This is a genomic window from Sphingomonas sp. PvP055 (assembly GCF_040546365.1).
In the GTDB taxonomy this organism is placed as follows: domain Bacteria; phylum Pseudomonadota; class Alphaproteobacteria; order Sphingomonadales; family Sphingomonadaceae; genus Sphingomonas; species Sphingomonas echinoides_A.
This window is the reverse complement of the sequence record NZ_JBEPNS010000001.1, coordinates 3,594,067-3,651,737: the sequence shown is the minus strand read 5'-3', so window position 1 is coordinate 3,651,737 and position 57,671 is coordinate 3,594,067. Positions and strand designations below refer to the sequence as shown.

General features: G+C 65.6%; 44 protein-coding genes and 2 pseudogenes (2 of these 46 only partly in view). 22 read left to right on the top strand and 24 right to left on the bottom strand.

Translation table 11 applies throughout. The features are described from left to right. Positions 1-157 carry the beginning of a glycine zipper 2TM domain-containing protein gene (locus ABIC16_RS17135; protein ID WP_354291988.1) on the bottom strand. It extends 287 nt beyond the left edge of the window, so only the first 157 of its 444 coding nucleotides appear in the window; its start codon is at positions 155-157; its stop codon lies off the left edge, out of view. Positions 158-300: 143 nt separating this feature from the next. On the opposite strand from ABIC16_RS17135, the gene ABIC16_RS17130 reads away from it, so the two are divergent. Further along, positions 301-1,293, top strand: a complete 993-nt coding sequence (locus ABIC16_RS17130; RefSeq protein ID WP_354291987.1) for an esterase-like activity of phytase family protein — start codon at positions 301-303, stop codon at positions 1,291-1,293. 3 nt (positions 1,294-1,296) lie between these two features. On the opposite strand, the gene rpmB is transcribed toward ABIC16_RS17130, so the two are convergent. Then, on the bottom strand, positions 1,297-1,599 hold the full coding sequence (rpmB, locus tag ABIC16_RS17125; RefSeq protein WP_277967866.1) for a 50S ribosomal protein L28: 303 nt from the start codon (positions 1,597-1,599) through the stop codon (positions 1,297-1,299). A 210-nt stretch (positions 1,600-1,809) separates the two neighbouring features. Between rpmB and ABIC16_RS17120 the strand changes: the two genes are divergently transcribed. The 3 genes from ABIC16_RS17120 to ABIC16_RS17110 all read left to right on the top strand — a co-directional run bounded on the left by ABIC16_RS17120 (position 1,810) and on the right by ABIC16_RS17110 (position 4,011). Continuing rightward, on the top strand, positions 1,810-2,097 hold the full coding sequence (locus tag ABIC16_RS17120; protein ID WP_354291986.1) for a hypothetical protein: 288 nt from the start codon (positions 1,810-1,812) through the stop codon (positions 2,095-2,097). Positions 2,098-2,190: 93 nt separating this feature from the next. Then, on the top strand, positions 2,191-2,619 hold the full coding sequence (locus ABIC16_RS17115) for a nucleoside deaminase (RefSeq protein ID WP_354292371.1): 429 nt from the start codon (positions 2,191-2,193) through the stop codon (positions 2,617-2,619). Positions 2,620-2,706: 87 nt separating this feature from the next. Continuing rightward, the gene (locus ABIC16_RS17110; RefSeq protein ID WP_354291985.1) at positions 2,707-4,011 is read left to right on the top strand and encodes a hemolysin family protein; all 1,305 of its coding nucleotides are present in this window, start codon (positions 2,707-2,709) and stop codon (positions 4,009-4,011) included. A gap of 92 nt (positions 4,012-4,103) precedes the next feature. On the opposite strand, the gene ABIC16_RS17105 is transcribed toward ABIC16_RS17110, so the two are convergent. Together ABIC16_RS17105 and purD are read right to left on the bottom strand one after the other, a co-directional pair. After that, a complete protein-coding gene (locus tag ABIC16_RS17105; protein WP_354291984.1) occupies positions 4,104-4,757 on the bottom strand; it encodes a helix-hairpin-helix domain-containing protein in 654 nt (217 codons plus the stop codon). A gap of 69 nt (positions 4,758-4,826) precedes the next feature. Then, entirely contained in the window at positions 4,827-6,092 is a 1,266-nt protein-coding gene (gene purD / locus ABIC16_RS17100; protein ID WP_354291983.1) for a phosphoribosylamine--glycine ligase, read from the bottom strand. Between purD and xseA the strand changes: the two genes are divergently transcribed. From xseA to ABIC16_RS17085, 3 genes are read left to right on the top strand one after another with little or no spacing between them, the layout of a single operon-like run. Further along, positions 6,091-7,491, top strand: a complete 1,401-nt coding sequence (xseA, locus tag ABIC16_RS17095) for an exodeoxyribonuclease VII large subunit (protein WP_354291982.1) — start codon at positions 6,091-6,093, stop codon at positions 7,489-7,491. The genes purD and xseA overlap by 2 nt on opposite strands. A gap of 27 nt (positions 7,492-7,518) precedes the next feature. Next, a complete protein-coding gene (locus ABIC16_RS17090) occupies positions 7,519-7,728 on the top strand; it encodes a DUF2093 domain-containing protein (protein WP_354291981.1) in 210 nt (69 codons plus the stop codon). Next, positions 7,718-8,677 (top strand): M23 family metallopeptidase, encoded by a 960-nt coding sequence (locus tag ABIC16_RS17085; protein WP_502958359.1) that lies wholly within the window; start codon positions 7,718-7,720, stop codon positions 8,675-8,677. The genes ABIC16_RS17090 and ABIC16_RS17085 overlap by 11 nt, the downstream gene beginning before the upstream one ends. Here the strand turns inward: ABIC16_RS17085 and ABIC16_RS17080 are convergent. Then, positions 8,674-9,207, bottom strand: a complete 534-nt coding sequence (locus ABIC16_RS17080) for a hypothetical protein (protein ID WP_277967860.1) — start codon at positions 9,205-9,207, stop codon at positions 8,674-8,676. The genes ABIC16_RS17085 and ABIC16_RS17080 overlap by 4 nt on opposite strands. 227 nt (positions 9,208-9,434) lie before the next feature. On the opposite strand from ABIC16_RS17080, the gene ABIC16_RS17075 reads away from it, so the two are divergent. Continuing rightward, positions 9,435-12,521, top strand: coding sequence for a TonB-dependent receptor domain-containing protein (locus ABIC16_RS17075; protein ID WP_354291980.1), 3,087 nt, complete (start codon positions 9,435-9,437; stop codon positions 12,519-12,521). Between the two features lie 83 nt (positions 12,522-12,604). On the opposite strand, the gene ABIC16_RS17070 is transcribed toward ABIC16_RS17075, so the two are convergent. Continuing rightward, positions 12,605-14,260, bottom strand: a complete 1,656-nt coding sequence (locus ABIC16_RS17070) for a tetratricopeptide repeat-containing sulfotransferase family protein (RefSeq protein WP_354291979.1) — start codon at positions 14,258-14,260, stop codon at positions 12,605-12,607. A gap of 321 nt (positions 14,261-14,581) precedes the next feature. After that, a complete protein-coding gene (locus tag ABIC16_RS17065) occupies positions 14,582-15,643 on the bottom strand; it encodes a hypothetical protein (RefSeq protein WP_354291978.1) in 1,062 nt (353 codons plus the stop codon). Positions 15,644-15,705: 62 nt separating this feature from the next. On the opposite strand from ABIC16_RS17065, the gene ABIC16_RS17060 reads away from it, so the two are divergent. After that, positions 15,706-16,998, top strand: a complete 1,293-nt coding sequence (locus tag ABIC16_RS17060; RefSeq protein WP_354291977.1) for an aspartyl/asparaginyl beta-hydroxylase domain-containing protein — start codon at positions 15,706-15,708, stop codon at positions 16,996-16,998. Here ABIC16_RS17060 and ABIC16_RS17055 read toward each other — a convergent pair. Next, positions 16,988-17,956 carry a hypothetical protein gene (locus ABIC16_RS17055; protein WP_354291976.1) on the bottom strand — a complete coding sequence of 323 codons (969 nt, stop codon included), beginning with the start codon at positions 17,954-17,956 and terminating at the stop codon, positions 16,988-16,990. The genes ABIC16_RS17060 and ABIC16_RS17055 overlap by 11 nt on opposite strands. Before the next feature lie 48 nt (positions 17,957-18,004). Between ABIC16_RS17055 and ABIC16_RS17050 the strand changes: the two genes are divergently transcribed. Together ABIC16_RS17050 and ABIC16_RS17045 are read left to right on the top strand one after the other, a co-directional pair. Next, complete coding sequence (locus ABIC16_RS17050; RefSeq protein WP_354291975.1) at positions 18,005-18,979, top strand: TauD/TfdA family dioxygenase; 975 nt, start codon at positions 18,005-18,007, stop codon at positions 18,977-18,979. Positions 18,980-19,301: 322 nt separating this feature from the next. Continuing rightward, complete coding sequence (locus ABIC16_RS17045; RefSeq protein ID WP_354291974.1) at positions 19,302-22,265, top strand: TonB-dependent receptor domain-containing protein; 2,964 nt, start codon at positions 19,302-19,304, stop codon at positions 22,263-22,265. Positions 22,266-22,357: 92 nt separating this feature from the next. Here ABIC16_RS17045 and clpB read toward each other — a convergent pair whose 3' ends face one another. Next, positions 22,358-24,937, bottom strand: coding sequence for an ATP-dependent chaperone ClpB (clpB, locus tag ABIC16_RS17040; RefSeq protein WP_354291973.1), 2,580 nt, complete (start codon positions 24,935-24,937; stop codon positions 22,358-22,360). A gap of 145 nt (positions 24,938-25,082) precedes the next feature. Here clpB and ABIC16_RS17035 point away from each other — a divergent pair, with 145 nt between their 5' ends. From ABIC16_RS17035 to ABIC16_RS17020, 4 genes are all read left to right on the top strand, one after another. Next, positions 25,083-27,218, top strand: a complete 2,136-nt coding sequence (locus ABIC16_RS17035) for a penicillin acylase family protein (protein ID WP_354291972.1) — start codon at positions 25,083-25,085, stop codon at positions 27,216-27,218. Positions 27,219-27,365: 147 nt separating this feature from the next. Then, positions 27,366-27,944, top strand: coding sequence for a serine O-acetyltransferase (locus ABIC16_RS17030; RefSeq protein WP_354291971.1), 579 nt, complete (start codon positions 27,366-27,368; stop codon positions 27,942-27,944). A 128-nt stretch (positions 27,945-28,072) separates the two neighbouring features. Beyond that, positions 28,073-30,895: a M16 family metallopeptidase gene (locus ABIC16_RS17025; RefSeq protein ID WP_354291970.1), complete on the top strand. Its 2,823-nt coding sequence runs from the start codon at positions 28,073-28,075 to the stop codon at positions 30,893-30,895. A gap of 20 nt (positions 30,896-30,915) precedes the next feature. Next, the gene (locus ABIC16_RS17020) at positions 30,916-31,218 is read left to right on the top strand and encodes a hypothetical protein (protein ID WP_010160928.1); all 303 of its coding nucleotides are present in this window, start codon (positions 30,916-30,918) and stop codon (positions 31,216-31,218) included. A gap of 76 nt (positions 31,219-31,294) precedes the next feature. On the opposite strand, the gene ABIC16_RS17015 is transcribed toward ABIC16_RS17020, so the two are convergent. Both ABIC16_RS17015 and ABIC16_RS17010 read right to left on the bottom strand, forming a co-directional pair. After that, complete coding sequence (locus ABIC16_RS17015) at positions 31,295-32,083, bottom strand: SDR family oxidoreductase (protein ID WP_354291969.1); 789 nt, start codon at positions 32,081-32,083, stop codon at positions 31,295-31,297. 127 nt (positions 32,084-32,210) lie between these two features. Beyond that, positions 32,211-33,356 carry an acyl-CoA dehydrogenase family protein gene (locus tag ABIC16_RS17010; RefSeq protein WP_354291968.1) on the bottom strand — a complete coding sequence of 382 codons (1,146 nt, stop codon included), beginning with the start codon at positions 33,354-33,356 and terminating at the stop codon, positions 32,211-32,213. 147 nt (positions 33,357-33,503) lie between these two features. On the opposite strand from ABIC16_RS17010, the gene ABIC16_RS17005 reads away from it, so the two are divergent. Both ABIC16_RS17005 and ABIC16_RS17000 read left to right on the top strand, forming a co-directional pair. After that, a complete protein-coding gene (locus ABIC16_RS17005; protein ID WP_354291967.1) occupies positions 33,504-34,337 on the top strand; it encodes an SDR family NAD(P)-dependent oxidoreductase in 834 nt (277 codons plus the stop codon). After that, the gene (locus ABIC16_RS17000; RefSeq protein WP_354291966.1) at positions 34,334-35,758 is read left to right on the top strand and encodes an MFS transporter; all 1,425 of its coding nucleotides are present in this window, start codon (positions 34,334-34,336) and stop codon (positions 35,756-35,758) included. Before ABIC16_RS17005 ends, ABIC16_RS17000 begins: the two co-directional genes overlap by 4 nt. Here the strand turns inward: ABIC16_RS17000 and ABIC16_RS16995 are convergent. Further along, positions 35,755-36,201 carry a hypothetical protein gene (locus tag ABIC16_RS16995; protein WP_354291965.1) on the bottom strand — a complete coding sequence of 149 codons (447 nt, stop codon included), beginning with the start codon at positions 36,199-36,201 and terminating at the stop codon, positions 35,755-35,757. The two genes, ABIC16_RS17000 and ABIC16_RS16995, sit on opposite strands and share 4 nt — an antisense overlap. Positions 36,202-36,414: 213 nt before the next feature. On the opposite strand from ABIC16_RS16995, the gene ABIC16_RS16990 reads away from it, so the two are divergent. Further along, positions 36,415-36,966 carry a CHAP domain-containing protein gene (locus ABIC16_RS16990; RefSeq protein WP_354291964.1) on the top strand — a complete coding sequence of 184 codons (552 nt, stop codon included), beginning with the start codon at positions 36,415-36,417 and terminating at the stop codon, positions 36,964-36,966. 106 nt (positions 36,967-37,072) lie between these two features. On the opposite strand, the gene ABIC16_RS16985 is transcribed toward ABIC16_RS16990, so the two are convergent. The 6 genes from ABIC16_RS16985 to ABIC16_RS16960 form a co-directional block, all read right to left on the bottom strand. Beyond that, the gene (locus ABIC16_RS16985; RefSeq protein ID WP_354291963.1) at positions 37,073-38,335 is read right to left on the bottom strand and encodes a dipeptidase; all 1,263 of its coding nucleotides are present in this window, start codon (positions 38,333-38,335) and stop codon (positions 37,073-37,075) included. A gap of 145 nt (positions 38,336-38,480) precedes the next feature. After that, entirely contained in the window at positions 38,481-39,812 is a 1,332-nt protein-coding gene (locus tag ABIC16_RS16980) for a PQQ-dependent sugar dehydrogenase (RefSeq protein ID WP_354292369.1), read from the bottom strand. Further along, a complete protein-coding gene (locus ABIC16_RS16975) occupies positions 39,812-40,264 on the bottom strand; it encodes a DUF2231 domain-containing protein (protein ID WP_354291962.1) in 453 nt (150 codons plus the stop codon). The genes ABIC16_RS16980 and ABIC16_RS16975 overlap by 1 nt, the downstream gene beginning before the upstream one ends. 477 nt (positions 40,265-40,741) lie before the next feature. Next, a complete protein-coding gene (locus ABIC16_RS16970) occupies positions 40,742-41,959 on the bottom strand; it encodes a PepSY-associated TM helix domain-containing protein (protein WP_354291961.1) in 1,218 nt (405 codons plus the stop codon). A gap of 4 nt (positions 41,960-41,963) precedes the next feature. Beyond that, positions 41,964-44,087, bottom strand: a complete 2,124-nt coding sequence (locus tag ABIC16_RS16965; RefSeq protein WP_354291960.1) for a TonB-dependent siderophore receptor — start codon at positions 44,085-44,087, stop codon at positions 41,964-41,966. A gap of 503 nt (positions 44,088-44,590) precedes the next feature. Continuing rightward, on the bottom strand, positions 44,591-45,817 hold the full coding sequence (locus tag ABIC16_RS16960) for an SGNH/GDSL hydrolase family protein (protein ID WP_354291959.1): 1,227 nt from the start codon (positions 45,815-45,817) through the stop codon (positions 44,591-44,593). A 108-nt stretch (positions 45,818-45,925) separates the two neighbouring features. Between ABIC16_RS16960 and ABIC16_RS16955 the strand changes: the two genes are divergently transcribed. Genes ABIC16_RS16955 through ABIC16_RS16940 form a run of 4 tightly spaced genes read left to right on the top strand, consistent with a single transcriptional unit; the run spans position 45,926 to position 50,160 of the window. Further along, complete coding sequence (locus tag ABIC16_RS16955; RefSeq protein ID WP_354291958.1) at positions 45,926-47,059, top strand: fumarylacetoacetate hydrolase family protein; 1,134 nt, start codon at positions 45,926-45,928, stop codon at positions 47,057-47,059. A 5-nt stretch (positions 47,060-47,064) separates the two neighbouring features. After that, entirely contained in the window at positions 47,065-47,832 is a 768-nt protein-coding gene (xylB, locus tag ABIC16_RS16950; protein ID WP_502958358.1) for a D-xylose 1-dehydrogenase, read from the top strand. Positions 47,833-47,845: 13 nt separating this feature from the next. Continuing rightward, a complete protein-coding gene (locus ABIC16_RS16945; RefSeq protein WP_354291957.1) occupies positions 47,846-48,703 on the top strand; it encodes an SMP-30/gluconolactonase/LRE family protein in 858 nt (285 codons plus the stop codon). Positions 48,704-48,726: 23 nt separating this feature from the next. Further along, a complete protein-coding gene (locus ABIC16_RS16940; protein ID WP_277967834.1) occupies positions 48,727-50,160 on the top strand; it encodes a sugar porter family MFS transporter in 1,434 nt (477 codons plus the stop codon). 62 nt (positions 50,161-50,222) lie between these two features. On the opposite strand, the gene ABIC16_RS16935 is transcribed toward ABIC16_RS16940, so the two are convergent. From ABIC16_RS16935 to ABIC16_RS16910, 6 genes and pseudogenes are all read right to left on the bottom strand, one after another. After that, positions 50,223-51,182, bottom strand: coding sequence for a glycosyltransferase family 8 protein (locus tag ABIC16_RS16935; RefSeq protein WP_354291956.1), 960 nt, complete (start codon positions 51,180-51,182; stop codon positions 50,223-50,225). 111 nt (positions 51,183-51,293) lie between these two features. Then, positions 51,294-52,379, bottom strand: a complete 1,086-nt coding sequence (locus tag ABIC16_RS16930) for a LacI family DNA-binding transcriptional regulator (protein ID WP_277967832.1) — start codon at positions 52,377-52,379, stop codon at positions 51,294-51,296. Positions 52,380-52,431: 52 nt separating this feature from the next. Further along, positions 52,432-54,572 (bottom strand): annotated as a pseudogene (locus ABIC16_RS16925) (alpha-glucuronidase family glycosyl hydrolase). Positions 54,573-55,030: 458 nt separating this feature from the next. Continuing rightward, positions 55,031-55,523, bottom strand: a pseudogene (gene msrB / locus ABIC16_RS16920) (peptide-methionine (R)-S-oxide reductase MsrB). An 85-nt stretch (positions 55,524-55,608) separates the two neighbouring features. Continuing rightward, entirely contained in the window at positions 55,609-56,856 is a 1,248-nt protein-coding gene (locus ABIC16_RS16915) for a cytochrome P450 (RefSeq protein WP_354291955.1), read from the bottom strand. A gap of 31 nt (positions 56,857-56,887) precedes the next feature. Next, positions 56,888-57,671: the 3' portion of an ABC transporter permease gene (locus tag ABIC16_RS16910; RefSeq protein ID WP_354291954.1), read on the bottom strand. 473 nt of this gene lie beyond the right edge of the window; 784 of the gene's 1,257 nt are visible here — the last part of the coding sequence; the start codon falls outside the window, past its right edge — the gene reads right to left on this strand; it ends in the stop codon at positions 56,888-56,890.

The following is a 57,671-nucleotide window of genomic DNA, read 5'->3' as shown; positions in this document are numbered from 1 at the left end:
GATACCCGTCGTCGCGATTGTACCCGTCGCGATAGGCGCGATCATAAGCGTACGCGTCGCCGCGATCGTAATAGCGCTGCGCGCTGGCGGGGGTTGCGGCCAAGCCGGAAACGGCGATGGCCATCGTCGTCGTGGCGAGCATGAGCTTCTTGAACATCGTCGTCTCCCTCTCGGTGTGGTGTGTTCCGATGCTGCCGATATGAGCGAGTCGCGCTGATACGAGCCTGAATGCGGTTGTTAGCGTCCGTTCAGGCGAGAAAGCCGGTTGCGTCGTCCGGAAGCGTCCCGCAGGGGCTGTCGGTGCGTTTCTTGATCTGTGCCTTGCTGTTCGCGCTGTTCGTCCCCGAATGGAGTGGACATGCGCGCATCCCGCTGCTCGGCCCTGATCCCAGCTTCGTCGTCGAGCCTGTCGCGCTTGACCCGCGTGCGCCGCAGCGTCGACGAGTCGGCGATCTGGTCTATCTGGGTGGCGTTCGACTCAAGAGCCGCGACCCGCAATTCGGGGGATTCTCGTCTCTGTCGCTAGCGGGCGATCGGTTCACCTTGCTGAGCGACAGCGGCGATATCGTCCGTTTCCGGCTCGATTCGCAGTGGCAGGTCCACGAACAGAGCTTCGCCGAGTTGCCCGACGGCCCCGCCACCGGCTGGGAGAAACGCGATCGCGACAGCGAATCGATGAGCGTCGATCCGCAGAGCGGCGCGATCTGGGTCGGGTTCGAGAATGAGAATGCGTTCTGGCGCTACGATCCAAGCTTTACCCACGCCGAGGCGCACGTCGCGCCGCCGGCGATGCGCGGGTGGCCCGACAATATGGGGCCGGAAGCGATGATGCTGCTTCCCCGCGGGGGGATGGTCACGATCGGAGAGGTCAAGCCGTGGCGGGGACACAAGGGTCGGGCAGGGATCGTCTTCGCGGGCGACCCTACGGTCGATCCACGGCGCGGGTTCCGATTCGACTATATCCCGCCCAAGGACAGCAGCCCGAGCGACATGACGCTACTCCCCGACGGGCGCTGGCTGATTCTCAACCGACGCTTCTCGTGGTTCCGCTTCTCCAACGTGCTGACGATCGTCGACCCGGCCGACGTGAAGCCGGGCGCGCAGGTTCGCGGACGCGAGATCGGGACGCTGGAGGCCCCGCTGATCCACGACAATTTCGAAGGGGTGACCGCAACGCAAGAAGGCCGCGCCACCGTCATCTGGCTCGTCTCGGACGATAACCAGTTGCCGGTGCAGCGCAGCCTGCTGCTGAAGTTCAGACTGGATCCGGTCGCACGCGGCGACCGGAACTGAGGCTTACGCCGCAGGAGCCTGTGCAGCGACGAGCTTCTTGGAAACGTCGCGCTTGAGGCGACGGCAGCGCAGCGACAGCTTGTCGTTGGTCGTCTTGACCAGCCAATTGTCGAGACCGCCGACGTGCTCGACCGAGCGCAGGCCGTGTGCCGAGACGCGCAGCTTGATGCTGGTGCCCAGCGCATCAGACATCAGCGTGACGTTCTGCAAATTCGGCAGGAACGTGCGCTTGGTCTTGTTGTTGGCGTGGGAGACGTTGTTTCCCACCATCCGGCCCTTGCCGGTCAGTTCGCAAATACGCGACATCGTAAATTCCTGAATGTCCGGTGGGGCCCATGACGAACCCCTAGAAGGGGGCGCGCTTACCGAAAGCGCCGGGGCCCGTCAACCGATTCAGCCTTTTTACTGCAACATCGCGGCGTCCCCCGACCCGCTCGGAGCGATGCAACCTTCCGCGCGCAAACCGCGTTTGGTTACGGTAACGGTTCGAATGTCAGGGCGTTTGGGGAGAGTAGGATGCGCTTTTTATTGGCTTTGGTGGGGATCGCGGCATTGGTCGTGGTTGCGCTCGTCTCGCTCGGCATGTTGAAGATCGATACGTTCGCCGGCGCGTTGCCATCGGTGAGTGTTCAGGGCGGCAAGGCGCCCGAGGTTGAGGCGAAGATGGCGACGGTCGAATTCGGTACGGCGAACAAGTCGGTCGAAGTTCCCACGGTCGGAACGACCACCAAGACGATTTCGGTGCCGACTCTCAAGGTCAACAAGCCGGCCGATGCGAACAGCAATACGGTAACCACGCAATAAGCCGTGCAGAGGGCCTGCGAGGCTCTGGTTCGGCGCTCGCCAATCGGGCAGGAAGACCGGATGTCGATCGCTTCTCTGCTGCTCCCTCCCGCCATGCGCGCCGCGCTCGACGCCGCGGCGCAGGCGGCGGAGGCGGGGGAGGTGCCTGTCGGCGCGGTCGTCCTGCGGCGCGGCGAGATCATCGCGACGGCGGCCAATGCCCCCCGCACGCTCCACGATCCGACCGCGCACGCCGAGATCCTGGCGATTCGCGCGGCGGCAATGGCGATCGGCAACGAGCGGCTCGATGACTGCGACTTGTGGGTTACGCTCGAACCCTGTGCGATGTGCGCTGGCGCGATCGCCCATGCGCGGATCGCGCGACTCTATTACGGGGCGAGCGATCCCAAGGGTGGCGCGATCGAACATGGGCCGAGGATCTTCACGCAACCCACGATCCATCACCGGCCCGAAATTTTTCCCGGCATCGGGGAGAGCGAGGCCGCGACATTATTGCGCGGTTTCTTCGGCAATCGGCGCTGATTGGGTGTCCAGACCGTAGCGAAACGCGACTCGTCGCAGCAGAACGGTTGTGCAATCGCGCAAATCGCGCAAAGGACGTCGTGCGCCATGCACCCACTTCCCCCCTTTCCCTGGATCGACGTCGCGATCATTTTCGCGCTTATCCTGCTCAACGGCGTTTTCGCCATGTCCGAACTTGCCATCGTTTCCGCGCGCAAGGCGCGGCTCGACGCGATGGCCCGTAGCGGAAAGCGCGGCGCACGCGTTGCGCTGACCCTGGCGTCCGACCCCGGTAAATTCCTGTCGACGACGCAGATCGGGATCACGCTGATCGGTATCCTGTCGGGTGCCTATTCGGGGGCGAGCCTGGGCGGGCCCGTCGGCGCACGACTCCAGTTCCTGGGGCTCGGCACCGAGCTGACGCAGACGATCGGCTTCGCGTTAGTGATTGGAATCACGACCTATGCCTCGCTGGTGATCGGCGAACTCGTCCCCAAGCAAATCGCGCTGCGCGCGCCGGAACCGATCGCCGCGATCATGGCGGGGCCGCTGCTGTGGCTCGCCTGGGCGACCGCACCAGTGGTGTGGCTGCTCGATTCGTCGTCCGGCCTGCTGTTTCGCCTGATGCGGCTGAAGCGCGAGACCGAGGAGCACGTCACCGCCGAGGAACTCCACCTGATCGTCGCCGAGGCGTCCAAGTCGGGCGTGATCGAGGAGCATGAGCGCTCGATCATCTCGGGTGTCGTTCGGCTCGCGGATCGCCCGGTGCGCGAGGTGATGACGCCGCGTACCGACATCGAATGGATCGACGCGACGCTCGACGAGATGGGCATCCGCGCGGCGCTGATGACCGCGTCGCACAGCCGCCTGCCGGTTGCGGAGGGGTCGGTCGATACCGTGATCGGCGTGGTACAGGCGCGCGACATTGCGGTGGCGCTGTTCAAGGGCCAGCCGCTCGACGTGCGCGCGCTGATGCGTCAGGCGCCGGTCGTGCTCGACCAGATCGACGCGATGGACGCGCTCGACGCGCTGCGGCAGGCGGAAGTGCCGATGGCGCTGATCCACGACGAATACGGGCATTTCGAGGGGATCGTGACTCCGGCCGACTTGCTCGCCGCGATCGCGGGCGAGTTCGCGTCCGATTCGGACCCCGAGGAAGCGCCCTCGGTGGTGACCCGCGATGACGGGTCGCTGCTGGTCGCAGGGCAGATGGCGGTCGATGCGTTGGCCGAGCGGCTGGGGATCGATCTGCCCGAGGACCGCGATTATGCGACGGTCGCTGGCCTCGCGCTGGCGGTGTTCCGCCACCTGCCGGGCGAGGGCGAAAGCTTCGTCGAACAGGGGTGGAAGTTCGAGGTGGTCGATCTCGATGGCCGCCGGATCGACAAGCTGCTGGTCAGCGAAGTCGGGTAGCGCCGTGTTCCTGTAAAAGGTAGGAACCCAGAGCTCCAGAAGACCGCGTTGGTAACCCCGGGCTTTCAGAAGCGCCGCAGGGTGGAGCGCTTTCAGCCCCCCAATTTCCCGAACTGCGCCTCATACCCCGCGCGGTCCCCTGCGCTGAGCAACTTGGCCTGTTCGATCCAGCGATCCCGCGCCATCCGGCCGCGGAAGGCGCCGAGCTTCGCATCGAGCGTCTCGGCTTCTGCGGGGCTCAGTGCGGCGATCTGGTCGACGTGGGTGATCCCGAAATCGGCGAGCGTCACGGCAAGCTTGGGGCCGAGCCCCTTGATCTGCGTCAGCCCGGTCGCCGCGGGGTTGTCCGTGGTCGGCTGAAACACTGGCGCGGGCGTCGGTAACGGATCGGGTGTCGGCGCGGCGCGCGGGGCAGGGGGCGGGGGGGCTGCCGGAGTCGGAGCAGGGGCCACCGTGCGCGGCGCGGGCGATGGCACAGGCTGCTCGGCCACGTCCTCCGACAGCGTCGTGACCTGCGTGCCGTCCGGCGAGACGGTCGGCTCGTGGGTGGCGCCGTTCGCTTCCGCGATCTCGAAATTGCGTTCGACCTGTTTCGCGGCGTCCTTGCGACGGCGGAGGAGGATGCTGCCCCAAACGATCGTCGCCACTGCCAGTACGGCGAGCACGACCATCAGCGCGACGTGCGCCGTGGTGATCGGCATCATGAAGTCGATCGCCTGGTTCGGGTTTTCGGGCGTGGCGGCCATCGGTTACTCCTCAATACAGTGGATCGTCGTAGCGCACGCCAACCCTTGGCGTCGCGCGAAAACGGGCGCTCAGTTGCCCGCGCGCGCAATCTCGCGCCAGCCGATGTCGCGGCGGCAGAAACCGCCGGGAAAGGCGATCGCGTCGACGCCGCGATACGCCGCGTCACGCGCCGCGCCGATCGTATCACCCAACCCGGTCACTGCGAGTACGCGGCCCCCAGACGCAACGATTCCGCCTGCCGCGGCCCGCGTACCAGCCTGGAACACGATCGCGCCGGTCGCTTCGGCCTCGGCGATCCCGTCGATTGCGCTCCCGGCCTCGGGCGTCCCCGGATATCCGTTCGCGGCAATCACCACGGTCAGTGCAACCGCATCGCGCCAATGCGCGGCACCGTGGTCGGCAAGCGTGCCCTGCGCGACCGCGAGCAGGATCGGCACGAGGTCCGATTCGAGCCGCGCCATCAGCACCTGGCATTCGGGGTCGCCGAAGCGCGCGTTATATTCGATCAGCTTGGGGCCGTCCGCGGTCAGCATCAGCCCAGCGTACAGCACGCCCGAAAACGGCGTCCCCGCCGCCGCCATCGCCGCCACGGTGGGCCGGACGATCTCGTCGAGGGCGCGCGCCTCCAGTTCTGGAGTGAGCACGCGCGCCGGGCTGTACGCGCCCATCCCGCCGGTATTGGGACCAATGTCGCCCTCGCCGACGCGCTTGTGATCCTGCGCGGAACCGAAGGGGAGGAGCGCTTTGCCATCGGTCAGCACGAACAGGCTCGCTTCCTCGCCGTCGAGGAATTCCTCGATCACCGCTTCGCCGCCCGCTTCGGCGAACAGGTCGCCCAGCGCCGCTTCGGCCTCGGCGCGGGTGGCGGCAACCGTCACGCCCTTGCCCGCCGCGAGGCCATCCGCCTTGACCACCACTGGCAGCAGGAACGCGCCCAGGCTCGCCAGCCCCTCGTCGAGCGACTTCACGTGCGCATAGCGTGCAGTCGGGATGTGCGCGTGGTCGCACAGTGCCTTGGTGAACGCCTTGGACCCTTCGAGCTGCGCAGCGGCCTTGTCCGGCCCGAACACCGCAAACCCTGCCGCCCGCAGCGAATCACCGAGCCCGTCGACCAGCGGCGCTTCCGGCCCGATGACGATCAGCGCGATCGCATTGGTCGTGCAAAACGCAACGCTCGCCGCATGGTCGCGCACGTCGAGCGGGACGAGCGTCGCGTGTTCCGCAATCCCCGGGTTGCCCGGCGCGGCAAACAGCGTATCGCACAGCGGGGACTGCGCGAGCTTCCAGGCCAGCGCATGTTCGCGTCCACCCGATCCGATCAGTAGGATATTCATGTCGGACCCTCTTTTTGACGCCGCGGCCCGCCTCCTAGCGGGGGACGGTGCTGCCGACAACGGCCCCTCGGCAGCGGGCGCACCAGGCAATTCGGTCATGAGCGTCGGCGAATTCGCGGGCAAGCTAAAGCGCGCGGTCGAAAGCGAGTTCGGCAGCGTCCGGCTTCGCGGCGAAATCTCGGGCTACAAGCGCGTTGCCTCGGGCCATGCGTATCTGAGCCTCAAGGACGACAGCGCGGTGCTCGACGGCGTCATCTGGAAGGGGCAGGTCGCCGCGCTCGGGTTCCAGCCGCAGGACGGCGCGGAGGTGATCGTCTCGGGCCGGATCACGACCTATCCGGGGCGCTCGAAGTACCAGATCATCATCGACCGGATGGAATTGGCCGGCGAAGGCGCGCTGATGGCGCTGCTTGAGAAGCTCAAGGCCAAGCTCGCCGCGGAGGGGCTGTTCTCGGCGGATCGCAAACAATCGCTCCCGTTCCTGCCGCGGACGATCGGCGTCGTCACCTCGCCGACCGGCGCGGTGATCCGCGATATCCTCCACCGGCTCGAGGATCGCTGCCCGACGCATGTGCTGGTGTGGCCGGTCAAGGTGCAGGGCGCGGGCGCGGCTGAGGAAGTCGCCGCCGCGATCCGAGGATTCGATGCGATGCCCCCCGAGACGCGGCCCGACCTCGTCATCGTCGCGCGCGGCGGCGGGTCGATCGAGGATCTGTGGGCGTTCAACGAGGAAGTCGTCGTCCGCGCGCTCGCCGCGTGCACCATCCCGACGATCTCGGCGATCGGGCACGAGACGGACACCACGCTCGCCGACTTCGCCGCCGATCGTCGCGCGCCAACGCCGACCGCCGCTGCCGAGATCGCGGTGCCGGTCCTCGAAGACCTGCGCCTGACGATCGCAAGCTATGGTCAGCGCACCGGCAAATGCGCGCGGCGCTATCACGACCGCGGACGCGAGCAACTGACCGCTCTCGTCCGCGTGCTGCCCAAGCGCGACGCGCTGCTCGGCCCGCAACGCCAGCGCGCGGACGACGTCGGCGCGCGGCTCGACCGCGGTCTCGAACGCCGCGTGACGCTGGCGCGCGGGCAGCTCGACCGGTCGGCGGGGGCGTTGCGGCTCGCGACGCTCGAACGCCAGCTCGAACGCGCGCGCGATCGCACCGCGGCGGCATGGCGGCTCGTCCAGTCGCTCGGGCCGAACAGCATCCTCGACCGGGGCTATGCGTTCGTCTCGACTCGCGCGGCGGCAGGCGGCGCGGTCGTCGGATCGGCGGCGGCGGCGCGCGCGGCAGGGGCCGTAACGCTCCACTTCCGCGATGGCGAGGTCGACGCCAAGGTTGAGCGTGGCGGCGGCAAGGCGTATGTCGGTCCCGTCGGCGATCAGCCGACCCTGTTGTAAGTCCCCTCATCCGAAAGCGCTCAGCCGATGCTCATGTCCAACACCGATCGCGCGGCACGCCTGCATTTCATGGCGAACGGCTTTCGCGTGCTGAACCCGGGCGATCATGTCGTCTGCGCCGTTTCGGGCGCGCGGGTCGCGCTCGACGACTTGCGCTACTGGAGCGTGGCGCGGCAGGAGGCCTATGCCACGGCGGCGCTCGCGACCCAGGCAATGGGCGGCGACGCTGGCGCGTAAGGCTGTTCTAGGCAACGTCCCGGTTCGTGGTGCGGTAGCAGGGCTTTCGCTGCTACTGGCGGCCTGCGCGGTCGTTCCGACGACGCCACCGCTTGATGCAAGGGAACCACGTAGCAGCCCAAGACCAACGGTTGCCCCGGTCCGGGCGCCCGCATCCATCGCGCGACCCGAGCGCACCGGCTTCACCTACACTGGCAACCGCACGCAGGGCGGTTTGCTGCTGGGCATCGCTCCCGAACGGACGCGGGAATTGCTGTTCGACGGCGTCGCCATCCCGGTAGCCGCAGACGGGCGCTTCGTGATCGCGTTCGACCGCGATGCGGCGCCAAGCGCGACGCTCGTGGCCACTCGCGACGACGGTCAGATAGTGCGAGATACGCTGACTGTCGCGCCGCGCGCGTGGGATATTTCGCGCCTGTCGACCTTGCCCAAGATCCCGTTGCCGCAACCCGAATTCGATCGCCTCCGTCCCGCCGAACTCGCGCAAATCGTCGCCGCGCGGCGCATCCAGACGGATGCGCAAGGCTGGCGACAAGCCTTCATATGGCCGACGACCGGACGGATCTCGACGCTGTTCGGATCGCAGCGAATCTATCGCAATGGCGAGGCGGGATCGTATCATTCCGGGCTCGACGTCGCCAAGCCGACGGGGTCGGTCATCGTGGCGCCCGCCGACGGTGTGGTGATCCTTGCGGCGGACCACCCGTTCACGCTGGAGGGAAACCTGTTGATGATCGATCATGGGATGGGCCTGAACAGCGCGTTCCTGCATCTGTCACGGATCGACGTGCGAGTCGGGGATCATGTCCGGCGCGGGCAACCGATCGCGCTGTCGGGCGCGACCGGCCGCGCGACCGGCCCGCATTTGCACTGGAGCCTGCGCTGGAACGCGGCGAAGATCGACCCGCTGTTGGTCGCAGGCCCGATGGTGGAAGACGAACGGCGTTAGCGGATGCGTTTGACGTCGACCGCCCGTCCACTCCCGATGCGCGCGGTGTAGCGACCGAGTAGCCCAGCCTTGATGGTCATCGTGTCGCCCTTGCGGGGCGCGAACGCAGGCGAATCGGTCAACGACTGCCATTCACCGCCTTCGGAAAGCGTGATCCCCCACAAGCCATAGGACACCTGCCGCACCGCCGTCACCGTGCTGGTGATCTCCTTGACGTCGGTATCGGTTGCAGCGCGGGGATCGTCCTGGCTGGTGCCGAACAGGTTCAGATGCGGGAGCGAGAAGCCGAAAAGCGAACGTTTGGCACTTTGCAAAGCCTCACGATCAATGATCCGAATTTCGCGTTTGTCGAGCGCTTCAAGTAGGTCCGACGTGGACCGTTCGTAACAGCCAAGACGTTGATCGACCGGTATTGTTGCACAGGCCTTCATGGTCGAGACGAGGCTGTCGCTACGTCGCTCGGCGGCCGGTGCAACCGTGGGCAGCAAGCACGCCAAGCTGACAAATAGTGGCGCGACGCGATGACGCATGGACCGTACTCCGAAGGAAAATGTGCCCCGTTATACCCTGCAAGCCGAGCGCGGCAATTGCATCCGGGACGGCCCTATGTAGCTAAAACGTCACACGCGTAACAAATATGTGATTAGCGCCATATTAGGTCGTTGCCGTGTTGCCCGCTGTTAGAATAGCAATGCTGCAATATCCGGCAACGAACGGATTAGAGGTATATGGCCGTACCGGCCAAAACGGGGGTAACATGAAGACATCGACGAGATCGCTGCTGCTTGGTTCGACGCTTTTCGCCACAGCGGCAATGGGCTGTGCACCAGCCTTTGCTCAGACAGCACCGGCAACGCCGCCATCCGATACGGCTGGCCAGCCTGCTCCCACCGATAGCGGCGGCAGCGACATCATCGTCACCGGCAGCCTTATCCGGAACCCCAATCTGGTCAGCTCCACGCCCGTTTCGGTGATCAGCTCCGACGAGCTGGCGCTCCGCCAGACCAACACCGCTGAGCAAATCCTGCGTGACTTGCCGGGCGCGGTCGCGAGCATCGGTTCGGCGGTCAACAACGGCAACGGCGGCGCGTCCTTCGCGGATCTTCGCGGCCTCGGCAACTTCCGCAACGTCATCCTGCTGGACGGCAACCGGATTGCGCCTTCGAGCACCGTTGGTCGTGTCGATCTCAACAACATCCCGCTCGCACTGGTGCAGCGTGTCGACACGCTGACTGGCGGCGCTGCTACCACCTATGGCGCAGACGCGGTTTCGGGCGTCATCAACTTCATTACGCGGCAGGACTTCTCGGGCGTCGAGGCTTCGGTCTCGAACCAGATCACCGAACGCGGCGATGGCAAGTATTTCCGTGGCGACCTGACCGTCGGTTCCAATTTCGATGACGGGCGCGGCAACGCCGTGCTGTCGCTCGGCTATCAGAAGTCCGACCCTGTGTACCAGGGCGCCCGCGATATTTCGATCAACAACTACACTTCGACCAGCGGCGCGCAGGGCGGTTCCGGCACCACGGTTCCGACGCGCTTTTCGGTCGCAGGTCTCGGCACCGGCGCTAACCGCGTCTCGGGCAACCGCCAGATTAACCCGACCACCGGCGCGCTGCAGTCGCCGGTCGTGCCGTTCAACTTCAACCCGTACAACGTCTACCAGACGCCGTTCCAGCGCTATAACATCTACGGTGCGGCACGGTATGAAGTGTCGGACAACATCGAAGTCTATTCGCGCGGCATGTTCTCGAAGAACAAGGTGAGCACGATCATCGCACCATCGGGCATCTTCGGCTCGTCGCTGTCGATTCCGTTCTCCAACCCGTACCTTCCCGCAGCAGCACGGCAGACCTTCTGCAACAACAACCCGACCTTCAACGCGAACAATGTGCAGGTTGCACAGCTTACTGCGGCCGAGTGCGCGGCGGCGGCTACGGCCACCTCGCCGGCTGACCCCAACTTCCGCTACTTCAATGTCGCAACCAACCGTCGCACGTCGGAAGTCGGGTCGCGCATTTCTGACTATCAGACGACGCTGTTCGATTATCGCGCAGGCGTGAAAGTTGGCATCACCGACTCGATCAAGCTCGACGTCAACGGGTCGTATGGCGAATCGGAGAACGTCCAGACGATCCAGAACTACGTCCTGACCTCGCGCGTCCGGGCAGCCGCGTTCGCCACCAACACCACCACCTGTCTCGCCGGTGCACCCAATGGTGCCGCCAGCATCACGGCGGGCACGGGTTGCGTTCCGATCAACTTGTTCGGGCCGGACGGGTCGATCGGGGCGAACCAAATCTCGTATCTGACCGCGACTAGCACCTCGACCAACCGCACGTCGCTCGCCCAGGCACGCGCGTTGTTGACGGGCGATATCGGTGCGGCCTCGCCCTTCGCCAGCGATCCGATCGGCTTTGCACTCGGTGCGGAATATCGCGACTATCAGGCTTCGCAATCGTCGGACACGCTGTCGCAGCAAGCGGGCGAACTGGGCGGTGCCGGCGGTGCTGCGCCAAGCTACACCGGTGGATATAACGTCAAGGAAGCTTACGGCGAGCTCAACGTCCCGCTCGTCGCGGACAAGCCCTTCTTCAAGAGCCTGACGCTCGAGGGCGGGTTGCGCTATTCGAGCTACAAGGTCGATACGTCGCCATCGCGCGGCTACAACACGGTCACCTACAAGGGCGGCGCAAACTGGGAGCCAGTGCGGGGCATCCGTATCCGCGGTACCTATCAGCGTGCGGTCCGTGCGCCGAACATCAACGAACTGTTCGCGCCGGTCACGACCGGTCTGACCAACCTCTCGTATGATGCGTGCGCAGGCGTCGCTCCAACGACCAACGCGGTTCTGCGTTCCGTCTGCCTTGCACAGGGTGCGCCGACGGCGTCGATCGGGAGCATTCAGGTTCCGACGGCGGCGCAGGCAAACTTCACCAGCGGCGGGAACATCAACCTCCGCCCCGAGAAGTCGGATTCGTATACGCTCGGTGTCGTGTTCCAGCCCGAATATGTTCCCGGCCTTTCGATCTCGGTCGATTATTACAACATCTCGATCCGTGATGCGATTTCGCAGCTGACGGCCGGCAACGCGTATAACCTGTGCTTCGGCAACCGCACCGGTGGGGGCCTGACGGCTTCTAGCGCAACCGATCCGAACTGCCTTTCGATCCGCCGCAACCCGGCAACGGGTGCGCTCGATGGCGATCCCGCCACGACGCAGGGGCTCGGTATCATTCCTGCCAACGACGGCCGGGTGTTGACCGACGGTATCGATCTCAGCGCGAACTACCGGCGTAACCTCGGTTTCGCCAAGCTGAACCTCAGCTTCCTGGGCAACTATACCGCACGGTCGCGGTTCCAGGCCAAGCCGGGTTCGGACGTGCTGAACTGCGTCGGGCTCTACGGTCAGAACTGCGGGTCGCCGGCTTCGGCGGGTCCGTCGTCGTCGGCCGGGTCGCTGCAACCCCAGATCACCTGGAACCAGCGCACGACGCTGACCTTCGATCGAATCGATTTCTCGGTGAACTGGCGTCATATCAGCCGCATGCGCGTTGAAGACGGCGTGACGACCTTCTCGGGTACGATCGCAACGGGTGCGCTGGCCGGCAAGGTCGTCAACTTCGGCAAGATCCCGGCGTATAACTACTTCGATCTGGCAACCCGCGTTGCGGTCGGGGATCATTTCGACCTGACCTTCACCGTGATGAACCTGTTCGATCGCGGTGCTCCGATTGTCGGCGGAACCGTCGGGTCGACCTCGTTCAACAGCGGCAATACCTATCCGTCGACGTATGACGTGCTTGGTCGTCGCTTCGCGATCGGTGCCAGCGTGCGCTTCTGACGACTGGTATAATAAGGACGTAACTGGGGCGGGCCGCGAGGTCCGCCCTTTTTTCTGGTTTCGGTAAAGGCGCTTGGTGTCGACTAACCGTCGCTGCCGAACCGCGCGACCCACGGGGCCAGGATTGGAAGGACCGGTGCAAGCTGGTCGGCATAACGCCGCCATTGTCCGCCGCCGTTGTACAGTCCCTTGCGGACTTGCGTCTCGCTCGCGGTGCGAACGCCGCGAGCCTTTGCGGTGCGGGCGAACGTCTCGAAATCGTCGGTCCACGCCATCCCGACAAAATCGGCGAGCGCGCGCACGGTCGGCGTGAAGTTCGCAACGAGCTGATCGTACCGCACTTCATGGAACGCGATCGGCAGGCGTTCCAGCGCCAGATCGATCAGCCGCATCAAGGCGTCGTAATGCCGGGCGGTCTCCTCGAGCTCGCTGAAGGCCCAGGCCCCTGCGCCAGGCGTGAAATTCACGCGGAAACAGCTCAGCACGACGTCGCGCGGATCCCGGCGCATCACGACGAAGCGCGCGTCCGGAAAGACCTGCGCGAGGATCGGCAGCTTGATCCCGTTGAACGGATTCATGTCGACCAGCACCTTGCCCGCAACCGGACCGGCAAGGTTCATGACGCGATCCCAATACGCTATCCGCAGCTCGTGGAGGATCGCGGGATCGAGCGTATCGATTGCCGGCATGGTCCCGTCGTTGGCCAACAAGCGAGCATCGAGATCGACCAGCGTGTCGCGTTCTTCCAGCGCGACGACATCGGGCGCGCTGGCGAGAATGTTCTCGATCAGCGTCGTTCCCGAACGGGGGTAGCCGAGCAGGAACACATGCGTTGCCGCCGCTGCGGGGATTGGCGCGACCGCAGGGCGTGTCGCGACGTGGCCGGTCGCGACGACCTGCGCGGTGATCCGCTCGATGAACGCGCGGTGCGACGGTCGGCCGGGTTGCGGGGCAAGCAAGGCGCGATGCGCATCGCGGAACGTGGCCTGTGCGGCCTGGTAACAGGCGAACGCCTCGGGCGGTCTGTCCAGCCGGTCCAGAGCGTCGCCGAGCAAAGTGAGCGAGCGGATCCGATCTTCCGGAGCCAGTCGCGTTGCGAGGAGCGGGCGCAGCACGGCCTCGGCGCGCGCGCCGTCCCGCGCTTCGACCGCCAGCAAGGCGAGGGCGAAACTGGCAGAGGGTTCGTGCGGGTTGAGGGCGAGCGCGCGGCGCGCATAGGTCTCCGCTGCGATGGTATCGCCACGCCGCGCGGCGCCATCGCCGAGCTTCCCGAGCGCTGGGGACAGCGTCGGATCAAGCGCGATGGCGCGTTCGTAGCTCGCCGCCGCGGCTTCGTCGGCGCGCTGTGCGTCGAGCACATAACCGCGTTCCAGCCAGGCGGCGGCATGGCGCGGCTCGGCTGCGACGACGGTGTCGAGCACCGCAAGCGCTTCGTCCAGAAACCCTTGCTTCCGCAGGACGGCGCCAATCGATCCGAGGATCGCCACGTCCCCCGGGCTGATCGCCAGCGCGCGCTGCAGCAGCGCATGCGCGGCGCCATAATCCCCCGCCTCTTCCTTGCGCCATGCCGCAAGATTGAGAATTAGCGGATCGATCCGGTTCAGCGCGACGGCGCGCTCGGCTAAGACGGCCGCCCGCTCGATGTCGCCAATGGAGAGCGCCTGTTCGATCTTTGCGCGATCGGTAGCGTCGGCACCGGATCCGCGCGAACGATGCCCCTTGATCGGTCGGTTTGACATTGTCGTTCTTCAATCCTTATCATCGAATTGGCAGACCGCCATATCCCGTCACTGGTGAGGTTCTTATGTTGATCCTGCTTTTAGTGTCTCTCTTCGGCGTAGAGCCTCAGACAACACCATCGCCAACGCCTGCCACGAAATCTGCAAACGATCCTGAGAAAGTAATCTGTAGACGTTTCGCTGTAACCGGGTCGCTCGTCAGTTCCTACAAGTCGTGCAAGACACGCCGTGAGTGGGATATCGAGCGGGAAGCGCTGCGCGCCACCGGTCCCGGGAGCGATTCTTGCCGCAATTCCGGCAATGGCGGCCCCTGCTGACCCGCTAGGCGACAAGCGGAGACGGCCCGTCCAGTGCAATCCCTGCGGACGCAGCGACCTTCTCCGCCCAGTGTGCGACCTTGTCGATCTCATCCGCATGGAGCTGGTCGCCATGCGCGATTTCTGTGGTCCGGTCGCGCGCGTCGAAGGGCGTGCCCGACTTGGAATGGGTCCGAAATGCCGGTCCTGCAGCGATTTCGGCGACATCCGCTGCGCTTAGAGGGCGAGCGGTAAGCGCCGCAAATGCTGCGACCGCGCCCGCTGGATCGCGCATCAACGTGGCACTATCGAGCGTCCGGACGCGCTCCGGCCCGAATTGATCGACAAGGCGTGCGAACAGCTGTTGGTTGGCAAGCCAGCCAATTGCGGCGACCTGAAGATCGGTCTGCCCAAGGTAGTCGCGTGGACCGAAGCCGAGCTGGACGAGCTTGTCGTCAAGCATCCCGGTCAGCAATGTCCGTACCCATAGCCGTCCGTCCAACCCCTTGCGCGCGATCGAGCCGAGATAGGTGCGCAGCGGGGCGTAGAGCAGCACCGCGCAGGACTCTTCCCGTAAGGTCAGCATCGCTGGCGCCAGCGCATTCACCGCGGTCGACGCCTTGACACACACCATCTCACCCGGCCCGAACGGACGCGCGAGCAGCGTGAGCACGTCATCGAGCACCTCGGCCATATCGGATCCCTGGCCGCCGCGGCGGCGCCAGCCGATCAGATCGTTCAGGATGACGGGCTCCTTCAATCCCATTCCCCAGCCCGGACGATCGAACGCGCGCGCGAGCAGCGTCGAGCAGCAGAAGGCGGAGTGGAACAGAAAGTGTAGCGGCGCGCGGGGTGACGCGGCGGCGATCGCATCCTGCCGCCGTACGACCAGTGGATCTAGGCCAGCAGGCAGATGCTCGTCGGTGGCAAAGGTCGCCTGCGCGTGGATTGCCCGGGACACGGGTAGAAAATGGACCGCGTCATGCCCCGGATCGTAGCGATGCGCCAACCACGTCGCATCGCGCGCCACCGCCTCGACCGAAGGGGGGCGGCTTTGCGGTCCGCCTGACAAGTTAGCCTGTGTCATCGCTGCTGTTTGTGCATCCTGCCTCGCATTGTCTAGTCGCTGCCGCACCGATATGCAGGGGCATGGATGATGCCCGGATACAGCGGCTGCTCGACGCAGCCGTTCAGGAACGTCGCGCGGGGCGGACCGCCGCCGCGGTCCAATTGTTTCAAGACGTGCTCGCGCAGGGTGGCGAACATCCGAAGGCGCTCAATGCCCTTGGGTTGAACGCTTTGGAGTCCGGCGCGCACGATGCGGCGATCGGGCTGCTCCAGCGTGCAATCGCAGCGGATCCGACTGCCCCCGAACTGTGGATGAACCTTGCGCGCGCGCACCGCGAACGCGGCGACAATGCCGGCGAAGAGGCCGCGCTGAACGGCGCGCTTGCGATCGACCAGCGGTATTTCATGGCGCTGGTTCGGATGGCGGAGCTGCACGAGCGGCAAGGGGACTCGGTGCGTGCGGCCGAGCGTTGGGGCGGCGTGCTCGCGATCGCGGCGGGGATTGACGAACCGAACGACGGGCTTGTCGCGATGCTCGATCATGCGCGCAACTATGTCCTGCGTCAGCGCGAGTCCTTTGCCCGTACGATCGACACCGGTCTCGCGGCCGAGCGGGGGGCTCTGTCAGCAATCGATCGCCGACGCGTGGATGCATGCATTGATCACGCGCTCGGGCGCCGCACGATCTACACCAACAACTGTGCCGGAATACATTTTCCGTTTTTACCGGCGGACGAGTTCTTCCCACGGCAGCACTTCCCCTGGCTCGCCGAAATCGAAGCCAAGACCGAGGTAATCCGCGACGAGCTCACCGCGATCCTGGCGGAGGATGCGGCACTCGTGCGTCCCTACGTCGCGATGGCGCCCGGCACTCCGGCAAACAAATGGTCGGCGCTCGACCATTCGCTACAATGGGGCGCGCTGCATCTGTGGAAGGACGGGCGGCGGGACGATGCCGTCTGCGCGCGCGCGCCGCAGACCGCTGCTGCGATCGAGGCGCTTCCGTTGTCGGACCTGCCGCAGCGAACCCCCACCGTCTTCTTTTCGATCCTGCAGCCGGGTGCGCATCTGCCGGCGCATACCGGTGTCAGCAATGTGCGCGCGATCGTCCATCTGCCGTTGATCGTGCCGACGGGTTGCAGCTTCCGCGTCGGGGGGGAGACCCGGGATTGGCGGGAAGGGGAAGCCTGGGTGTTCGACGACACGATCGAGCATGAAGCGTGGAATCGGTCGGAGCAGATGCGCGCGATCCTGATCTTCGACGTCTGGAATCCGTATATTACCGAGGACGAGCGGGGATTGCTGCGACGCTTCTATGCGGTGGCTGGCGAAACCGACCATGCGCAGCAGTCGGTCATTCAGATCAGCGACTGAGTGCCGCGTTGGCGAGGGCCGCGTCCAGCGCGGCGCGGGCGGGGTGGCGTGCCGCCCAATCCTCCGCGATCGCGAGGTCCGGCGCGATCGCGGCAGCCACCGCGGCTTCACGCGCGAGACGGGCAGCATTGTCGAACGCCACCCCCGGATTCTTTGAATAGGTCGAGAATAACGGACCTGCGACGGCCCTTTCAAGCGCTGCGCGGTCGTTGGGCAAGCCCAGATGCACGGCGGCGGCGGTCAACACCGGGACGGGGTCGGCGAAAAATACTTCGGCGTTGAGCGTGCGCGCCTTCGGGAGCGCGGCGAGGGTCTCGGCAAATGCCGTGGCCTGGGCGACCCACAGGGCGGCAGCGCGCTGGGCATCGCCATAGGCCGACCAGTCGCCGAGATAGGGGGCGAGCTGTGTGGTCACGTTCCGCAGCCAGACGCGATGGTCTTCGTTGCGCAGGATCGCGAGGAGATAGGGGCGCAACGGCAGGTAGAGCAGGATGGCGCGCGCCGTCGTGTCGGCGGCGGCGATGTCGGGCAGGAGGAAATTGACGGGCACGTTCGCCTTCACCAGCGTTGGCGCGTCGGGCCGATACCGTTTCGACGCCATCGCGAGCGATAGCCGAAGCAGCGCACCATCCCGCCGGATTGCCGATTGCCGCAGCGCAAGCGGCTCCCGCAGGACAAGACCCGCCCTAGGGTCATCGAGCGCGCGGGCGAGCAAGGTGGATCCGCAATGCGCCATGTGGAAAATCCACGAGGTGGGTTGCGCGGGCGGGATGCGCGGAACCAGCGCGTCGACCGGGATCGCGAGCCGTTCTTCGTGCGCCGGGGAGATCCGGCGATCGAGGAAGATCGATCGATGATAGGCCGCGCGGTCCATCGGGACGAACGTAGCATGGTCTGCCTCGAACGACTGAAGGTAATGATCGGGCGAGGTGAAGAGATCGTCGAAGGTCAAGGCCACGCTTCCCCTATAGCGTGCGCCGCGCATGGCGGCTATCCCCGTGCCGCTATGGCCAAGATTCACCTGCCTGTTCTGCACCAGCCGCATGTCGTCATCGAAGCGGAGAACGAAGAGTCGATTATGGCGCTCGACCCCGCGCTGATCATGGACCTCTACAAGGTGCATGGCGCGGTGCTGTTCCGCGGTTTCGGGATCGACGTTGCGCATTTCGGGGCATTCGCCCGGCAATTCTGTTCGACGGCGGTCGTCAACGAAAGCCCCGGACGCGAGCCGGTCGATGCCGCGGCCAACGTATTCACGGTGGATGCGGGAAACGGCGCCTTTGCCTTGCATCCCGAACTCTCCCGCGAACCGTGGAAGCCTGACGTGGCCTTCTTCGGCTGTCTGGTCGCGCCACGATCGGGCGGGCGTACCACGATCTGTGACGGGGTTGCCCTGGTCCGGGAAATGCCGGGGGCCGTGCGCAGTAAGCTTGCAGACCGACGTCTGCTGTACATCAAGCCGACTTGGCCTGCGCTGCTGGAATATTGGCTTGGCACCGCTACGCCGACCGATGCGCAACTCGCCGCGCCACCGCCCGAATGCCCCTATTACTTCCGGCGGTATCCCGACCGGGGGATTTTGCGCGTGTTCAGCCGCCCGGCATTCCACAAGCCGATGTTCACCGATGCGCCGGCGTTCGGCAATTTCCTGCTTTTCTCGCGCTTCAATCATGGCCGCAACGATCACCCCGTGCTGGATGACGGGTATCCTGTTCCTGACGAATGGTTGCAGGCAATCAAGGCCACCGGCGATCATCTCAGTGCCGAGATCGAATGGGATCCGGGTGACCTGCTGATGCTCGACAACACGCGCTTCCTGCACGGCAGGACCGCAATCGTCGATACTGCGGAGCGGGTGATCCTGACGTATTTCGGATATCTCGCTTGCGCGATCCCCGATCCGGAAGAGCCCGCCGACGCGATCTGGCGGAGGATCGATTTTGAACCGCCACTGCGGCCCGACCATCCGGGACGCCCGTAACGGGGCTGAGAGGCCTAGGCACTGCCGCCGATATGGTCGGGTGCCCCGTCACTCACGGCGGGGCCATTCCCTTCAAGAATTTCGCGAAACCTTTGCAACCATGACAATAAGTCCGTTGCGGCTGTAATGTTGCAATGCAGTTACAGTCTATTGCTGAAGTGTCCTGCGCGGCGTTTTGGCGGCTTTACACAAGTCCGGCGCGACGCCAATCAGTCGACATGTCTCGGGGGGCCGAGCATCTGTATGCATCGGTTACGGGACTTGCCAACTACGCCACAGCGCCGCGTTTTCGCGCCGCGGTTGCGTTCGCAAGGATGTATGTGTGACCAAAAATCCGTTCGAAATTTCGAAGGCCCGACTTCTGACGGGTGCTGCCACGTGTGCCGTTCTGCTTTCGCTTGGCGCAACGCCCGCGCTCGCGCAGACGGCGCCGACCGCCCCCGCTGACGCCAATACCCCCGGTGCGGCCGCGATCCAGACGCAGTCCGCTCCCGCGGACGCGCAGGCGAACGCCGAAACGGGTCAGGACATCGTCGTCACCGGTACGCTTTTCCGCCGGACCAACACCGAAACGCCATCGCCGGTGTCGGTCATCACCGCCGAGAACATCGCCGCGCGCGGTCTCACCACCACCGCCGACGTGATCCAGTCGATCTCGGCGGGCAATGGCGGCAGCATCCCGCAGGGCTTCGGCAACGCGTTCGCGTCGGGCGCGCAGGGCGTTTCGCTCCGCGGCCTGTCGACCAACTCGACGCTGGTGCTGTTCGACGGTCTTCGCCCGGCCTACTATCCGCTTGCCGATGACGGCCAGCGCAGCTTCGTCGATCTCAACACCATCCCGGGTGCGATCGTCGAGCGGATCGAGACGCTGCGCGACGGCGCGTCGTCGACCTATGGTGCCGACGCGGTCGGCGGCGTGGTCAACGTGATCCTCAAGAAGGAAATCAAGGGCGTCAGCGGCAACGTCGAAGGCGGCATTTCCGAGCGCGGCGATGCCGGTCAGCAGCGTGCGCGCCTGACCGCGGGTTACGGCGATCTCGCCGATCAGGGCTTCAACTTCTACGTCAGCGGCGAATATCAGCACCAGAACGCGCTGTTCGCGAACCAGCGCGAATTCCCCTACAACACCAAGAACCTGTCCTCGATCGACGCAGGCGGCGGCTTTACCGGGGCCAACGGCAACACCAACTTCCTGGCGCCGAGCACGTCCGCTTCGAGCAGCACGACCGCCGCGGTCGTACGCCCGGCAACCTACACCCCGGGCAATATCCTGAGCGGCGTGCCGATCGTTGGCGGCCAGTATCAGGTACTCCAGCAGGGCGGTTGCGCTGGTGCGGCGCAGACCAACATCGCGCACAGCAACGTCAACGGCCAATATTGCGAACAGGATCTGATCAACCAGTACAGCCAGATCCTTCCCGACCAGACCCGGTTCGGCGGCACCGCGCATCTGACCGCGAACATCGGTTCGAACGCACAGGCCTATCTGACCGGTACGTTCTACCAGAGCATCATCTTCCAGCAGCGCACGCCGAGCTCGCTGCGGTCGAACAACCCGGCCTACACCTTCGGCCTGGTGCTCCCGGCGAACCTGTCGAACGGCACGCTCAACCCGCAGAACCCCTATGCGGCCACCGGGCAGGGCGCGCTGATCTTCTATCGTTTCGGCGACATCGCCTCGACGCTCAAGAACACTTCGAGCACCTACCGCATCGCGGGCGGGATCGACGGCAAGTTCGGCGGGGACAACAGCTGGGCTTATACGCTGCACGGCACGTACATGCGCACCAACCTGACGCAGGACCGCACCGGCAACATCAACATCGCCGGCCTCACCAGCGCAATCAACAACGGCACCTATAACTTCGTCGACCCGACCGCCAACAGCGCGGCGGTGCGGTCGCTCATCTCGCCCAACCAGCAGAGCAAGGCGCATTCGGAGACTGCCGAAGTTCAGGGCATCCTGACGCACGCGCTGTTCGATTTGCCGGGCGGCCCGCTCAACCTCGGCGTTGGCGGCGAATTCCGCTACGAGAACATCTACGATCCCACTCCGAACCCGGGGTCGCAGTTCCTCGACATCAACGCCTTCTCGGCGGTTGGCCACCGGTTCGTGACGTCGGGCTTCTTCGAACTCAACGCGCCGGTGCTGAAGCAGCTCGAAGTCAATCTGTCGGGGCGCTACGATCACTATTCGACCGGCTTCGGGCGGTTCTCGCCCAAGGTCGGCGCGAAGTTTACGCCGATCCGCCAGCTGGCAATCCGCGGGACCTATTCGCAGGGCTTCCGTGCACCGTCGATCCCCGAAACCAGCGGCAACGTCGTCGGCTTCGTCAACTATACGCCGCCCGCAGCAGTGCAGGCAGCGCATGGCGGCAACTCCTATGTCGGCACGTACAGCCTCGGTCTCAACTCGGTCGGCAATGCGAACCTGAAGCCGGAAACCTCGCGCAGCTTTACCGGCGGCGCAGTGTTCCAGCCGGTGCGTTGGCTCAGCCTGACGATGGATTATTACAACATCCACAAGAAGGACCTGATCTACAACCCGGCCGATTCGACCTACGCCAACACCTATATGAACGGCGGCGCGCTTCCGACCGGGATCACGATCACGCCGAACCCGGCGGATCCGTCGTTCCCGGCCCTGCGTCCGACCCCGGCGTTCGTCAACGCGGCGTACATCAACGGCCAGTCGCTCCAGACGTCGGGCATCGATGGCCAGATCTCGGCGAGCGTCCCGCTCGGCAGCGGGATCAAGCTGACCTCCGCACTCGAGGGAACGTTGGTCCTCGAGTATAAGGTCAACACCGGCATCAACGGCGTGTACGACTATCTCGGGACGCTTGGACCGTACAACACGACCTCGGCCTCGGGCACGCCGCGCTGGCGCGCCAACTGGCAGAACACGCTTGAAGCAGGCGCCTACTCGCTGACCGCGACGACCTACTTCACCAGCGGGTACAAGGGCTATGCCGCCGACTATAACGGCGTCGGCAGCTGCGGGCCGAACGACACGCCAGCGTCGAGCTATCTGTACAACGGCGACCTGTCGCGCCGGGCGGGCAACGCGCTGCAGTGCACCGTCAAGCACTTCCTCAGCGTTGACTTGAACGGCAGCGTCAAGGTGAACGACAAGTTCACCTTCTACGCGATCGTCCAGAACCTGTTCGATGCGCACGCACCGTTCGACCCGAACACGTACGGCGGCAACAACTACAACCCGGCCTGGGCCGCATCGGGCATCATCGGCCGCTCGATCAAGGCAGGTGCCAACTTCAAGTTCTGATCCCTTCCGGATCGGACATGAGAAAGGGGCGGTCTCCATCCGGAGGCCGCCCTTTTTTTGGTCTCCCCTCCCTGTGAAGGGAGGGGAGACCATCACTCCACCACCAGCTCTAATTTCCCGTCGCCCTCGTCGACCCGCACCGTCGCGCCATCTTTCACGCTCCCGCGCAGGATCAGATCGGCGAGCGGGTCCTGCAGATAGCGCTGCACCGCGCGCTTCAACGGTCGCGCACCATACACCGGATCATAGCCGACCCGCCCGAGCCACACGCGCGCCGCATCGGTCAGGTCGAGCCCGACCTTGCGTTCCCCGAGCAACGTCGCGATCCGCTTGACCTGGATGTCGACGATCGGCGCCATTTCCGCCTGGCCGAGACGGTGGAACAGCACGATCTCGTCGAGCCGGTTGAGGAATTCCGGCCGGAAATGCCCGCGGACGATCTCCATCACCTGTGGTTCGACGCTCGCGACATCCTCGCCTTCGCCCAGCGTCGTCAGCACCTGGCTACCGAGATTCGAGGTCAGCACGATGATCGTGTTGGTGAAGTCGACCGTGCGGCCCTGGCCGTCGGTCAGCCGCCCGTCGTCGAGCACCTGCAACAGGATGTTGAACACATCGCCATGCGCCTTCTCGACCTCGTCGAACAGCACGACCTGATACGGCCGCCGCCGTACCGCCTCGGTCAGCACGCCGCCTTCCTCATAACCGACATAGCCCGGAGGCGCGCCGATCAGCCGCGCGACGGCGTGCTTTTCCATGAACTCGCTCATGTCGATGCGGACCATTGCGGTCGGATCATCGAACAGGAATTCGGCAAGCGCCTTGGTCAATTCGGTCTTGCCCACGCCGGTTGGCCCGAGGAACAGGAACGAGCCGAGCGGCCGGTTCGGGTCCTGCAAACCGGCGCGCGCGCGCCGCACCGCAGTCGACACCGCACGGATCGCATTCTGCTGGCCAATCACGCGCTTGCCGATCGTCGCTTCCATTGCAAGCAGCTTGTCGCGCTCGCCTTCGAGCATCCGCTCCACCGGAATCCCGGTCCAGCGCGCGACGACGCCTGCGATGTCCTCGCCCGTCACTTCCTCGCGCAGCATCGCGCCCTTGGTCGCACCCGCCGCGGCATCCAACTGGCGCTGCAAATCCGGGATGCGCCCGTAGGACAGCTCGCCCGCCTTCGCCAGATCACCCGCACGCTGCGCCTGTTCCAGTTCGAGCCTGGCGGCGTCGATCTGCTCCTTGAGCTTGGCCTCGGCGGAGATCTTGTCCTTCTCGCCCTGCCAGCGCGTCGTCAGTTCGCTCGACTGCTGCTCGAGATTGGCGAGTTCGCCGTCGAGCTTGACCAGCCGGTCGCGCGACGCTTCGTCGCTCTCTCGCTTCAACGCTTCGCGCTCGATCTTGAGCTGGATGATCCGCCGGTCGAGGATCTCGATTTCCTCGGGCTTGCTCTCGACCTCCATGCGGATGCGCGACGCGGCCTCGTCCATCAGGTCGATCGCTTTGTCGGGAAGGAAGCGGTCGGTGATGTAGCGGTTCGACAAGGTCGCCGCCGCGACGATCGCCGCATCGGTGATCCGCACGCCGTGGTGGAGTTCGTATTTCTCCTTCAACCCGCGCAGGATCGAGATCGTGTCGGGCACGGTCGGCTCGCCGACGAACACCGGCTGGAAGCGGCGCTGCAATGCCGCGTCCTTCTCGACGTACTTGCGATACTCGTCGAGCGTGGTCGCGCCGACACAATGGAGCTCACCACGCGCCAACGCCGGTTTCAGCAGGTTTCCCGCATCCATCGCGCCTTCGGATTTCCCCGCGCCGATCAGCTGGTGCATCTCGTCGATGAACAGGACGATGTCGCCCTCGGCGGCCTTCACTTCGTCGAGCACGCCCTTCAACCGCTCCTCGAACTCGCCGCGATATTTGGCACCCGCGATCAGCGAACCCATGTCGAGCGACATCAGCTTGCGGTCCTTCAGCGTATCGGGAACGTCGCCATTCGCGATGCGCAACGCGAGCCCCTCGGCGATCGCGGTCTTGCCGACGCCGGGTTCGCCGATCAGCACCGGGTTGTTCTTGGTGCGGCGCGCGAGGATCTGGATCGTGCGGCGGATTTCCTCGTCGCGGCCGATGACGGGGTCGAGCTTGCCGTCGCGTGCCGCCTGCGTCAGGTCGCGCGCGAACTTCTTCAAGGCGTCGAACTTGTCCTCGGCCCCCGCGCTATCGGCGACGCGGCCGTTGCGCACCTTCTCGATCGCGGCGTTGAGCGCCTCGGGCGCGACGCCCGCGGTCTTGAGCACCTTGCCCGCTGCGGTGTTGAGCGACAAAGCCAGCGCGACGAGCAACCGCTCGACGGTGACGAAACTGTCGCCCGACTTGGTCGCGATCTGCTCGGCCTGGTCGAGCACGCGCACGGCATCATTGTCGAGCCCCGGCGTCTGTTGCGCGCCGCTGCCCGATACCGCCGGGATCTTCGCCAGCAGCAGGTCGGTCTCGCTCGCCGCGCGCTTCGGATCGCCGCCCGCCGCGCTGATCAGCCCGGACGCCATGCCCTGCTCATCCTCGAGCAGCGCTTTCAGGATATGTTCGGGCGCGATCCGCTGATGGCTCATGCGGATCGCGACGGTCTGCGCCGATTGCAGGAAACCCTTGGCGCGATCGGTAAATTTCTCGATGTTCATTCACCACCCTCACAGTTGCTTTCGCGCCGATATGGTGTTGTAAATATACAACACAAGTCGTGAGACTACGGATTGCGTGACAAATCCGCTCCGTACGCCAAGATAGCGCGCGAACTGGCCAAGACCAGAGCCACAGGGGGAATGGATGCTGCGAACACTCGGGCTCAGCCTGGCCGGGCTGCTGGTCGTCACTGCCGCCGGACTTGCGATCTGGGAACCGATTGCGGCGACCAGCGCGACCGCGCCGCCCGCGCATCGCTATGACAGCGTGATCGCGCGCGACCGCTTCGGCGTGCCGCACATCTTCGGCAAGACCGACCCCGACGTCGCGTACGGCGTCGCCTATGCGCATGCCGAGGACGATTTCGCGACGCTGCAGGAAGCAGTGGCGATGGCGCGTGGGCGGCTCGGGGCGATGACGGGCGCGGACGGCGCGAAGGTCGATTACACGCTCGCGCTGCTCGGCGCGCGCGAGACCGCGCATCGCGATTATCTCAAGCAACCCGCCGATGTCCGCGCGTTGCTCGATGCCTATGCGACCGGGCTCAACGCCTATGCCCGGCGGCATCCGGGGCAGGTGCGGCTGGCGCGGCTGTTCCCCGCGAATGGCGAGGATATCGCAACCGGCTTCGTCCTGCGCACCCCGTTCTTTTTCGGACTGGACCAGGTGCTCGGCGCGCTGTCGAACAACAAGCCGCTGCCGCGCGAAAGCGCCGGCGCGACGCCCGATGCGCCCGATCCCGCCGCGCTTCCGGCTACCGGGGAGGGCAATCAGAACGGCTCGAACGCCTTCGTCGTCGCCCCCAAGCGATCTTCGGACGGCTTCACCCGTGTCCTGTCCAATTCGCATCAGCCGTGGAAGGGGCCGGTCGCCTGGTACGAGCTGTCGGTGCAATCGGGGACCGGCTGGCACTTCTCGGGCGCGACCTTCCCCGGCGTGCCGTTTCCGGTGCTCGGGCATAACGCGCATCTCGGCTGGACCAACACGGTCAACCGGCCCGACCTGACCGACGTCTACAAGCTCGAAACCGATGCAGCGCACACCCGCTATCGCTTTGACGGCGCGTGGCGGCCGTTACAGGCACGCCGGGTGTGGCTGGGCGTGCGGGTCGGGCCGTTCGTGCTGCCGATCCCGAAGACGGTCTACCGCGCGGTGCAGGGGCCGGTGATCGTCAACAAGAGCGGCGCTTATGCGATCCGCTATGCCGGCGCGGACCAGTTGCGCATGATCGAGGAATATTACCGCCTGACGCGCGCGCGCACTTTCGGGGAATGGCAGCGCGCGCTGGCGATCCAGGGCGTTCCCGCAACCAACTTCCTCTACGGCGATGCGCGAGGGAACATCGCCTATGTCTATAACGCGAGCTTCCCCAACCGGCGACCGGGCTATGATTACCAGCATTTGCTGCCGGGTGACACGTCGCGCGACCTGATGCCGGGAACGGTCCCGTTTGCGCAGGTCCCGCGCAACGTGAATCCCGCGTCCGGCTTCCTGATCAACGCCAACAACACGCCGTATCAGGCGGCAGGGCAGGGGTCCGAGCTTCGCCCGCAGGATTACAGCCCGCTGCTCGGGATCGAGACCGACACCACCAACCGCGGCACCCGCGCGCTCGAACTGATGGGTCAGACCCCGCGGATCAGCGAGGCGGATCTGCTCAGGATCAAGTTCGATACCGGGATCAGCCGCGATGGCTGGGCCGCGAAATGGTATCGCGACATCGCCGCGATCGATCCGCGCGGCGACACCCAGTTGCTGGCCGCACTCGACCTGTTGCAACGCTGGAACAGAAACTTCGATGGGCAGCACAGCGGGCAGGCACTCGCCGCGATCCTGCTGCGGACCGGGCAGAAATGGCACTACCAGCGCCGCCCCGAACTCGACCCGCGCGATGCGCTGGTAAAGGCGGCGGCGTATCTCCAGAAGCATTTCGATACGCTCGACCCGCCGCTCGGCACCGTGCTGCGGTTGCGGCAGGGGAAGGTCGACCTCCCGCTCGACGGTGCGCCCGACGTGTTGCGCGCTGCGTCGACGTGGAACGAGGCCCCTGACGGGCGGCTCGTCGTCAATCACGGCGACAGCTTCATCATGCTGATGACATGGGACAAAGCAGGGCGGGTGGAATCGCGCTCGATCCAGCCGTTCGGCGCTGCGACGACGCGGCCCGAGTCACCGCATTATGCCGACCAGGCGCCACTGTTCGCCGCGCACCGTTTCAAGCCGGTGCTGTTCTGGCGCGAGGACCTCCGGCGAAACGTGGAACGCGTGTATCGGCCCTAGCCGCAGAGCACGGGGCAATCGACGCTGCCTGTAGCATAGTGCCGAAGCGTCAAACTGGCGTTGGCTATTGGAATCAGTAGACTGGGCCATATCCCGCGCTTGGATGGCGCTGTCGACCAGCGTCGTGCGGGATGATATTGCAAGGGCATGATCATGATTTCCAGCGAAACGCCCGATTGGGAGCGCGAGCGGCGGACCGGGTGGGTCCCGTCGAAGGCGCTGCTGGCGTCGGTCCGCGATTATCAACGGTTACGCCACGCATCCGGCGCGATCGCTGCGGTGCGGAAGCGCGTGGCGGTTCTGCGTCACCGATTCTGGACGGTGGTGACCGGGGCCGACATCCCGCTCAACGCACGCCTGGGCGGCGGTTTGCTGATGCCGCATCCCAATGGCATCGTCATCCATCCCGATGCGGAAATCGGACCCAATTGCCTGATCTTCCAGCAGGTGACGATCGGCGCGGCGAAGGGCGGCATCCCCACAATCCGCGGGCACGTCGACATCGGCGCAGGCGCGAAGATCATCGGCGGCGTGACGATCGGCGCGCATGCCCTGATCGGCGCGAATGCGGTCGTCATCACCGACGTCCCCGAAGGCGCGACTGCGGTGGGCAATCCCGCGCGTATCCTGTTCCCGAGATCTGCCGGGAAAGTGGCCGGCCCCGCTACCGACCCAACCGGGCCAAGCGACGCCATGTCCGCGATCGGCGGTTCCACGCAGGACTGATTCCACCGTCTGGCCCGCGCGGCCAGTGCGCCGTAGCTGCGCACCAATTGCAACCCTAAATGCCATTGCTATACCGCAGCGCATAGCGGTCTGCCGAGGACCGTTAACTCCGAGGAATACGTACCAGTATGACCGTCAAACTCCTCGCGCTCTCTGGCGTTGCGCTGGCGACGCTCGCCACACCGGCGCTCGCGCAAACCGCCCCCGCCGCGCTACCAAAGCCCGCCCCGGTCGCGGATCTCGTCCGCCAGGTCGACATTCCCTATAGCGCGTTCAGCCTCCCCAACGGCCTGCGCGTCATCGTCAACACCGATCGCAAGGCGCCGGTCGTGGCGGTCAGCATCTGGTACAATGTCGGTTCCAAGTTCGAGCCCAAGGGCAAGACCGGCTTCGCGCATCTGTTCGAGCATCTGATGTTCAACGGCAGCGAAAACGCGCCGGGGGACTATTTCGATTACACCAAGGCGATCGGCGCGACCGACCTCAACGGCACGACCTCGTTCGACCGCACCAACTATTTCGAGACCGTTCCCGCCGCCGCGCTCGAACGCACCTTGTTCCTCGAGAGCGACCGGATGGGCTATCTGCTGGGGGCGATCACCCCGGCGGTCGTCGACGAACAGCGCGGCGTCGTCCAGAACGAGAAACGGCAGAGCGACAACCAGCCCTACGGTCTGGTCGAATACAAGCAGGTCGAGACGCTGTTCCCCCCGACGCACCCCTATGGCCACACCACGATCGGATCGATGGTCGATCTCGATTCCGCCAGCGTCGAGGACGTCAAGGCGTGGTTCCGCGGGCATTATGGCCCCAATAATGCGGTGCTGGTCCTCTCGGGCGATATCGACGCGGCCAAGGCCAAGACGCTCGTCACCAAATATTTCGGCGCGATCCCGCGCGGGCCGCAGAGCGTCGCGCCACCCGCACCCGTGCCGACGCTCCCGATCGCCAAATATGAGACGATGAAGGACCGCGTCGCGAATACGCGCATCCTTCGGATGTGGGCGGTGCCCGGTTTCAAGGACAATGACTGGGTCGCGCTCGACGTCGCGGCGGGCGCGCTCGGCGGGTTGTCGAGCAGTCGGCTCGACAATGCGCTGGTCCGCAAGGAAAAGCTCGCGGTCTCGGTATCGGCGAGCAACGAGACTCTGGCGCAGGTCGGCATGTTCACGATCAGCGCGGACGTCCGCCCCGGCGTCGATCCGGCGCTGGTCGCCAAGCGGCTCGACGAGATCGTCGCCGATTTCATCGCCAACGGTCCCACCGCGGACGAAGTCCAGCGGCTGGCGACCCGCGACGCGGCGGGCACGATCGCCGGACTCGAATCGACCGGCGGTTTCGGCGGCAAGGCGGTCGCGCTGGCGCAGGGCGCGCTCTTTGCGGACGACCCGGCCTATTACAAGAAGCAGCTCGCCATGCTCGCCGCGGAAACGCCGGAGAAGGTCAAGGCCGCCGCCGCCAAGTGGCTGTTGCGCCCGGTCTACGGCCTCACCGTGGTGCCCGGCCCGCGCGATGCCTATGTCGAGGCGACCCCGCCTGCCAAGGTCGTCACCGCGCCCGAGCCCGCGGTCAAGGGCACGCGCGGCGGCTTGCCCGCGGTCGGGACGCTCGGCGAACTGGTCTATCCCAAGATCGAGCGCGCCAAGCTGCGCAACGGGATCGAGCTGGTCTACGCCTATCGCAACGCAGTGCCGATCACCAAGGCGGTGATGAGCTTCGACGCGGGCGTCGCGGCGGACGTGGCGGGCAAGCTCGGCACGCAGCAATTGACGCTCGCGATGATGACCGAAGGCACCACCACGCGCGACTCGATCGCGTTGGCGGAAGCCAAGGAGCGGCTGGGTGCGAACATCTCGGCAGGGTCGAGTGCGGACCGCACCTATCTGTCGCTGTTCACGCCAAGCGCGAACCTCGCCGCCTCGACCGAGCTGTTCGCCGACATCGTCCGCCACCCGAAGTTCGATCCCGCCGAAGTCGCGCGGCTCAAGAACCAGCAATTGTCGCGGATCGCGGCGGAACTGACCAGCCCGGGCGGGCTTGCCTCGCGCGTCTATCCCACGCTGCTTTACGGCGCCGCCTCGCCTTATGCCAAGGCGTTCGGCAGTGGCGACGCCAAGGCGGTCGCGACGCTCGGGCGCGACGATCTGATCGCGTTCCAGAACCGCTGGATCCGCCCCGATACCGCCAAGATCTTCGTCGTGAGCGACCGGCCGCTCGCCGAGATCAAGGGGGTCCTCGATGCGCGGTTCGGTGACTGGACGCCGACGGGCGCGCGCGGAACCAAGGACTTTACCGTCGCCACCACGCCCGCCACCCCCCGGATCGTGCTGATCGACCGACCGGACTCTCCGCAGTCGCTGATCGTCGGCGCGCTGCCGACCGGCTTGGTCGGCACCGACGACTTGCTCACCGTGACGACCGCAAATGATGCGCTTGGGGGCGATTTCCTGTCGCGCATCAACCTCGACCTGCGCGAGACCAAGCACTGGTCCTACGGAGTCAGCGGTTCGTTCCGCCGGGCGGAGCATCAAACGCCGTACCTGCTCACCGCGCCGGTTCAGGCGGATCGCACGGGAGACTCGATCAAGGCGTTGCAAGGCGACGTGAAGGCGTTCCTGACGACCAAGGGGATCACCCAGTCCGAATTCGACCGGACGATCACGGATTCGATTCGGTCGCTGCCCGGAAACTTCGAGACGTCGGGCGCGGTCCTCGGCGCGATGCAGTCGAACGACCTGTATCGCCGCCCGGACGATTATTTCGCGACCCTCCCGCAAAAATATCGTGCAATGACGCCGGGCGAACTTGACGCTGCGGCACGCAAGGCGCTCGACCCGTCGAAGATCGTCTGGGTCGTGGTGGGCGACGCGAGCAAGGTCCGCGGTCAGCTTGACAGCATCGGCCTACCGGTCGAGGTGGTCCCGGCGGCGTCCGTAGCGGACGTGCGCTAAGCTGATTCAGGAGAGATACGATGGCTGCTGTCGATGGAAGCTGGGATACGATCGTCAAGTCGCCGCTGGGCGACCAGAAGGCTGTGCTGACCGTCAAGACCGACGGCGACAGCTGGACCGGTAGCCAGGTCGGCGCGATGGGCGCGGTCGACATCACGGATGGCAAGGTCGAGGGCGACACGATCAAGTGGACGATGTCGATCACCGTCCCGATGCCGATGAGCCTCGATTGCAGCGCGACCGCCGAGGGCGACACGCTGACGGGTTCGGTCGGCGCCGGGGCGTTCGGCAGCTTCCCGATGACGGGCACGCGCCAGGCATAAGCCTTGACGATTGCATGATCAAAAACGGCCTGCTGCCCGAAGGGGCGGCAGGCCGTTTTGTATGGGCGTCGTGCCGTCAGGCGTCGATGCTCGTCCCCAGCGCGGCATGGACCAGCCCGCCGTCGACCGTGATCGTGTCGCCGATCACATAATCCCCCGCGCGGCTGGCGAGATAGATCGCCGCGCCCGCCATGTCCTCGTCGACCCCGATGCGTTTGGCCGGGATCGACTTGGCGATCGCCTCGCCATGGTCGCGCGCCGCCTTGTTCATCTCGCTCGCGAACGCGCCAGGGGCGATCGACGTGACGTTGATGTGGTCGGTCACCAGCCGCGCCGCCATCCGCTTGGTGAGATAGATCAGCGCCGCCTTCGACGCCTGATAGCTGTACGTCTCCCACGGGTTGAGCCGCTGCCCATCGATCGAGGTGATGTTGATGACCTTGGCGGGGCGCCCTGCGCTCGCGGCGGCCTTGAGCGGCGCGTGGAGTGCCTGCGTCAGGAAGAACGGCGACTTGACGTTGAGGTCCATCACCTTGTCCCAGCCTTTTTCGGGAAAGACCTCGAACGGCTCGCCCCAGGCGGCACCGGCGTTGTTGACCAGGATGTCGAGCCGGTCGGTGTGCTCGGCCAGTTGCGCGGCGAGCGCCTTGCACCCCGCGACGGTCGACACGTCCTGCGGCAGCGCGATGCACTTCTCGCCCAGTTCGGCGGCGGTTTCGAAACAGGCGTCCGCCTTGCGCGCGGAGATATAGACGGTCGCGCCCTGCGCGATGTAGCCCGCCGCAATCATCTTGCCGATCCCGCGCGAGCCCCCGGTGACGAGCGCGATGCGGCCATCGAGCCGGAACAGGTTGGTGGTGTCCATGCAATACTCTCCCCTCCCGCTTGCGGGAGGGGCTGGGGGTGGGCGCCCGCTCTCCGCGTACGGAACGCTTTGTTATACCGGGCGCCCACCCCCGGCCCCTCCCGCAAGCGGGAGGGGAGAAGTCGGTTCATCCCCCCCGCTTGATCGTCTCGCGTGCGATGATGATCTGCTGGATCTGGCTGGTGCCTTCGTAAATGCGGAACAGCCGGACGTCGCGGTACAGCCGCTCGATCCCGTAATCCGCGATATACCCTGCGCCCCCGAAGATCTGCACCGCGCGGTCGGCGACGCGGCCGACCATCTCGCTTGCAAAATACTTCGCGGCGGCGGATTCCATCACAACGTCCTTGCCCGCATCCTTCGCGGCGGCGGTTTCCAGTACCATCGCGCGCGCCACCAGCGCCTCGGTCTTCGAATCCGCGAGCATCCCCTGGATCAACTGATGGTCCGAGATCGCCTTGCCGAACTGCTTGCGCGTCGTCGCATAGGCCACGCAATCCGCGATCAGCCGCTCGGCCACGCCGACACACACCGCCGAGATATGCAACCGCCCGCGATCGAGCACGCGCATCGCGATCTTGAAGCCTTCGCCCTCCGCGCCAAGCCGGTTCTCGGCGGGGACGATGACATCGTCGAAATGCACGTCGGCGACCTTCGCGCCCTTCTGCCCCATCTTCTTCTCGGGCTCGCCGATGCTGACCCCGGCCAGATCGCGCGGCACGAGGAAGGCGGATACGCCGCGCGCGCCGGGATCGTCGCCGGTCCGCGCCATCACGGTGAACAGGTCGGCCTTGTCGGCATTGGTGATGTAGCGCTTGGTCCCCGAAAGCCGATACGCCTGCCCGTCGAAGGTCGCGCGCGTCTTTACTGCGCCCGAATCGCTCCCGACTTCGGGCTCGGTCAGAGCGAAACTGGTGATGATCTCGCCGCTCGCGATCCGCGGGAGCCATGCGGCTTTCTGCTCGGGCGTTCCCGCCATCACCAGCCCCTGGCTGCCGATCCCGACGTTGGTCCCGAAAGTCGAGCGGAACGCGGGCGTGGTCCGGCCAAGCTCGATCGCGACCTTGGCCTCTTCGAGCATCGTCAGCCCGAGGCCACCGTATTCCTCGTCGATCGACAGGCCGAACAGCCCCATCTCGCGCATTTCCTGCACGACGTCGGCGGGGATCGCATCGTCCGCTTCGACTTGAGCCTCGAGCGGACGGAGCCGTTCGGCGACGAACCGGCGGACCGTGTCGATCAGCGCGTCGAAGGTTTCGGGGTCGAGTGCCATGGATCCTCTCGCATCTTTGAAGCGTGGCATCGGCGATGCCCCAAAGTGGCGGGTCTCGCAAACCCGAAATTCCAAAATCATCATCAACGTGGCGCATTGACCCGCTAAACCCCCGTACTAAGGTGTTCAAAAGCACAGGAGAGGTAGATGCGTTTTGCGGGCAAACGGGCTGTCGTCACCGGCGGAGCCTCGGGCATCGGCCGCGCAACCGCGCTTCGGCTGGCGCAGGAAGGCGCCGAGGTGTGGATCGGCGACATCGACGAAGCGGGCGGTGCAGAGGTTGCCGCCACATCCAACGGGCGAATCCACTTCCTGCGAACCGACGTGCTTCAGGCAGGCGAGATCGAAGCGATGATGCACGCGGCCGATGCCGCGGGCGGGCTCGATGTCGTGTTCAACAATGCGGGCGCGGCCGGGTCACGCGATTCGATCGACGCAATCTCGCCCGAGGATTGGGACCGCACCCAGGCACTGCTGCTGCGCTCGGTCGCACTCGGCATCCGTTATGCGGCCCCGCTGATGATCGCGCGCGGGCAGGGCGGGGCGATCGTCAACACGTCGTCGGTCGCGGCGCTCCAGACCGGCGCGGCACCGACCGCCTATTCGGTCGCCAAGGCGGGCGTCTTGCATCTGACGACGCTCGCCGCCGCCGATCTTGCACAGCACCGGATCCGCGTGAATGCGGTGTGCCCGGGGTTCATCACGACCAACATCTTCACCTCCGCACTCGGCATTCAGGGCGAGAAGCGCGATCTGGCGAACGGGATGATCGGCCAGGCGGCGGCGCAGGCGCAACCGCTCCAGCGCGCGGGCACGTCGGAGGATATCGCGGCGGCGGTCGCCTATCTCGCGAGCGACGATGCGGCGTTCGTCACCGGAACGCGGATCGTCGTCGATGGCGGGCTGACGATCGGCCCGCGGCACAGTTGGGACCCCAAGGCCCCCTCGATGTTTGCGGCACTGGAGGCGTTCGCCTCGTGAGCGTCGCAATCGCCGCGCCCGCTGCGCGGCGGCTGTCGCGCAGAAGCCGACTGTCGTTCGGGATCGGGTCGATCGCGTACGGCGTGAAGGACAATGGCTTCGCCACCTTCCTGCTGCTGTTCTACAATCAGGTGATCGGCCTGCCCGCCGCATCGGTCGGGCTCGCGATCATGGCGGCGCTGGTGGTTGAGGCGTTCGTCGATCCGCTCGTCGGCTATCTGTCGGATCATACGCGCGGGCGATGGGGGCGGCGGCATCCGTGGATGTATGCGTCGGCACTGCCCGTCGCGATCGGCTGGCTGTTGCTGTGGAACCCGCCCGAATGGGGGCAGGAGGCGATGCTGCTCTACGTGTTCGGCAGCGCGCTGCTGGTGCGGGTCGCGCTGTCGATGTTCGAGATTCCCGGCGCCGCGCTGGGCCCCGAACTCAGCGCGGATTATGACGAGCGGACGCGGTTGTTCTCGTATCGCTATCTGTTCGGCTGGGGCGGCGGGCTGGCGATGCTCGCGCTGGCGTATGGCGTGTTCCTCGTGCCCGATGCGACGCACCCGGTGGGGACGCTCAACGCGGATGGCTACTCCCGGATGGCGGCGGTCTCGGCGCTGGTGATGGCGACGTCGATCCTGGTGTCCGCGATCGGGCTGCACCCGGAGATCCCGCACCTGCCGCAAGTCCCGCGCTCGGACGAGACGTTCGCGGAGCATCTGCGCGACTTCGGTCGGACGGTGTGGAACCGCGGGTTCCTGTGGCTGATGGCGGCCGGGCTGTTCGCTTATACCGCGCAGGGTATTTCGTTCGCGCTGTCGCTGTACATGTACCAATTCGTCTGGGTCTTCGCGCAGGGGGATTACAATTATCTGTCGCTCGCGCTGATGGCGGGCGCGCTCGGCGCGTTCTTCCTTGCCCCCGCGCTGACCCGCGGCGGGGACAAGCCGCGCAGCGCGATGGCGTTGTCGTTCGGCGCGGGCGTGTTGCTGACAGCACCCTATCTGCTGCGGTTCGCAGGGCTGTTCCCGAATCCGGGGTCGCCGCTGCTGCTGCCTGTGCTGCTGACGATCTTTGCCGCCAATACCGCCTGCGGCGTGTCGGCGTTCATTCTCGGGGCGGCGATGCTGTCCGACGTGGTCGAAGACTCGGAAGTCCGCACCGGCAAGCGTTCCGAAGGCGTGTTCTTCGCGGGCGGGTTCTTCGTGCAGAAGCTGGTCGGCGGGCTCGGGATCTTCGTTGCCGGGCGGATTCTTGCGTTCGCGGCGTTTCCCGACGGCGCGAAGCCGGGGCAGGTTCCGGTTGCGACGATCGATCGGCTGACGCTGGTGTTCATCGTGCTCGAACTGGGATTCTACGTCGCGGCGGGGCTCTGTTATGCGCGCTTCCCGTTTGGCCGCGCCGAGCATGACGCGCGGCTGCGGGCGAGGGATTAGCCGGCAATCGGTCGGATAAACCCGGTCAGCGCCCAGCCCGACTTGCACGGTCCCACATAGGGGCGCGGCGCGGCGATCGGCGCGGCGACTCCGCAATCGCCCCCATCGGCGGGCATCACGACGATCCCCTGCCAGCGTTGATCGAGCGATCGGGTGCAGCGGAACACGCGCGTGCCCTCGCCAAGCCGGGCGACTTCGTCGGCTTCCGCGAACGGGGCGGCGCGCAAGGGAAGATACGCCTCTCCGGCAGGCGACAGATTGACGACCTCGCCGACCCCGGCGCACGCCTGGAAGGCGGAGCCGCCTTCGCCGGTCTGGACCGGCTGCACGCCAGGCGCCGGCGCGGTCGTGTTCGTGTCGTACAGATCCGCATCGTTGCCGAATCCTCCGCCGGACGAGCAGGCGGCAAGCAGCAGGCATAACGCCGTAGCGGTTCGGTTCATGCCGCGAATCCTAGCCGCGCGGCAGCCGTTTGGCGAGCGCGATCGTGTTTCGCAGTCGTTTCGCGACGCCCGAAATGGCAGTCATCGCGCGGCCAACTCGCTTCATCCGAAAAGGTTCCGTTCATCGGGGAGCAAGGGTTTCCACGCGGCACCGGACCTGCTTTGACAGGCTCAACGACGAGCTAGACCTGTTTCCAAGACCGTGGGGGTCCCATGAATTTCAAGGCTTTGACAGCGCGTTTTGCGCTGGTGGTAGCGTGCGCCCTGACGATGGCGACCCCGGCGATGGCGCAGTTCTGGCAGTGCGCGCCTTATGCGCGGCAGATTTCCGGCATCGAGATCCGCGGCAATGCCAACACCTGGTGGTCGCAGGCAGCCGGTCACTACGCCCGCGGTCACGCCCCCAAGGTCGGCGCAGTGCTTGCTTTCTCCGCCACGAGCCGGATGCGGATGGGCCATGTCGCCATGGTCAGCGAAGTCGTCAGCGAGCGCGAAGTCCTGCTGACCCACGCCAACTGGTCGCGCCGCGGTGGCGTCGAGCGCGACGTGCGCGCGGTCGACGTATCGCCGAACGGCGACTGGAGCATGGTCAAGGTGTGGTATGGTCCGCAGGGCGATCTCGGCACCTCGGCCTATCCGACCAAGGGCTTCATCTATTCCGACCACGCTCCGCTGAATGACAGCGGCGACGACACGGTCGAACAGGCCCCGCGCGCGCCGATGGTGCTCGCTTCGCTGAACGACACGACGACGGTCAGCTTCTAAGAACAATTTTCACCGTTCGCCCTGAGCGCAGTCGGAAGGCCCTTGCACCGCGCGCAAGGCTTCGACTTCGCTCAGGGCGTACGGGTAGTGGGAGGGATGCGCGGTCTTACTTGGCCGGCATCGTAGCGGTCGCCGGCAACGCCCCCGCCATATCCGCCGACACCCGCTCCGCCGCGGTCATCACGCGCAGCACGTTCCCGCCCGCGAGCTTGGCGACATCGCCGTCGCTCCAGCCACGCCGCATCAGTTCCGCGAGCAACGCGGGATAGGTCGATACGTCGCGAAGCCCCTCGGGCAACACGCTCCCCACGCCGTCGAAGTCCGACCCGATCCCGACGTGATCGACCCCGGCGACCTTCGCCACATGCACGATATGGTCCGCGACCTGCGCGAGCGTGACGCGGGGTGCCGGATGCTGCTCCAGCCAGGTCTGCATCGCCGCCGCTGCCGCCTTGGGCTGCCCGATGTACAATCCGCCGAACGGTGGCGCGTTGAGCCGGGTCGCTTCGGCGGCCTTCTCCGCGGACCAGCGACGATACGCATCGGACACATAGACTGGCGCGAAATCGACCATCACCACGCCGCCGTTCGCCGCGACCAGCCGCAGCACGTCGTCCGACACGTTGCGGGGATGATCGTTCACGCTGCGCGCCCCCGAATGCGAGAAGATCACGGGCGCCTTCGTGACGCGCAGCGCGTCGCGCATCGTGTCCTCGCTGACGTGGCTCAGATCGACCAGCATCCCCAGCCGGTTGAGCTCGCCGACCACCGCCTCGCCGAACGGCGTCAGCCCGCCATGCCGCGGATCGTCGGTCGCGGAGTCCGCCCAGTCGATCGTCCGCGAATGCGTCAGCGTGAGATAGCCCGCGCCCATCGCATGATAGGCCCGCAGCACCGACAGGCTCGCATCGATCTGTCCGCCGCCCTCCACCCCGATCAGCGACGCGATCCTGCCCGCGGCATGGATCCGGCGGACGTCCGCGGCGGTGTGCGCGATCGCAAAGTCCTTGGGATAGCGCGCGACGATCTGGTGGACGAGGTCGATCTGTTCGAGCGTCTGCTTGACCTGTTCGAGCCCCGGCAGCGCCGCATCGACATAGACCGACCAGAATTGCCCGCCGACCCCGCCCGCGCGCAGCCGCGCGATATCGGTGTCGTAGCGGGGGCTGACGCGGTCGAGGCCGGCGGCGAGATCGATCGTCCAGCGCTTCTCGCCCTCGCGGTCGCGCAGCGTCTCGGGCCAGTCGTTATGCCCGTCGATCAGCGGCGTCGCGCGCAGGACCTTGGCGACCCGGTCGTCATAGCGGTCCGCAACGGCGGGCGTGGCGATCGCGGCGAGCATCACGGCAAGCAAGATGTGGCGCGACATATGGGGTCGATCCTTTCGCGGAAAGCCCCTTGGTAACCGACACCGCGCTTGCTGCAAGGGCGGTAGGCGCTGGGCGTTCGGTGGAGATCCCCTCCCTGAAAGGGAGGGGCCGGGGGTGGGTCGGCCCGTTAGACGCCCCCAACCCCTACCGCAGCGAAGCCGTCGCCATCGGCGCAGCCTTCGCGGTCACCCGCCAAACCGTATTCCCAAGATCGTCCGCAATCAGCAGCCCACCGCGCGAATCGACCGCCAGCCCGACCGGACGCCCGCGCGCCTTGCCATCGGGACCGACGAACCCGGTGACGACGTCTTGCGCCTTGCCATTGGGCTTGCCGCCCGAGAACGGGACATACACGATCTTATAGCCGTTGAGATTGCCCCGATCCCAACTGCCATGCTCCGCAACGAACGCTCCGCCCTGATAGCCGCGGGGTAAAGCGCTCGCCGCATAGAACACCATCCCCAGCGGTGCGACGTGCGAGCTCAACCCATAATCGGGCCGGATCGCCGCCTTCACCAGATCGGGCCGCTGCGGCATCACCCGCGGATCGACGTGCTGGCCCCAATAGCTGTACGGCCAGCCGTAGAAGGCGCCACCCTTCACCGACGTCATATAGTCCGGCACCAGGTCCGGCCCGATCTCGTCGCGTTCGTTGACGACCGTCCACAGCTGCCCGCTCGCCGGGTTGAAGGTCAGCCCGTTGGGGTTGCGCAAGCCGGTCGCGTACAGACGCGATGCGCCCGTCGCACGGTCGACTTCCCAGATCGCGGCGCGACCCTTTTCGGCTTCGATCCCGTTCTCGGTAATGTTGCTGTTCGATCCGACGCCGACGTAGAGCTTGCTGCCGTCGGGGCTGGCGGTGAGGCTCTTGGTCCAATGGTGGTCGATCGGGCCGCCGGGGAGTTCAGTCAGCTTTACGCCCGGTGCGGTGATCCGGGTCTGCCCGGGGACATAAGGATAGCGCATGATCGCATCGGTATTGGCGATGTACAGGTCGCCCCCGACCAGCGTGATCCCGAACGGCGAATGGAGATGGTCGAGCAGCACGCTGCGCAGTTCGGGCTTGCCGTCGCCATTGGCATCGCGGAGCAGCGTTACCCGGTTGCCGCCCTTCGCCCCGGCGCCGGCATAGCCCTGCACCAGACCCATGATGATTTCCTTGGGCCGCTTGATCGGCTCGCTGCCGGGGCCGTTCGCTTCCACGACGAGCACGTCGCCATTGGGCAGGACGTAGGGCTGGCGCGGATGCTGCAGCTGGGTCGCGAGCGCGGTCACCTGCAAGCCGGGCGCGACCGTCGGTGCGGCGCCCGCCCAGCTTCCGACCGGCGCGACGTGCATCGGGGGCACGAGATACTGGTTGATGGCGGGCAGATGCGGGTCGGCGCCGATCTGCTTCTCGGTCGACCCGCCGGCACCGCTGCACGATGCCAGCGCGAGCGTCGCCGCGCCCAGGAGAAGCGGGGGAAGGCTGCGCATCATGCGGCTCCTGTGGACTGGCGATGGGCGACCGTCGTGCCGGTCCAGCTCGATACGATCACGAGCACCGCGACGATCGCCGAAAGGATGATTCCGGTCGGCATCACCGAAGTCCATCCATCCCGGCTGTGGATGAAGGCGTTGACCAGCGCGAGGCCCAGCACCGCGACGTTGAGGAGACTATGGAACCACGGCCGCGGCGCCCGCCGCACCCTGCGGCGGTTGCGCGCGAAATCGACGATCCCGGCCACCGCCGCGAACCCGCCCATGATCAGCCCGCCGGTGATGAGCCACACCGAGAAATTGGCCCACTGCATCTCGGCGGTGTTGACGTAGGTCAGGTCGGTCAGGAACGCCGCGGTAAAGAACGCGAGCGGAAACGCGGCGAGCAGCGTGTGGATCGGATGCGGGGGCGGCACCGTCTGGGGCGCGTGGAGGTCGTGTGGCGGCATGGTCTGCAGTCCTCGGAAGTCCCCGCTGATACGTTCCGCGAGCGGGGGTGTTCCAGAGTGTTGCTAGATTGTGAGTTTGGGTGGTGGCGAAGGTTGTTGCGAGCCCAGAAACCGCCGTTGACCGGGCAGGCCAACGCAAAGTGTAATTGGCTGGCAATGGGACATTCCTGCCTTTCGCAACGTCTGCGGCGGTCGACCGATCGTGCGGACACACCGAGCCTGCGACAGGGACTGAACCAGTCGTAGGCCGCCTTGGTCAGCCCATACTGCGCAGGGGGATCGCTCCTCCGCAGGCCATTCCTGATCACGAACATGACGCCGCTGATGATACGAAGGTCATCGACCCGCGGTACACCGTGGGACAGCGGACAATAGGGGATCGATCCGGCGCATATGGCCCTCGGAAAGCCAGATCAATTCCGTATCGCCATCTCCCGAGCTACACTCGGTACGATACGATGCCATTCCGGGCAGCCCCTACCACAAATGCCAATCATCCAGCGCAAAAGCGACCGGCCCGGACAAGGCTCCTGTCAGCAGCACGAGAGCGAAAATAACGAGGCCGAATGTTGGGTAGGCCCATATGCCCAGGCCGTGTCGCCACCGCGTGAGGGCTCCCCGCCCGGGAGGTCCAACCTCTCGACCTATGCGGCACGCGTAGATGATCGAACCGGTGAGGGAGATACCCGTCACGACCGTGCCCAACGCAAACCACAGCAATTTGGTGAACAAGCCGCCGAACGTGCCGAAATGCAGCGGGTTGGACGCCAGGTACAGCCGTGCGACGGCGTTCTGCCGCCCAGCCAGCGCAGTCTTCACGATCGTGCATCGCGTTGGATCGATTGCCACCCGGCTCGCAGTGTCCGCCGTCAACACAGCGCCGTCTCGTCCCATCGCCACGAGGGGATCGCCTGGAGTCTCGGGCAGAACGACAAGGGCGATATCCAGCCCGCGCACCCGGTCGCCCAACAGATCGAGGCATTGGTCGAGCGTCGTCCGCTCCCGCACCGCACTCTGCGGGGCGGCAAGCGATGCGCCGGACGGTTCAATCCCGATCGATGCCGTAAGGTACAGCATTCCGGTGACGGCAATGATTGCGACGAACCATAGCGACCACAGCGCTGCGAAGCGGTGGAGGTCGCCGGCGAACTGGCGCAACCGCCCGCGCCGATACTGCGGCAACCGCAGAAACCCTCGCCAGAAACGCTTGTACGACACCAGACCCGTCACCAGCAGCGTGCCAAGTAAAACCGAGAACAGGCTGACGATGAAATACCCAAGAGCGTTCGGCAGGATCAGGCGCCGGTGCAATTGGCGCAGCACCTGCTGGACATTGCGCCAGGATGTCGTGCCCGCGAACCGGCCGTCGACAGGATTGGCCCAGATCCGTCGCGTTTCTCCCGACGGCAAGGCGACACTTGCCTGGGCGGCAAAACCCGGACCGATGGGGGCGCGCAATATCTCGACCCGCCCGCCGTCGGCATGCGCAAGCGCCGTCGCGTGAAGCGCGCGCCACGCGACCGGTGCGTCTGCGGGCGCGGCCGAGCGCATCACCGGCGTCAGTAGCCAGTCGATCTCGTTCGATACGGTCGCTAGCGTACCGGTCGCCAGGATGAAGGTGAGTATGGCGCTCAGCTTCAGGCCGACCCAGCTATGGACCCCCCACCACGCGGATCGCCCCTTTGTTTTCGCCATGACGTCAGAAACGCTTGCGGAACTCTACGAACGCAGTGCGCGGCTTGCCTGGAAAGGACCCGTTCCGAAGGCCGAAGCCGGACGCCGCATATTCGCGATCGAGCAGATTCTCGACCCGCAGCATGACTTCGGCGAAGCCCAGATCGGTGGTGATCGTGCTGTCAAACACGACATAAGGCTTCACCCGCTCCCCATTGAAGCCCCGCTGGGCGGAGACATATTGGCCGCCTGCTGCAAACGCTGTCCGGAGAGGAGCAACCTGGTAGCGCGTCCAAAAGCCTGCCTGGCTCTCGGGCGCATTGACGAAGCGATCGCCGACGGCGTTGGACAGCGACTGGCCCGGCAGGGTCCCGGTGATCCGCGTGTCGTTATAGGCGTAATTGGCCAGCAGCAGCCAGTTTTTGGTGATGTCTGTCGATAGCGTCAGCTCGACGCCCTTGCTGGTGACCTCCCCAATCGGCGCGAGCTGGTCGACGCCGTTGACGGGCGGTTTGGTGCTATCGACCTGCAGCATATTGCGACGGACGATGCGATAGGCGGCTATGCCCGCCTGGACCTTGCCGCCCAGCAGCGCGGTTTTGACGCCACCTTCGATCTGGTTGCCGGTCATCGGCGCGAACGGGCCGCCGGCATCGGTGGCTTGGCTGCTGGTGGATTGCGGCTCGAAACTATCCGACCAGTTCAGATAGACCGATATGTCGGAACGAGGCTTGTAAATCGCACCGGCGCGCCATGTCGTGGCCCCACCATCTGCGCCCGTCCGTGCCACGCGATCCTGGTCCCGAAACCAGTCATGGCGGACACCTCCGACAAGCAGGATATGGTCGCCGAGCGCGATCTGATCCTGAGCGTAGAGGCCGTAGCGGGTCGCGCGTGATCGATCGACCTCGAACGGCATTGCGGCGACGCCGTAGCTGGATATTGGCGTCGCACCGTAGATCGGGTTGCTCAGGCTGATGGGGGGCACCACGCCACCCGCCTCGACCGGGTCGGCACCGCGGTTCCGAAACAGCGCATCCTCCTGATACCAGTCGCCACCCGCCAGAACGGTGTGCGCGATCCCGCCCGTGTGCAGCTTCGCAATCACATTGGCAGCCGTCGACAAGCCTTCGGTTCGACGGATCTGATCCGAATAGTCCCGTGGCACGCTGTCGAGAACGCGGCCGTCCGAGCCGAACTGATAGTTGGGATTGTGGAATTGCTGGCGTTCGTTGTAGCGGAACCAGCGGCCGCTGACATTGACGGACACCGCATCGCTCAGTTCGCTTTCGACGAGCGCCTGATAATATTGCGTGTTGAGCTTGATGAAGTCCGTGGGCTCCGCTGCATTGAACCGAACGCCGGCCTGCAGGTTTCCCTGCCGATCGACGGGGACGCCGCGAAGGCGATTGCCGGGCAGGTTTTGATCGGCATAGGTCGCCTGCACCGTTGCTTTGGTGCGCTCACCCAGTTTGAACTGCAGCCCGGCATCTCCGATTGCCGTCCTGTTGCTGGCATTGCGACGGAAGTCGTCGAACTTTTCATAAAAGCCCCCAAGCCGTCCGGTAACCGCGCCGTCCGCGGTGATCGGCCCCGTTACGTCCGCAGACCCGCCAACCCGGTCAAAGGTGCCGACGATCCCCCGCAAGTCCGCCGCAAAGGTGTCGCCTGGCTTCTTGGTAACGTAGTTGATCGTGCCGCCGGGGGAGCCTGGACCGAACAACATGCCCGCAGGGCCTTTAAGGAATTCGACGCGCTCGATCGTGAAAAGCTGCGGCACGGAGAACGCCTGGTAGGGATCGCCGCGAAGCCCGTCGTAGAACGCTCCCTGCTGACGAAACCCGCGGAAGGTGACGCCCGAGTAGGAAAAGAAGCTCACCCCCGCGACATCGCGATACAGGTCGGTGATCTGGCGGGCGCCCTGATCCTGGATCAACTGCGAATTGATGATGTCGACGGATTGCGGAATGTTGATCGGATCCTCTGCCACCTTCCCGATCCTCGTGTCCGGTACCGTGTAAAGCTGGCGAGCGCGGCCGGTCACGATGATATCCTCGTTCTGTCCTTCTGCGGCCTCGGACACGGTCTGCGCCGACGCATACATTGGACAGCCCGCAGCCATGGCGAGCATCGAGACCCTGAATTTCATTATTACCCCACCCCATTAATGATAAGCGTTCGCATTAGCGATAGGGTTTTGGAGTTGCAAGTCGTTACGGTCCTGGCATGACTCGACGCAACAATACTCCCTAGTCCCACAGACATTGACTACTACGGTGCTGGTCCATTCCCTGTGGAGTAAGGTCTCGGGGCGACCTTGCTATGGCCGCTCTACCGCGCCGAGCACTTCAGCCCCGCGCAGTTCGACCGAACCACGCACGCTGAGCAAAAAGTCTTTCGTTAAGGGGGCAAGTTCATTCGCGGGCGGCGTGATGACTGGTACGGAAGGGGACAGCAGTACGGCTTCGGTACAGCATACGAACGACCGGATCCGGCTTGAGCGGATATTCATGCGCCGACCGCGGATTGACTTGCGTTGGTCGTGTGCTGTCGAACCGCAATCTGGAGCGGGTCGGCAGCTTCAGCGAAATGCGTTACGAAAACTGGATCGGCTAGAAACGAACATCCTCGACCCTTCGGCCGACCCCACCCCTACCGAAACAACCCCAACGGAATCGCCCCAGCCATCGCCCGATACCCCACCGGCGAAGGATGCAGCCCGTCCCCAGAATCATACGCCTTCCGCAACCGCGTCGGCGCACCAGGATCGCGCATCAAAGCGTCGAAATCGATCACCGCGTCGAAATGCCCCGGCGCCCGGATCCACGCATTGACCGCCGCGCGGTCGGCCTCGTTCTGCGCGTCGGGGTGATAATAGCCCGATCCCCCATCCGGCAGGATCGTCGCGCCATACACCTTGATCCCCGCGGCATGCGCGCGCGCGATGACCTGGCGATACGCGCCGATCATCCGCGCGACCAGTGCCGCATGCGCCGCCGCCGACACCGGCGCTTCGCGGGTCAACGTGCCGAGATCGTTGATCCCCTCGAGCACGATCAGATAGCGCACCCCCGGCTGCGCGAGCACGTCGCGGTCGAACCGCGCGAGCATGTTGGGGCCGAGCCCGTCCGACAGCACGCGGTTGCCGCCGATCCCGTGGTTGAGCACGCCGACCGTCGCGGTCGCCGGGTTCGCGTGGAGCCGGTTCGCGAGCAGGTCGGGCCAGCGGTCGTTGCCGTCGGTGGTCGCGCCATGTCCGTCGGTGATCGAATCGCCGAGCGTGACGATCGATCGCGCAGCGGGAGAGGGCGCGGCTACCGCGACCCCGGCGATCTGGAACCAGTGTTCCACCGCCTGTGCGCCCGGCAAGGTCGGATCGGCGACGTGGTTTCCCGGGACCAGATAGCTGGTCGCCCGCGATCCGGGATGGCTGGTCTGGCCCGTGGGGGCAGCCGGCAGGTGCAGCGAGATCGTGACCGAGGACAAGGCGGGAACCTGGATCGCGACCGGGTCCGACCAATAGCTTGCGCCGGCCGGGATGAGCACGTCCGGCGCACCGTCGAAGGTCAGCGCATGGTCGGTCCCGGGCGTCACCGCCGCGCCACCTGCGGCGCGCGCGACGTGCGCGGTGTCGATCCGCAGCGGCTCGGTGCCGAACGCGTTGCTGAGCAGGATCCGCACGCGTGCCCCGCCAAGCGACAGCCGCACCGTCTGGCGCAGCGTCGCATCGGTCAGCGCGGCCTCGGGAAGCGCATTGCGGGGTTCGGGAATTTGCTGCGAGGTCGCCCAACTTCCGACCCATCGGTCGTGCTCCGGCGGGCGCGCGGCGAGCGTAAGGCACGCGATAAACGCCAGACCGATCAGACGGATCGTTTTCATATCGGTTTTCCCTCTCTACGCCACTATCATGTGGCTTTGGCGCCCTTGACAGCGCGTCGACGCTAGTGTTGGTAACGCTATCAAAATAATATGTCGAGTGGAGTGGGTATGAGGGGCGAACAAGGCGAGATGACGTCGGCACTTCCGGCGGACTGGAGGTCGGGCACGTTCGTCGGGCGGATGCTGACCGAGGCCGGACCATCGCCAGTGCTCGTCGTTCGCGGCGCAGCGTTCGATATGTCCAGCGTCGCACCGACGGTCGCGGCGGTGATCGAGCGCGGTGATTTCAGCGGCACCGGCGGCGCGCCGATCGCCGATTTCTCGCTCGACTCGGTCGACCTGATCAGCCCGGTCGACCTGCAATGCGTCAAGGCCTGCGGCGTGACCTTCGCGGTGTCCGCACTCGAGCGCGTGATCGAGGAACGCGGGCGCGGGGACCCCGGCGCCGCAAGCGCGATCCGCGAGCGGCTCGAAGCCCGCGTCGGCGGGTCGATCCGCGGTGTCGTGCCGGGGACGCCTGAGGCGGCCGCGCTCAAGCAGGCGCTGATCGACGATGGCCTGTGGTCGCAATATCTCGAAGTCGCGATCGGCCCGGATGCGGAAGTGTTCACCAAGGCCCCCGTGCTTGCAACGGTGGGGCCGGATGCCGATATCGGGATCCGTTCGGATTCGACCTGGAACAATCCTGAGCCCGAAATCGCGCTTCTGGTCGATAATAGCGGCAAAACCGTCGGTGCGATGCTCGGAAACGACGTCAATCTGCGCGATTTCGAAGGCAGATCGGCGCTTTTGCTCGGCAAAGCGAAGGATAACAACGCATCCTGTTCGCTCGGGCCGCTGGTCCGGCTGTTCGACGACAGCTTCACGATCGACGATGTCCGCACCGCGCAAGTCGCGCTGCGCATCGTCGGTGAGGACGGCTATGTCCTTGAAGGCGCAAGCAACATGGCGGAGATCAGCCGCGATCCGCTCGATCTGGTGCGGCAAACCTTGAGCGAGCATCAATATCCCGACGGTTTCGCGCTGTTCCTCGGCACGTTGTTCGCCCCGGTCCAGGATCGCGACGATCCTGGCCGTGGTTTCACCCACAAGATCAACGACATCGTCTCGATCGAGAGCGCCAAGCTCGGGCGACTGGTCAACCGCGTCGTCACCTCGCGCGATGCCGCGCCGTGGCAGACCGGGATCGGTGCCCTGATGACGAATCTGGCCCAACGCGGCCTGCTGGAGAAGACGCAGTGACGGCGATGCCGACCACCGACGCGATGTCAATTCGCGCGCAATATCCGAGCCTTACGGGCAAGCGCATCCTGATCACCGGGGGTGCCACCGGGATCGGCGCAGGGCTGGTCGAGGCCTTTGCCGCGCAAAAGGCCAAGATCGCGTTCGTCGATATCGACGCCACCGCAGGGGCGGCCGTGGCCGAACGGTTCGCGCCGGGCGGGTTCCACCGTTGCGATCTTCGCGACATCACCGCGCTGCAGGCGACGATCGCCACGGTCGCGGACCAGCTCGGCGGGATCGACATCCTGATCAACAACGCCGCGAACGACGACCGGCACAGCATCGCCGAGGTCACGCCCGACTATTGGGACGACCGGATGGCGACCAACCTGCGCCACCTGTTCTTCGCTGCACAGGCGGTCGTTCCGCACATGCGGCAGGCCGGCGGCGGCGCAATCGTCAATTTTGGGTCGATCAGCTGGCATCTGGGCCTGCCGGATCTGGTGCTCTACCAGACCGCCAAGGCCGCGATCGAAGGCATGACACGCAGCCTCGCCCGCGATCTCGGTCGCGACAACATCCGCGTCACGACAATCGTCCCGGGCAACGTCCAGACGCCGCGGCAGGAGCGATGGTACACGCCTGAAGGCGAAGCCGAAATCGTGTCGGCGCAATGCCTTGACGGCCGGATTCAGCCTGCGGACGTCGCAGCGCTTGCCTTGTTCCTCGCGTCGGACGATGCCCGCATGTGCACGGGGCACGACTATTTCGTCGATGCCGGCTGGCGCTGAGGAGAGGGTGACGATGGTTCAGTCGGTTTTCGCAGTCGGGGCAACGCTGGGCGAGGGCCCCGTCTGGATCGGCGATGCGCTGTGGTTTGTCGACATCAAGGCGCACCGGCTGTACCGTTTCGATCCGGCGACCGGAACGGCACAGCACTGGACCGCGCCCGACCAGATCGGCTGGGTACTCCCGACCGAAAGCGGCGATCTGCTCGCCGGGGTAAAGACCGGACTGCACCGCTTCGATCCCGCGACTGGCGCATTCACTCTGTTCCACGATCCTGAACCGCATCACCCCGACAATCGTCTCAACGACGCGACGACGGATTCGCGCGGGCGCGTCTGGTTCGGCACGATGGACGACAATGAAGCGGGCGAGACCGGGCGGCTCCACCGCCTTGCGGACGGAACGACGCAGGACAGCGGCCTCCCGCCCGTCGCGATCACCAACGGTCCCGCGGTCAGCGCGGATGCGACGACGCTCTACCACACCGATACGCTCGGCAAGCGCATCTGGCGCGTGCCGATTAACGATGACGGCACGCTCGGCACGCCCGCTGTGCACGTCGAGATCGAGGACGGCGCGGGGCATCCGGACGGGTGCGTGATCGATTCCGAGAACTGCCTGTGGACCGGGCTGTGGGGCGGCTGGCGGGTGCGGCGGTACGATCCGGCGGGCGCCGCGATCAGCGAGGTGCGCTTCCCCGTCTCCAATATCACCAAGATCGCCTTTGGCGGTGCCGACCTGCGCACCGCTTATGCCACCACCGCGCGCAAGGGGATCGACCCGGCGGCGCTGGCGGACCAACCCGAGGCGGGGAATGTGTTCGCGTTCGACCCCGGCGTGGCGGGCCTGCCCGTGACGCCGGCAAAACTATAAAATCGGGAAAAGAGGAAACACTGATGGCGACGGCATCGTTGCCCGGGCTTGGCCCGGATATGAGCAAGGTCAATTTCGGCTTTATTGCCGCCATCGTCGCGGTGGCGACGATTGGCGGATTCATGTTCGGCTATGATTCGGGCGTAATCAACGGCACGCAGAAGGGGCTGGAGGCCGCGTTCGATCTCGGCAAGCTCGGGATCGGGATCAACGTCGGCGCGATCCTCGTCGGGTCGTCGATCGGCGCGTTCACCGCCGGGCGGCTGGCCGACCGGATCGGTCGTCGCAGCGTGATGATGCTCGCCGCGGTGCTGTTCCTTGTCAGCGCGATCGCCGCGGGTGCGGCCGGATCGTCGATCGTCTTCATCATTGCCCGTATCATCGGTGGCCTTGGCGTCGGCGCGGCGAGCGTGATCTCGCCGGTCTATATTTCCGAGGTGACCCCCGCGTCGATCCGCGGCCGGTTGTCGAGCGTCCAGCAGGTGATGATCATCACCGGCCTGACCGGCGCGTTCGTCGCCAATTACGTCCTCGCCAATTATGCCGGCGGATCGACCGCGATCCTGTGGTTGGGCGAGCCGGCATGGCGCTGGATGTTCTGGCTCCAGGCGATCCCCGCCGCGATCTATTTCTTCGCGCTGCTGATCATTCCGGAGAGCCCGCGCTACCTGATGGCCAAGGGGCATGACGAGCGCGCGCGCACCGTTCTCGCGCGTTTGTTCGGCCAGGAAGAGGCGGATCGCAAGGTCACCGAAATCCGTGCCAGCTTCGCCGCCGATCATCACAAGCCGCGGCTGTCCGACTTGCTCGACAAGCGCACCGGCAAGATCCGTCCGATCCTGTGGGCGGGTATCGGTCTTGCCATCTTCCAGCAGCTCGTCGGCATCAACGTCGTGTTCTATTACGGCGCGACGTTGTGGGAGGCCGTCGGCTTCTCCGAGAATTACGCTTTGCAGATCAACATCCTGTCCGGCGCGCTGTCGATTGGTGCGTGCATCTTCACGATCGCTTTCGTCGACCGTATCGGTCGCAAGCCGCTGCTGCTCGTCGGTTCGGCGGGCATGGCGGTGACGCTGGCAACGGTCGCCTACGCCTTCTCGACCGCGGTAACCGCGGCGGACGGCGGCGTATCACTGCCGGGCAACAACGGCGTGATCGCGCTGGTTGCGGCGAACCTGTACGTCGTGTTCTTCAACTTCAGCTGGGGCCCGATCATGTGGGTCATGCTCGGCGAGATGTTCCCTAACCAGATCCGCGGATCGGGGCTTGCGGTCGCAGGCTTCGCGCAGTGGATCGCGAATGCGGCGATCTCGGTCAGCTTTCCCACGCTCGCGGTGTCGCCCGGGTTGGCGGTCACCTACACCGGCTATGCGATCTTCGCGGCGCTGTCGTTCTTCTTCGTCAAGGCGATGATCAACGAAACCCGTGGTCGCGAGTTGGAAGACATGGAAGGCTAGGGACTGCCCTTGGACCAAGGGGCCTGCCGACACGGCAGGGTCCTTGGTCCGGGGACTCCCGGTCACGCCGGTATGGCAGGCTCGGCGCTGCGGTTCGACATTTCGGTTTCGATCCGCGCGACCGCGGCTTCCGCAAGGCCCCGAGCGTGCGACCGCCGTACGCTGTTGGCCCAATAGACCAGCCCCATCCCCGGCCAGGACCGTGGCGGGGCCTCGCCCAGCGCAGCCGCGATGCGCGCAAGAAAGTCCCGCTCGCGGCGATCCGCCCGCCTCGCCTGCACCGGCAGGAATTTGCGCGCGCCGGTATAATGGCGGACCGACGCCGTCGCCCAGGCCGACGTATGCAGCGCAAAGGTCTGCATGTTCCACGCCAGCGGCAGCGCAACCCAGTTCCCGGCAAAGGTGAGGTTGAAGGGACACTGATCCGCGGTCGTGCACCGCACATAGATCGGGCACCCCGATTGATGCCGCACGCAATTCGCCAGATAGGTTTCGCGCATCGCGTGCATGTCGAAGTTCCGGAAATCGAACGCGATGAGCCCGGAGTTGAAATAATGCCGGTGAGTCCGGTCGGGGTGATGGACCTGCAACTGGTAGAATGCGCCCGCATTGCAGTCCGCGAGATCGTTCACCGCGGCGATTGCGTTTCCCCGGAAATCGATCGTGCTTACCGATATGGGATCGAAGAACAGGATGTCGGTATCCGCATAGACCGCGATGTCATAGCGGTCGGCCAGCGTCTCCAGCGCGGCGAACTTGCCGTAAGCGGTCGGCGTGATGTGGGCTGCCGTCTTGAGCGTCATGGCAGCAAGCGGATCGTCGCGCAGGCGCGTCACCTCGATCGGTTTGCCCAACCGGCGCGCCAGCGCGAGGACGGTATCGTCCGGCCCGGGCCCGTCCCAGCCGTTCACGAACAAATGCGGGTAAAAGGCCTCGGTCTGCGTTAACAGCGCCGAGGCCATCGCGTAGCGGGCAAGGGGGTAGCCGTGCTGATCCGTCAGCATCGCCAGTGCGAGCCGCATGGATGCTTCCCCCTTCCGTCAGGCGTCCTCGGAGCACGAGCTTAAATAGCCGGGCCATTCTCCGATACTAGCCGAATGCGGTACGGATCGTACGATGTCCGCGGCAGGTCTTTAGCGGGCGACCGGCCGCGCGGCAGGCCGTCGCCGTGGCGCGGCGTCCGACTGGCGCCGGATCAGCGTATAGTCCGCCAGGATGTGCGGTTCGGAAATGTCTTCGAGACGCCCGGCCTTGCTCAGCCGGATCGCATGGACGAGCAGCTCGACCGCCATCCGCGACATTTCGACGACGGGCTGCCGGATCGTGGTCAGTTCGGGCCAGATCGTCGTGGCGAGGGCGGTGTCGTCGAACCCGCAGACGGTCAGATCGCTGGGGACGTCGAGTCCGCGCCGATGCGCGATCGCGACCGTCGCGGCGGCCATGTCGTCGTTCGATGCGAAGATCGCCGACGGCGCGTCGGGAAGGTCGAGCAAGCGGTCCGCCGCGTCCAGCCCCGAGCGATAGGTAAACAAACCCTCGGTCACCAGCGCCGGATCATCGGGAAGGTGCATGTCGGCCAGCGCCGCACGGTACCCGTCGAGTCGTTCCGCGCTGGCGGTCTGGTTGGGGTTGCCGGTGATGAAGCCGATCCGCACATGGCCGAGCGCGGCGAGATGCCGCGTCATGTCATACGCCGCCCGACGATCGTCGATGCTGACCGACAGCGCCCATTCGGGCGCACGGCCGGTGGCGACCGCGACGATCGGCACACCGGCGGCCTTGAGCGCGGCAAGAACCTCGGGGGAATCGCTCAGCGGTGGCGGCAGGACGATCCCGTCGATCCGACCGTTGAGCAGATGCGCGACCGCAGCCGCTTCCTGTCCCGGTTCATCGCACTTTTCGACCACGAGCTGGACGTTGCTGCGGCTCGCCTGATCGAGACTGCCGACCAGGAAGGCACTGAGGTAGGCGAAGCTCGGGTTGGAATGCAGCAGGCCGATCCGCATTTCCTCACCCCCGGCCAGCGTCCGCGCGGCGGCATTGGGGGCGTAGTTGAGTTCGGCGATCGCCGCCTCGACCCTGATGCGGGTCTGTTCGCGCACGGTATGCTTGGCGTTGATGACCCGCGACACGGTCATCGGGGATACTCCGGCCTTGCGCGCGACATCGGTTATCGTCGGAACGTTGTGCTGGCGCCGCGAGGGTCGGGTGTCCGTCATTCGGGTCCTTTCGTTGCGGGGACTATGACGCCAACGTCACGCGGTCGGCAAGTCAGGGGTTACCGGGTGCATAGGGGAATTTCTGCGCCTTGTACCAGTCAAGATCATGCGCGGGCGGCCTGACGCCGGCCGGGAGCGGCAGACCGTTGACCGACATCCAATAGGCCAGGCTCGCATCGCGCCACCACATCGCCTCGCGCTGCTGGATCCCGAGGAAGCTATCGGTCTTGGCGAAGCGGGCAGGATCGACTTTAGGGCGCAGCGCGGCCCAGTCCGCGCGCATGTCGGCGACAGCCGCGACACCGCGATCATATCGACCGACCATTCCCTGCCACAGCGTTTCGCCGGACCGCAGCCGGTAGGTCCACGGCACACGGTGGAACCACAACAGGTCGCGTTCGGGGGTGGTCTTCGGGTCCGCCAGTTGCCGTGCGAGCGCGGGCGCATATTGCGCGGTGGCGGCGTTGCCTGCGGGGCCGCGTTCGACGCCGATCGCATCCCGGGTCGCGCGGTGATAGTAATAGGGGTTCCATTCGGGTCGCTTGAGATCCGAAATCCACGGCCCCGGCCCATAATGATGCCCGGTCGCCATGACGTGCGCGAGGCCGAGCGGGGTCATGTAATCGACCACCGCCTCGCGCGATCCGGCCATCATCCGCACGACCGGCGTGACGGTCGCGGGGGCAGGGTCAAACGTCATCGCCGCCCAATCGCGCGCGATCGCGTCGGACGTGTCGTCGGGGTTCCACGCGAACCGCCCGAACGCGTACCAATTGGCCTGGTTGAAGGTCGACCCCGACCAGTCGCGATCGCGCCCGATGTTGGCGACGCCCGCCATGCCGGTCAGCGCGTGATGATCGAGCGTGCCGTCGACGACGCGCGCGACGGTCGACCCCGTCCCCTGCGCGAGCGTATCCGCGCGCAGCGTCTCCTCGAACAACGGGCCGAGATAGGCGAGGTGCGTCGCCTGCCCGAGATATTCCTTGGTGATCTGAAATTCCATCATCAGCGGTGTCTTGGGCATGCCCCCGAACAGCGGATGGAACGGCTCGCGCGGCTGGAAATCGATCGCGCCGTTCTTGACTTGGACGATGACGTTGGACGCGAACTTGCCGTCGAGCGGATGGAAGTCGTCATACGCCTGCTTGGCGCGGTCCTCGGCGTTTTCCTGCGCGTAGACGAACGCGCGCCACATCACGATTCCCTTGTGCGGCGCGACCGCGGCGGCGAGCATGTTCGCGCCGTCGGCATGCGTGCGGTGGTAGTCCTGCGGGCCGGGTTGGCCTTCCGAATTGGCCTTCACGAGGAAGCCGCCAAAATCGGGGATCGCGCGGTAGATTTCGTCCGCCTTGGCGCGCCACCATGCCGCAACCCCGCGGGGTCGAGCGGGTCGGCGGTCTTGAGTCCGCCAAGTTCGATCGGCGCGGAGAAGCGCGCCGAGAGATAGACCTTGATGCCATAGGGCCGGAAGATATCGGCGAGTGCCGCCGCCTTGGCGATGTAGAATGGCGTAAGGCTGTCAGCCTTGGCGTTGACGTTGTTGAGGACGCTGCCGTTGATGCCGATCGAAGCGTTGGCGCGTGCATAATCGGTGTAGCGCGGATCGCGATAGTCGGGGAGCGTCCACCAGTCCCACAGCGACTGTCCGGAGTAGCCGCGCTCGACCGTCCCATCGAGATTGTCCCAATGGTCGAGCACGCGCAGCGCTATGTGCGGCGTCGAGGTGAGGTTCGCGGCGGACACCGGATGCCCGGTCTGGACCCAGCGCAACAGCGCGAACGCGCCGTACAGCACGCCGTGATCGCTATTCGCGGTAACGAGCGTGACGCGACGTCCGTCGAGATCGACCGACCGGACGAGATAGCCTTCACTGCCCAGCGCGTCGGTCTTGAGCCCGAGCGCCTGCAACCGTGGTTCCGTCGCCAAGGCGAGGACGACCCCGCCCGAACGGATCGCAGTGCCGAACTGTACATGATGCGCCGAGAGCCCCGCCAAGCCCCGCTGCACTTCCTGTCCAGCGACTTTCAGCGTCGGCGTGTCGCCCAGCACCGCGACGGTCGCGGCGTCGATGACGCCAGACGTCGCGAGGGGATGATAGCGGAGCCACAGATCATATCCATCCTCGGCCAGTGCCGGTGTGGCGACACTTGCCAGGAGGCAAGCAAAAAGGCCTCGTTTCAAAGTATTCGACATGCCGATCCTTACTCTCCATCACGCGGGGCCGGATTGATCCGGTCATTGGTCTAGCGCGCCGCCGTCGGCAGCGCTGCAAACGCCGCCGCATGATAACGTTAACACGTCGACGGCATCCCGAGCAATGCCACGCCGAAGACGCCGGAGACGGTACGGATGCGTCTTGAGGTAGACCGCTTGCAGGAAACTCGCGCGGTATCGCATCGCGATAGCCTGTGCCGGGCGGTGTTCGAGCGCATCGACTTCGGCGCCCGCGAAACATCGCGTGCGTTTGAAACCACCGTTGTCGAGATCGCCTGGCGAACATTCATGACAAGGACCGTACGCGGGCGGTGCGCTACAGCCTCGGCTCAACGTCGATCAGGGGCGGCGTTATGGCTACGTTAACCGAATAGAGTGCGGCTGCCCCGGATACCGCGAAGCGCGCGATGCCGCGGCCGCGGGCGGCCCCGGCGGCGTTACGCCTTGCCGGGCGTGAAGGTCATCGCGACGCCATTCATGCAATAGCGCTTGCCGGTGGGCTTGGGGCCGTCATCGAACACATGTCCGAGATGCCCGCCGCAACGGCGGCAGTGGACTTCGGTGCGCTCCATCCCGAGCGACCCGTCGACCCGGTTGCGCACCGCATTGGGCAAGGGCGCCCAGAAGCTCGGCCAGCCGGTCCCGCTCTCGAACTTGGTCATTGGACGAGAAAGCCGGCAGGGCGCAGCCGCCGCACGCGAAGATCCCCGCGCGATGCTCCCCGTTGAGCGGGCTAGTGTACGGGGTCTCGGTGCCTTCTTGCCGCAGCACGCGGTAGGCGGCGGGCGACAGCTTCTTCTTCCACGCGGCATCGCTCAGCGTGACCTCGAACGTCTCGGGCGGTCCAGCGGTGGCGCCTTTGCATCCGAACAGCGCGAAAGCGGCGACGCCTGAACCAGCAAGCGTCAGGAAATGGCGGCGATCGTGCATCGAATGGTCCTAAACAGGCAAGGGGTACGCACCCCCATGTGGGAGGTACGCAGGGCTTCGCCAAGCGGACGCACCCGACCGCGGCTCAATAGCGGCTGATTTCCACCGGCAGCTTGCGATACCCATGGACGAAGCACGCCGCCACCCGCTCGGGCGCGCCGACCACGTTGACGCGCATTCGCCGCTTGGCCATTTCTTCCAGCAGGACAGACACTTGCAATTCCGCCAGCCGCGCGCCGACGCAGCGGTGGATGCCGTGTCCGAACGCAAGGTGCCGCCGCGCATTGGGGCGATCGACCAGGATGCTGTCGGCATCCTCGAACACGCTCTCGTCGCGGTTGGCGGAAATGTACCACAGAATCAGTTTGTCCCCGGCGGCGATCCGCTGCCCCTCGAGCTCGCTGTCCACCGTCGCGGTCCGGCGCATATGCGCGAGCGGGGTCTGCCAGCGGACGATCTCCTGCACCGCATTGTGGATCAGCCCGGGGTCGGCCTCCAGCTTGGCGCGGGCGTCCGGAAACCGGTCGAGCCCATAAGCGACCGCGCTCATCGTGTTGCGCGTCGTGTCGTTGCCCCCGACGATCAGCAGGATCAGGTTTCCGAGGAATTCCATCTGGTCCATTTCCGCCATCGCGTCGGAATGGATCATCATCGAGATCAGGTCGGGGGTCGGTTCCTTGCCGACCTTGTCGTTCCACAGCTTCTGGAAATAGCCCCCACAATCATACATGTGCTGCAACCGCTGCGCGCGCAGCTCGGCGGTCTTGACCATTTCGATGTCGCCCGCCCAATCGGACCAGAAGGTCAGCTTGCGCCGGTCCTCCCACGGAAAATCGAACAGGATCGCCAGCATCTGCGTCGTGAGTTCGACCGATACGCGATCTACCCAGTCGAACGGCGTGTTCCAGTCGAGCCCATCGAGGATCTCCGCCGTCCGGGCCCGGATCGTGTCGGTCATCCGCACCATCTCGGACGGGGTGAACGCGGGGGCGACGGTGCGGCGCTGGCCGGTGTGCTTGGGCCGGTCCATCGCGATGAACATCGGCATCTTCACATCGCCGCGATCCTCGATGAAATCGGCGATGGTGATCCCGCCCGCCTGGCTCGAATAAAGATCGGGGAGCGATTCGACCGCGACGATCGGCTTGTAGCTGGAGATCGACCAATAGGGTCCGAAGTCGGACTGCGCGACGTAGTGGACCGGACTTGTCGCGCGCAGTTCGCGGAACGGCGCTTGCCACACGTCGTCACGGTACAGTTCGGGACGGCTGACGTCGAACGGATCGACGGGCAACGGGCTGACGGAGTCCGACTCGATCGCTGCGGTGGCCATGGCTCTCTCCTATTTTGGAGCGAGCAGACCTCTAACTGACAGTCGTGTCAACAGCGTTGTGCGCGGCCCGCCGGCGCTTCCAGCGGAACGTGCCGCTTCCCGATTGCAGCACGCCCCGGCGGAAAGCGCGCACGCCGACCGCGATGAAAATCGCGACCCACAGCGCTTGCCACAGCAACGCGAGCAGGTGGATCCCGAGACTGTCCGACTGCGCCGCCCGCCCCGCCATGTAATAAGGCGAACTCAGCGGGAAAATCGCGGCGAAGGTGCTGAGCCAGCTGTCGGGCTTGGACACCGCAACCGCACCCAGCCCGAACATCGCGACCTGGATCAGCGTGATCGGCAACGACAGCAGCTGGATTTCCCGCACGCTCGCGGCCTGCGCGCCGACCCCGAGGAACACCGCGCCGAGCAGCATGTACGCCATGGTGAAATAGGCGAAGAACAGCGCGGTGAAGACCGGCAACCCCAGCGCCGGGGTCAAACCCGCCAGACCGGCGGCGAAATTGGGCGGCATCAGCATGCTCGCCTGGCTGATCAACGTGCCCCAGAACAGGAGGAACAGCACCGCGACCCCGAACGTGCCGAGCAGCTTGCCGAAGAACACCGATTCGAGCGGAACCGCCGCCGCGAGCACCTCGATCACCTTGTTGCCGCGCTCCTCTGCAACACCGCTGACCACTTGTCCCGCAAGCAGCAGGGTCAGGAAAAACAAGCCGAACACCGCAAAGAACGCGGACGCGCTCGCCCCGCGCAGGGACGGGGCGGTGCGCGGAATCACCGTCCTGGTCGGGGTGCTGAGCGGCGCGATCCCG

Bases quoted from the DNA above. Each gene is read 5' to 3' on its own strand.
- ABIC16_RS16960 (WP_354291959.1), bottom strand. From the start codon at position 45,817: ATGAAAACGATCCGTCTGATCGGTCTGGCGTTTATCGCGTGCCTTACG.
- purD (WP_354291983.1), bottom strand. From the start codon at position 6,092: ATGAATATCCTACTGATCGGATCGGGTGGACGCGAACATGCGCTGGCC.
- ABIC16_RS17080 (WP_277967860.1), bottom strand. From the start codon at position 9,207: ATGCGTCATCGCGTCGCGCCACTATTTGTCAGCTTGGCGTGCTTGCTG.
- xseA (WP_354291982.1), top strand. From the start codon at position 6,091: ATGTCGGACCCTCTTTTTGACGCCGCGGCCCGCCTCCTAGCGGGGGAC.
- ABIC16_RS16970 (WP_354291961.1), bottom strand. From the start codon at position 41,959: ATGGCGAAAACAAAGGGGCGATCCGCGTGGTGGGGGGTCCATAGCTGG.
- ABIC16_RS17020 (WP_010160928.1), top strand. From the start codon at position 30,916: ATGGCTGCTGTCGATGGAAGCTGGGATACGATCGTCAAGTCGCCGCTG.
- ABIC16_RS16940 (WP_277967834.1), top strand. From the start codon at position 48,727: ATGGCGACGGCATCGTTGCCCGGGCTTGGCCCGGATATGAGCAAGGTC.
- rpmB (WP_277967866.1), bottom strand. From the start codon at position 1,599: ATGTCGCGTATTTGCGAACTGACCGGCAAGGGCCGGATGGTGGGAAAC.
- ABIC16_RS17110 (WP_354291985.1), top strand. From the start codon at position 2,707: ATGCACCCACTTCCCCCCTTTCCCTGGATCGACGTCGCGATCATTTTC.
- ABIC16_RS17005 (WP_354291967.1), top strand. From the start codon at position 33,504: ATGCGTTTTGCGGGCAAACGGGCTGTCGTCACCGGCGGAGCCTCGGGC.
- ABIC16_RS17010 (WP_354291968.1), bottom strand. From the start codon at position 33,356: ATGGCACTCGACCCCGAAACCTTCGACGCGCTGATCGACACGGTCCGC.
- ABIC16_RS16990 (WP_354291964.1), top strand. From the start codon at position 36,415: ATGAATTTCAAGGCTTTGACAGCGCGTTTTGCGCTGGTGGTAGCGTGC.
- ABIC16_RS17030 (WP_354291971.1), top strand. From the start codon at position 27,366: ATGATCATGATTTCCAGCGAAACGCCCGATTGGGAGCGCGAGCGGCGG.
- ABIC16_RS17065 (WP_354291978.1), bottom strand. From the start codon at position 15,643: ATGACACAGGCTAACTTGTCAGGCGGACCGCAAAGCCGCCCCCCTTCG.
- ABIC16_RS17115 (WP_354292371.1), top strand. From the start codon at position 2,191: ATGCGCGCCGCGCTCGACGCCGCGGCGCAGGCGGCGGAGGCGGGGGAG.
- ABIC16_RS16930 (WP_277967832.1), bottom strand. From the start codon at position 52,379: ATGACGGACACCCGACCCTCGCGGCGCCAGCACAACGTTCCGACGATA.
- ABIC16_RS17035 (WP_354291972.1), top strand. From the start codon at position 25,083: ATGCTGCGAACACTCGGGCTCAGCCTGGCCGGGCTGCTGGTCGTCACT.
- ABIC16_RS16935 (WP_354291956.1), bottom strand. From the start codon at position 51,182: ATGCGGCTCGCACTGGCGATGCTGACGGATCAGCACGGCTACCCCCTT.
- ABIC16_RS16955 (WP_354291958.1), top strand. From the start codon at position 45,926: ATGAGGGGCGAACAAGGCGAGATGACGTCGGCACTTCCGGCGGACTGG.
- ABIC16_RS17050 (WP_354291975.1), top strand. From the start codon at position 18,005: ATGGCCAAGATTCACCTGCCTGTTCTGCACCAGCCGCATGTCGTCATC.
- ABIC16_RS16945 (WP_354291957.1), top strand. From the start codon at position 47,846: ATGGTTCAGTCGGTTTTCGCAGTCGGGGCAACGCTGGGCGAGGGCCCC.
- ABIC16_RS16995 (WP_354291965.1), bottom strand. From the start codon at position 36,201: ATGAACCGAACCGCTACGGCGTTATGCCTGCTGCTTGCCGCCTGCTCG.
- ABIC16_RS16965 (WP_354291960.1), bottom strand. From the start codon at position 44,087: ATGAAATTCAGGGTCTCGATGCTCGCCATGGCTGCGGGCTGTCCAATG.
- ABIC16_RS16915 (WP_354291955.1), bottom strand. From the start codon at position 56,856: ATGGCCACCGCAGCGATCGAGTCGGACTCCGTCAGCCCGTTGCCCGTC.
- ABIC16_RS17105 (WP_354291984.1), bottom strand. From the start codon at position 4,757: ATGGCCGCCACGCCCGAAAACCCGAACCAGGCGATCGACTTCATGATG.
- ABIC16_RS16985 (WP_354291963.1), bottom strand. From the start codon at position 38,335: ATGTCGCGCCACATCTTGCTTGCCGTGATGCTCGCCGCGATCGCCACG.
- ABIC16_RS17060 (WP_354291977.1), top strand. From the start codon at position 15,706: ATGGATGATGCCCGGATACAGCGGCTGCTCGACGCAGCCGTTCAGGAA.
- ABIC16_RS17120 (WP_354291986.1), top strand. From the start codon at position 1,810: ATGCGCTTTTTATTGGCTTTGGTGGGGATCGCGGCATTGGTCGTGGTT.
- ABIC16_RS16980 (WP_354292369.1), bottom strand. From the start codon at position 39,812: ATGCGCAGCCTTCCCCCGCTTCTCCTGGGCGCGGCGACGCTCGCGCTG.
- ABIC16_RS17025 (WP_354291970.1), top strand. From the start codon at position 28,073: ATGACCGTCAAACTCCTCGCGCTCTCTGGCGTTGCGCTGGCGACGCTC.
- xylB (WP_502958358.1), top strand. From the start codon at position 47,065: ATGCCGACCACCGACGCGATGTCAATTCGCGCGCAATATCCGAGCCTT.
- ABIC16_RS17070 (WP_354291979.1), bottom strand. From the start codon at position 14,260: ATGTCAAACCGACCGATCAAGGGGCATCGTTCGCGCGGATCCGGTGCC.
- clpB (WP_354291973.1), bottom strand. From the start codon at position 24,937: ATGAACATCGAGAAATTTACCGATCGCGCCAAGGGTTTCCTGCAATCG.
- ABIC16_RS17015 (WP_354291969.1), bottom strand. From the start codon at position 32,083: ATGGACACCACCAACCTGTTCCGGCTCGATGGCCGCATCGCGCTCGTC.
- ABIC16_RS17075 (WP_354291980.1), top strand. From the start codon at position 9,435: ATGAAGACATCGACGAGATCGCTGCTGCTTGGTTCGACGCTTTTCGCC.
- ABIC16_RS17090 (WP_354291981.1), top strand. From the start codon at position 7,519: ATGCTCATGTCCAACACCGATCGCGCGGCACGCCTGCATTTCATGGCG.
- ABIC16_RS16975 (WP_354291962.1), bottom strand. From the start codon at position 40,264: ATGCCGCCACACGACCTCCACGCGCCCCAGACGGTGCCGCCCCCGCAT.